Annotated in this window: 40 protein-coding genes and 2 pseudogenes (2 of these 42 only partly in view); 16 read left to right on the top strand and 26 right to left on the bottom strand. The window is 64.3% G+C overall.

Features of this window, described 5'->3' with window-relative positions; genetic code table 11:
- Nucleotides 1–1,924, bottom strand: partial view of a choline transporter BetT gene (gene betT / locus VUG52_RS26185; RefSeq protein WP_162232990.1) — the 5' portion only. Its footprint begins 38 nt before the window's first position; only the first 1,924 of its 1,962 coding nucleotides appear in the window; the start codon lies at nt 1,922–1,924; its stop codon lies off the left edge, out of view.
- A 310-nt stretch (nt 1,925–2,234) separates the two neighbouring features.
- The gene (gene epsC, locus VUG52_RS26190) at nt 2,235–3,173 is read right to left on the bottom strand and encodes a serine O-acetyltransferase EpsC (protein WP_050707461.1); all 939 of its coding nucleotides are present in this window, start codon (nt 3,171–3,173) and stop codon (nt 2,235–2,237) included.
- 362 nt (nt 3,174–3,535) lie between these two features.
- Here epsC and tcyJ point away from each other — a divergent pair, with 362 nt between their 5' ends.
- The 3 genes from tcyJ to tcyN are packed head-to-tail and all read left to right on the top strand — an operon-like array spanning nt 3,536 to nt 5,770.
- A complete protein-coding gene (tcyJ, locus tag VUG52_RS26195; RefSeq protein ID WP_050707462.1) occupies nt 3,536–4,342 on the top strand; it encodes a cystine ABC transporter substrate-binding protein in 807 nt (268 codons plus the stop codon).
- On the top strand, nt 4,339–5,007 hold the full coding sequence (tcyL, locus tag VUG52_RS26200; RefSeq protein ID WP_046857530.1) for a cystine ABC transporter permease: 669 nt from the start codon (nt 4,339–4,341) through the stop codon (nt 5,005–5,007). Before tcyJ ends, tcyL begins: the two co-directional genes overlap by 4 nt.
- A gap of 1 nt (nt 5,008) precedes the next feature.
- Nucleotides 5,009–5,770 carry an L-cystine ABC transporter ATP-binding protein TcyN gene (tcyN, locus tag VUG52_RS26205; RefSeq protein ID WP_050707463.1) on the top strand — a complete coding sequence of 254 codons (762 nt, stop codon included), beginning with the start codon at nt 5,009–5,011 and terminating at the stop codon, nt 5,768–5,770.
- Between the two features lie 16 nt (nt 5,771–5,786).
- Here tcyN and VUG52_RS26210 read toward each other — a convergent pair whose 3' ends face one another.
- Nucleotides 5,787–6,437: a gamma-glutamylcyclotransferase gene (locus VUG52_RS26210; protein WP_050707464.1), complete on the bottom strand. Its 651-nt coding sequence runs from the start codon at nt 6,435–6,437 to the stop codon at nt 5,787–5,789.
- 364 nt (nt 6,438–6,801) lie between these two features.
- On the opposite strand from VUG52_RS26210, the gene VUG52_RS26215 reads away from it, so the two are divergent.
- From VUG52_RS26215 to VUG52_RS26225, 3 genes are read left to right on the top strand one after another with little or no spacing between them, the layout of a single operon-like run.
- A complete protein-coding gene (locus tag VUG52_RS26215; RefSeq protein WP_050707465.1) occupies nt 6,802–8,046 on the top strand; it encodes a type II and III secretion system protein family protein in 1,245 nt (414 codons plus the stop codon).
- A gap of 26 nt (nt 8,047–8,072) precedes the next feature.
- Complete coding sequence (locus VUG52_RS26220) at nt 8,073–8,804, top strand: tetratricopeptide repeat protein (protein WP_050707466.1); 732 nt, start codon at nt 8,073–8,075, stop codon at nt 8,802–8,804.
- A 2-nt stretch (nt 8,805–8,806) separates the two neighbouring features.
- Nucleotides 8,807–9,067: a DUF3613 domain-containing protein gene (locus VUG52_RS26225; protein WP_050707467.1), complete on the top strand. Its 261-nt coding sequence runs from the start codon at nt 8,807–8,809 to the stop codon at nt 9,065–9,067.
- A gap of 78 nt (nt 9,068–9,145) precedes the next feature.
- Here VUG52_RS26225 and VUG52_RS26230 read toward each other — a convergent pair.
- Nucleotides 9,146–9,322 (bottom strand): annotated as a pseudogene (locus VUG52_RS26230) (type II secretion system F family protein); the annotation flags it as partial.
- On the opposite strand from VUG52_RS26230, the gene VUG52_RS26235 reads away from it, so the two are divergent.
- On the top strand, nt 9,281–9,484 hold the full coding sequence (locus VUG52_RS26235) for a helix-turn-helix domain-containing protein (protein ID WP_256206042.1): 204 nt from the start codon (nt 9,281–9,283) through the stop codon (nt 9,482–9,484). The pseudogene VUG52_RS26230 and the gene VUG52_RS26235 sit on opposite strands and share 42 nt — an antisense overlap.
- A 65-nt stretch (nt 9,485–9,549) precedes the next feature.
- Here the strand turns inward: VUG52_RS26235 and VUG52_RS26240 are convergent, their stop codons facing one another.
- The 4 genes from VUG52_RS26240 to trxA all read right to left on the bottom strand — a co-directional run bounded on the left by VUG52_RS26240 (nt 9,550) and on the right by trxA (nt 14,085).
- Complete coding sequence (locus VUG52_RS26240; protein ID WP_050707468.1) at nt 9,550–10,518, bottom strand: CDP-6-deoxy-delta-3,4-glucoseen reductase; 969 nt, start codon at nt 10,516–10,518, stop codon at nt 9,550–9,552.
- Nucleotides 10,518–11,984, bottom strand: coding sequence for a 4-hydroxy-3-polyprenylbenzoate decarboxylase (gene ubiD, locus VUG52_RS26245; protein ID WP_050707469.1), 1,467 nt, complete (start codon nt 11,982–11,984; stop codon nt 10,518–10,520). The genes VUG52_RS26240 and ubiD overlap by 1 nt, the downstream gene beginning before the upstream one ends.
- Before the next feature lie 205 nt (nt 11,985–12,189).
- Entirely contained in the window at nt 12,190–13,449 is a 1,260-nt protein-coding gene (gene rho / locus VUG52_RS26250; protein WP_011536308.1) for a transcription termination factor Rho, read from the bottom strand.
- A gap of 309 nt (nt 13,450–13,758) precedes the next feature.
- On the bottom strand, nt 13,759–14,085 hold the full coding sequence (trxA, locus tag VUG52_RS26255) for a thioredoxin TrxA (protein WP_050707470.1): 327 nt from the start codon (nt 14,083–14,085) through the stop codon (nt 13,759–13,761).
- Nucleotides 14,086–14,330: 245 nt separating this feature from the next.
- Between trxA and ppx the strand changes: the two genes are divergently transcribed.
- Entirely contained in the window at nt 14,331–15,833 is a 1,503-nt protein-coding gene (gene ppx, locus VUG52_RS26260; protein WP_050707471.1) for an exopolyphosphatase, read from the top strand.
- A gap of 141 nt (nt 15,834–15,974) precedes the next feature.
- Here ppx and ppk1 read toward each other — a convergent pair whose 3' ends face one another.
- Both ppk1 and hemB read right to left on the bottom strand, forming a co-directional pair.
- Nucleotides 15,975–18,215 (bottom strand): polyphosphate kinase 1, encoded by a 2,241-nt coding sequence (gene ppk1, locus VUG52_RS26265; protein ID WP_050707472.1) that lies wholly within the window; start codon nt 18,213–18,215, stop codon nt 15,975–15,977.
- Nucleotides 18,216–18,234: 19 nt separating this feature from the next.
- Complete coding sequence (gene hemB / locus VUG52_RS26270) at nt 18,235–19,245, bottom strand: porphobilinogen synthase (RefSeq protein WP_050707473.1); 1,011 nt, start codon at nt 19,243–19,245, stop codon at nt 18,235–18,237.
- A gap of 207 nt (nt 19,246–19,452) precedes the next feature.
- Here hemB and VUG52_RS26275 point away from each other — a divergent pair, with 207 nt between their 5' ends.
- Entirely contained in the window at nt 19,453–20,097 is a 645-nt protein-coding gene (locus VUG52_RS26275) for a DedA family protein (RefSeq protein ID WP_082337832.1), read from the top strand.
- Nucleotides 20,098–20,598: 501 nt separating this feature from the next.
- Here the strand turns inward: VUG52_RS26275 and VUG52_RS26280 are convergent.
- A pseudogene (locus VUG52_RS26280) lies at nt 20,599–21,225 on the bottom strand (sterol desaturase family protein); the annotation flags it as partial.
- A 113-nt stretch (nt 21,226–21,338) separates the two neighbouring features.
- Here VUG52_RS26280 and elbB point away from each other — a divergent pair.
- Nucleotides 21,339–22,007, top strand: coding sequence for an isoprenoid biosynthesis glyoxalase ElbB (gene elbB / locus VUG52_RS26285; protein WP_050707475.1), 669 nt, complete (start codon nt 21,339–21,341; stop codon nt 22,005–22,007).
- 114 nt (nt 22,008–22,121) lie between these two features.
- On the opposite strand, the gene VUG52_RS26290 is transcribed toward elbB, so the two are convergent.
- On the bottom strand, nt 22,122–22,574 hold the full coding sequence (locus VUG52_RS26290; protein ID WP_050707476.1) for a YaiI/YqxD family protein: 453 nt from the start codon (nt 22,572–22,574) through the stop codon (nt 22,122–22,124).
- A gap of 133 nt (nt 22,575–22,707) precedes the next feature.
- Nucleotides 22,708–24,651 carry a cytochrome c/FTR1 family iron permease gene (locus VUG52_RS26295; protein ID WP_050707477.1) on the bottom strand — a complete coding sequence of 648 codons (1,944 nt, stop codon included), beginning with the start codon at nt 24,649–24,651 and terminating at the stop codon, nt 22,708–22,710.
- Nucleotides 24,652–24,940: 289 nt separating this feature from the next.
- On the opposite strand from VUG52_RS26295, the gene VUG52_RS26300 reads away from it, so the two are divergent.
- From VUG52_RS26300 to VUG52_RS26315, 4 genes are read left to right on the top strand one after another with little or no spacing between them, the layout of a single operon-like run.
- The gene (locus VUG52_RS26300) at nt 24,941–26,332 is read left to right on the top strand and encodes a COG3014 family protein (RefSeq protein WP_050707478.1); all 1,392 of its coding nucleotides are present in this window, start codon (nt 24,941–24,943) and stop codon (nt 26,330–26,332) included.
- A 14-nt stretch (nt 26,333–26,346) separates the two neighbouring features.
- A complete protein-coding gene (locus VUG52_RS26305; RefSeq protein WP_050707479.1) occupies nt 26,347–26,715 on the top strand; it encodes a YcfL family protein in 369 nt (122 codons plus the stop codon).
- A 21-nt stretch (nt 26,716–26,736) separates the two neighbouring features.
- Nucleotides 26,737–27,324, top strand: a complete 588-nt coding sequence (gene lpoB, locus VUG52_RS26310) for a penicillin-binding protein activator LpoB (protein ID WP_028689243.1) — start codon at nt 26,737–26,739, stop codon at nt 27,322–27,324.
- 3 nt (nt 27,325–27,327) lie between these two features.
- Complete coding sequence (locus tag VUG52_RS26315) at nt 27,328–28,071, top strand: hypothetical protein (RefSeq protein ID WP_050707480.1); 744 nt, start codon at nt 27,328–27,330, stop codon at nt 28,069–28,071.
- Nucleotides 28,072–28,231: 160 nt separating this feature from the next.
- On the opposite strand, the gene VUG52_RS26320 is transcribed toward VUG52_RS26315, so the two are convergent.
- The 6 genes from VUG52_RS26320 to VUG52_RS26345 form a co-directional block, all read right to left on the bottom strand.
- Entirely contained in the window at nt 28,232–29,650 is a 1,419-nt protein-coding gene (locus tag VUG52_RS26320) for an efflux transporter outer membrane subunit (protein WP_050707481.1), read from the bottom strand.
- Nucleotides 29,647–30,522 (bottom strand): efflux RND transporter periplasmic adaptor subunit, encoded by an 876-nt coding sequence (locus tag VUG52_RS26325; RefSeq protein WP_050707482.1) that lies wholly within the window; start codon nt 30,520–30,522, stop codon nt 29,647–29,649. Before VUG52_RS26325 ends, VUG52_RS26320 begins: the two co-directional genes overlap by 4 nt.
- Nucleotides 30,519–30,731 carry a DUF1656 domain-containing protein gene (locus VUG52_RS26330; protein WP_016392395.1) on the bottom strand — a complete coding sequence of 71 codons (213 nt, stop codon included), beginning with the start codon at nt 30,729–30,731 and terminating at the stop codon, nt 30,519–30,521. The genes VUG52_RS26325 and VUG52_RS26330 overlap by 4 nt, the downstream gene beginning before the upstream one ends.
- Nucleotides 30,728–32,815 carry an FUSC family protein gene (locus VUG52_RS26335; protein WP_050707483.1) on the bottom strand — a complete coding sequence of 696 codons (2,088 nt, stop codon included), beginning with the start codon at nt 32,813–32,815 and terminating at the stop codon, nt 30,728–30,730. The genes VUG52_RS26330 and VUG52_RS26335 overlap by 4 nt, the downstream gene beginning before the upstream one ends.
- Nucleotides 32,812–33,249, bottom strand: a complete 438-nt coding sequence (locus VUG52_RS26340; protein ID WP_028689248.1) for a MarR family winged helix-turn-helix transcriptional regulator — start codon at nt 33,247–33,249, stop codon at nt 32,812–32,814. The genes VUG52_RS26335 and VUG52_RS26340 overlap by 4 nt, the downstream gene beginning before the upstream one ends.
- Before the next feature lie 262 nt (nt 33,250–33,511).
- Nucleotides 33,512–34,324, bottom strand: coding sequence for a tetratricopeptide repeat protein (locus VUG52_RS26345; protein ID WP_050707484.1), 813 nt, complete (start codon nt 34,322–34,324; stop codon nt 33,512–33,514).
- Nucleotides 34,325–34,530: 206 nt separating this feature from the next.
- Here VUG52_RS26345 and VUG52_RS26350 point away from each other — a divergent pair, with 206 nt between their 5' ends.
- Nucleotides 34,531–35,088, top strand: a complete 558-nt coding sequence (locus VUG52_RS26350) for a WYL domain-containing protein (RefSeq protein WP_050707485.1) — start codon at nt 34,531–34,533, stop codon at nt 35,086–35,088.
- A gap of 12 nt (nt 35,089–35,100) precedes the next feature.
- On the opposite strand, the gene VUG52_RS26355 is transcribed toward VUG52_RS26350, so the two are convergent.
- The 7 genes from VUG52_RS26355 to VUG52_RS26385 form a co-directional block, all read right to left on the bottom strand.
- Nucleotides 35,101–35,964, bottom strand: a complete 864-nt coding sequence (locus VUG52_RS26355) for an ABC transporter permease (RefSeq protein WP_050707486.1) — start codon at nt 35,962–35,964, stop codon at nt 35,101–35,103.
- Between the two features lie 13 nt (nt 35,965–35,977).
- The gene (locus VUG52_RS26360; protein WP_050707487.1) at nt 35,978–36,841 is read right to left on the bottom strand and encodes an ABC transporter ATP-binding protein; all 864 of its coding nucleotides are present in this window, start codon (nt 36,839–36,841) and stop codon (nt 35,978–35,980) included.
- A 6-nt stretch (nt 36,842–36,847) separates the two neighbouring features.
- On the bottom strand, nt 36,848–37,867 hold the full coding sequence (locus tag VUG52_RS26365; protein WP_050707488.1) for an ABC transporter substrate-binding protein: 1,020 nt from the start codon (nt 37,865–37,867) through the stop codon (nt 36,848–36,850).
- A gap of 18 nt (nt 37,868–37,885) precedes the next feature.
- Entirely contained in the window at nt 37,886–38,785 is a 900-nt protein-coding gene (locus tag VUG52_RS26370) for a TauD/TfdA dioxygenase family protein (RefSeq protein ID WP_050707489.1), read from the bottom strand.
- A 339-nt stretch (nt 38,786–39,124) separates the two neighbouring features.
- Nucleotides 39,125–40,501: an HlyD family type I secretion periplasmic adaptor subunit gene (locus VUG52_RS26375; RefSeq protein WP_028689255.1), complete on the bottom strand. Its 1,377-nt coding sequence runs from the start codon at nt 40,499–40,501 to the stop codon at nt 39,125–39,127.
- The gene (locus VUG52_RS26380; RefSeq protein WP_050707490.1) at nt 40,491–42,647 is read right to left on the bottom strand and encodes a type I secretion system permease/ATPase; all 2,157 of its coding nucleotides are present in this window, start codon (nt 42,645–42,647) and stop codon (nt 40,491–40,493) included. Before VUG52_RS26380 ends, VUG52_RS26375 begins: the two co-directional genes overlap by 11 nt.
- 45 nt (nt 42,648–42,692) lie before the next feature.
- Complete coding sequence (locus VUG52_RS26385; protein ID WP_110735609.1) at nt 42,693–44,030, bottom strand: TolC family outer membrane protein; 1,338 nt, start codon at nt 44,028–44,030, stop codon at nt 42,693–42,695.
- A 349-nt stretch (nt 44,031–44,379) separates the two neighbouring features.
- On the opposite strand from VUG52_RS26385, the gene VUG52_RS26390 reads away from it, so the two are divergent.
- Nucleotides 44,380–57,671 carry the 5' portion of an immunoglobulin-like domain-containing protein gene (locus tag VUG52_RS26390; protein ID WP_331832270.1) on the top strand. 3,604 nt of this gene lie beyond the right edge of the window, so the window shows 13,292 of its 16,896 coding nt (coding positions 1–13,292); it begins with the start codon at nt 44,380–44,382; its stop codon lies off the right edge, out of view.

The following is a 57,671-nucleotide window of genomic DNA, read 5'->3' on the forward strand; positions in this document are numbered from 1 at the left end:
ACTGGTCGAGGATGTCGTTGATGATCTGCTCCTTGCTGTAGCCCACCAGATCATAGTTCTGGCTACCTTCGCTCAAGTGCACCTCGGCCCGGTAGTAGCGACGATTCTTCAACTCCTGCGTCCCCAGCCCACCTAGCGCGAACGACGGCGTGAAGTAGCCACGCATCTGTACCTGGTAGATGAACGGCTGCTCCTCGCCATGGCCGATCTTCAGGCTGACGTTGTCGTGGCTCGGGTCGTCCTGGGTGATCAGCACCAGCCCCTTCTGCTCGAACACCTCGCGCACCTCGGCGATCGCCGGACGCACCACGTCGTCCATGAAGCGATACACCTCGTCCCGCGACGGGAAGTGCACGGCCTGGCTCAGCCGCTGGCGCCAGCCACCACGCCCACGCCGGGACTGGGCGAAGGGCGCCAGCGAGTGCATCTGCGCGATCTGCCGCTGGCTTTCCAGGTAGAAGGCCTTGTGCAGCCCCCACATCATGCACAGCAGGATCAGCGAGAACGGCAGCGAGGTCAGCACCACCGCCGACTTCAGCGAGTCGATGCTGCCGGCGAACAGCAGCGCGCTGGTGATCAGCGCGGTCATCGCGCCCCAGAAGATGCGCAGCCAGTTCGGGCCGTCCTCGTCGGCGCCGCCGCCCTTGGCCGACAGCGTCGACAGCACCACCGTGCCGGAGTCGGCCGAAGTGACGAAGAACACGAAGCTGATGAACACCGTCACGGCGATCACCGTCTTGCTCCACGGGTAGGTTTCCAGCAGCAGGTACAGGCTCATCGACGGGTTGTCGATGGCCGACTGCCCCAGCGCGGTCATGCCGTGGTTGATCACCTGGTCCAGGGCGCTGTTGCCGAAGATCGACATCCACGCCAGGGTGAAGCCCAGCGGGATCAGCAACACGCCGAAGACGAACTCGCGGATGGTGCGCCCGCGCGAAATGCGCGCGATGAACAGCCCCACGAACGGCGCCCAGGCAATCCACCAGGCCCAGTAGAACACCGTCCAGCCACCCAGCCAGTCGCGTTGCTCGCCGTAGGCGTACACATCGAAGCTCTTGCGCGGCAACGCGCCCAGGTAGTCACCCAGGTTCTGGATCAAGGTGTTGAACAGGTGCTGGGTGGGCCCGGCGAACAGCACGAACAGCAGCAGCGCGCAGGCCAGGAACAGGTTGATGTCGCTCATCACCCGCACGCCCTTCTCCACCCCGGCGACCGCCACGGCCACCGCCGCGCCCATCATCAGGGTGATGAGGATCACCTGCACCCACTGGCTGTGACTGATGCCGAACAGGTAGTCGAGGCCGGCGTTCAGGTGCAGCACGCCGAAGCCCATGTCGGCGCCCAGGCCGAACACCGTGGCGATGATGCCGAAGCCGTCCACCGCATAGCCGATCGGGCCGTTGATGCGTTTGCCGATCAGCGGGTACAGCGCCGAGCGCAGGGCCAGCGGCAGGTTGTGCCGGTAGGCGAAGTAGGCCAGCGCCATGCCGACGAAGGCGAACACGCCCCAGCCGTGCAGGCCCCAGTGCAGGAACAGGATCTGCATCGCCTGGCGCCCGGCCTCGGCCGTGCCGGCCTCGCCCTGCGGCGGCTGTAGCATGTGGGTCAGCGGCTCGGAGACGCAGAAGAAGAACAGGGTGATGCTGATGCCGGCGGCGAACAGCATGCCGGCCCAGGACAGGTAGCTGAACTCGGGTTCGTCGTGGTCGGCACCGAGCTTGATCTTGCCGTAGCCGGACAAGGCGGTGACCACCACGAAGACCAGGTACAGGGTCATGGCCAGCATGTAGTACCAGCCGACGGTGTTGGCTGCCCAGTTTTGCGCCGCCAGCAGCCAGTCCCCGGCGGCCTGGGGCTGGGCGATGACGACCAGGCCGAAGAGGAGGATGAAGCTTGCCGCGAAGTAGAACACGGGGGGGTTCATGCGGATCTTGCCGTGGGCAAGGTCGGGGGTCGGTGCACTCATTGAACGGGCACCTCGTCGAAGGACGTGAGGTTCGGATTGAACGGGTTCAGCAAAGGCGATTCCTCCTTTTGAACACCGGCAATGGACCAGCGTTTTTCGTTGAACAAGCGTTCAAGTTAAACATGGATCGAGTTTCAATGCGACCCGATGCCGCTGGGCGGGGACCGAACAGAATGCACGTGGGAGCGGGCTTGCCCCGCGATTGCAGGGTCACGCCCACCATCGCCATCGCGGGGCAAGCCCGCTCCCACGCATCCCAGCCCTTGAGTCAGAAGGCTTTCTTGCCCTCACAATCCAGCTGCAGGTTAGCCTGGGTAATGTTGCTGTCAGCCGGCACGCTGCGGGTCAGCCACACGTTGCCGCCGATGGTCGAGCCCTTGCCGATGGTGATCCTTCCGAGAATGGTCGCACCCGCGTAGATCACCACGTCGTCCTCGACGATCGGGTGGCGGGCCAGGCCCTTGTGCAGGGTGCCCGATTCGTCGCTGGGGAAGCGCTTGGCGCCCAGGGTCACGGCCTGGTAGATACGCACCCGCTCGCCGATGATCGCGGTCTCGCCGATCACCACGCCGGTGCCGTGGTCGATGAAGAAACTCGGGCCGATCTGCGCGCCGGGGTGGATGTCGATGCCGGTGGCCGAGTGCGCCAGCTCCGAGCTGATACGCGCCAGCAACGGCAGGCCGGCCCGGTACAGGTGGTGGGCCAGGCGGTGGTGGATGATGGCCAGGATGCCCGGGTAGCACAGCAGCACCTCGTCGACGCTGCGCGCTGCCGGGTCGCCGTGGTAGGCGGCGAGCACGTCGGTGTCCAGCAGCACGCGCAGGGCCGGCAGGGCCGCGGCGAAGTCCTGGATCAGGCGCAGGGCATGGCCATCGACATCGACCACATCGGTCTTGCCATGGCGCGCCGCGTAGCGCAGCTCCAGGCGGGCCTGGGCCAGCAACGCTGTGAGCGCGGCATCGAGGGTGTGGCCGACGTAGAAGTCTTCACTCTCCTCACGCAGGTCCACCGGGCCCAGGCGCATGGGAAACAGCGCGCCGCACAGCTGCTCGAGAATCTGGCGCAGCGCCTCGCGCGACGGCAGTTCGCGCCCGCCCTGCTCGCCGCTGCTGCGGCCGTTGCTGCTGCGCCACTGTTCTCGGGCGCTGCGCAGGCCACTGACAATGCCCTGCAATTGCCAGTGCCCGGTTGATGGTTGTTCGCTCACGGTGTTTCTCCTGCCAGGCGGCTATCTCGATATACCTACGTTCCCTGTAGGAGCGGCCTTGTGCCGCGAAGGGGCCGCGCAGCGGCCCTGGGATCTTCGCGCAGAAGCACCTATCGGCGGGGCCGCTGCGCGGCCCTTTCGCGGCCCAAGGCCGCTCCTACAGGGAGGGTGTAAGCCACGATACGTCAAATCTGCCTCTTGGAAAAAACAACGCTTTATTCCATCCTGAGCTAAGTCGGGCATAAGCGACTGCAAAATGCAGAAACGGGAATAACAACCTGATTTTTTATTATTTCCCGACCTATAAAGCCCACCTCTATAGTCGCCACCTCACTACTTCCACAACAAGCGCGGGGCCTGCCATGACCAAATTCGCCAAACCCCTTCTCAACGCCAGCCTGGCGCTCCTGCTCGGCGCCGGCCTGCTCGGCCAGGCCTTCGCCGGCGAGCAGTTGAAGACCATCCAGGAGAAAGGCGTGATCAACGTCGGCCTGGAAGGCACCTACCCACCGTTCAGTTTCCAGGACGAGAACGGCAAGCTGTCCGGCTTTGAAGTCGAGCTGTCCGAACTGCTGGCCAAGGAGCTTGGGGTCAAGGCCAAGGTCCAGCCGACCAAGTGGGACGGCATCCTCGCCGCCCTGGAGTCCAAGCGCCTGGACGTGGTGATCAACCAGGTGACCATCTCCGAAGAGCGCAAGAAGAAGTACGACTTCTCCGAGCCCTACACCGTTTCCGGCATCCAGGCCCTGGTCCTCAAGGGCAGCGACAACGAGAAGAACATCAAGACCGCCGCCGACCTCGGTGGCAAGAAGGTCGGCGTCGGCCTGGGCACCAACTACGAGCAATGGGTGAAACAGGACGTGCCGACAGCCGATGTCCGCACCTACGAAGATGACCCGACCAAATTCGCCGACCTGCGCAACGGCCGTATCGACGCCATCCTGATCGACCGCCTGGCCGCACTCGAGTACGTGCAGAAAACCGCCAAGGACAAGAAACCGACCGCGCTGGCCGGCGAGAAATTCTCCAAGCTGGAATCGGGCGTGGCCCTGCGCAAGGGCGAGCCTGAACTGCTCGCGGCGCTGAACAAGGCCATCGACAAGCTCAAGGCCGACGGCACGCTGGCCAAGCTGTCCGAGAAATACTTCGGTGCCGATGTCACCAAATGATCGCTGAAAGCCTGCAACTCGTTGTCGATTCCGCGCCCTTCCTGCTCAAGGGCGCGGGCTATACCGTGCTGCTCAGTGTCGGCGGCATGTTCTTCGGCCTGGTGCTGGGCTTCGCCCTGGCGCTGATGCGCCTGTCGAAGATCCTGCCGCTGGACTGGCTCGCCCGCATCTACGTGTCGTTCTTCCGCGGCACGCCGCTGCTGGTGCAGCTGTTCGTGATCTACTTCGGCCTGCCGCAGATCGGCATCGAGCTCGACCCGATCCCGGCATCGCTGATCGGCCTGTCGCTGAACATGGCGGCGTATATCTGCGAAATCCTCCGCGCGGCGATCTCCTCGATCGACCGTGGCCAGTGGGAAGCGGCGGCCAGCATCGGCATGACCCGCACCCAGGCCATGCGCCGGGCGATCCTGCCGCAAGCCCTGCGCACCGCCCTGCCGCCGCTGGGCAACAGCTTCATCTCGCTGGTCAAGGACACCGCGCTGGCGGCGACCATCCAGGTGCCCGAGCTGTTCCGCCAGGCGCAGCTGATCACCGCCCGGACCTTCGAGGTCTTCACCATGTACCTGGCTGTCGCGGTGGTCTACTGGATCCTCTGCAGCATCCTGGCGCACTTCCAGAACCGCATGGAAGCGCGGGTCAACCAGCACGACCAGGAGCACTGAGATGATCGTAGTAGAAGGCCTGAGCAAGCAGTTCAAGGGCCATACCGTGCTCAACGGCATCGACCTGACCGTGCAACCGGGCGAGGTGGTCGCCATCATCGGCCCCAGCGGCTCGGGCAAGACCACCTTCCTGCGTTGCCTGAACCTGCTGGAAACCCCCGATGCCGGGCGCATCCAGATCGGCGACATCAGCATCGACGCCAATCGCCCGCTGGGCGGCCAGCAGGGTGCCATCCGCCGCCTGCGCCAGCAGGCCGGGTTCGTGTTCCAGAACTTCAACCTGTTTCCCCACCGCACCGCCCTGGAGAACGTCATCGAAGGGCCGGTGATCGTCAAGAAGACGCCCCGCGACAAGGCCATCGAGCTGGCCAGGCGCCTGCTGGCCAAGGTCGGTCTGGCGGGCAAGGAAGACGCCTACCCGCGCCGCCTGTCCGGCGGCCAGCAGCAGCGGGTGGCCATCGCCCGCGCCCTGGCCATGGAGCCCGAAGTGATCCTGTTCGACGAACCCACCTCGGCGCTCGACCCGGAGCTGGTGGGCGAGGTTCTGGAGACCATCCGCGGCCTGGCCGAGGAAAAGCGCACCATGATCATCGTCACCCACGAAATGAGCTTCGCCCGCGATGTCGCCAACCGGGTGATCTTCTTCGACAAGGGCGTGATCGTCGAGCAGGGCGAGTCCAAGGCGCTGTTCGCCAACCCCAAGGAAGAACGCACCCGCCAGTTCCTGCGCAAGTTCCTCGGCACCGCCGCCGGCCAGGAATGAGCCCGATGCGCGGGGCTCACACCTCGCGCAGGTTGTGGCAACGCCGGAAACGGGCTTCCAGGTTGCGATCGGGCATCTGGTGACTGCGCAGGGCGTTGAGGGTCTGCTCCACGTAGTCGCGCGTCGTGCCGTAGCGCCCCTTGGCGCTGGCGAGGATCTGGCTGAGCAGGGTGTCCGGCAGGTTGCCCGCGTAGCACGGCAGGTGCCGTTCCAGTACGAAGCCCAAGGCCTGAACCTTGCTGCCGTCGCCCAGGCGGCAGCTGAGCCAGTGCGGGCGATAGGCCGGGAACGGCATTTCCCGTTGCCACAGGGCCATCAGCGAATCATCCAGGTTGCTGTCATCCAGACGGTAGGCGAAACCGCTGCAGGAACCGCCACGGTCCAGGCCAAACACCAGGCCCGGGCATTCCGGAGTGCCGCGATGCTCGTGAGACCACAGGTACAGGCCGCGATGGTAGCCATGCACCCGTGCCCGCTGGCGCTCGACCGAATTGCATTCGGGGCGCCAGATCAGCGAGCCGTAGGCGAACAGCCAGACCGGGCCGCCTTCGTGCAGAGACATGGTTTCCTGCATCGAGCGCTGCAGTTGTTCGCGGGTCAACTGCTGCCCGAAGTCGAGTGACGGCGGATAGGCTATTTGCCAGGATGAACTTTCAAGTGTCGACATGAGCTGCCGCCATAGGGGTCAATCAATCCTGCGCATCTTCACAGAGTCGACAACGCGAACTGCATGCTCCGTTGCACCTTGTTCTCGGACAAACCCCGGAAGATCCAAAGTGATGCCTTTCTTTGTAATGATCTTCGGCTGGATCCTAGGCTAAACGCAAGGACAGCGTCCAGTGAACAAGCAATCCCCGGCGCCGACGAATGGAATTTTCCCAATTAATAGCATTTTGATCTTTCTTCGCTAACGTCAGATAACAACGACGTTTGTTCGAGCCAGTGACGTGCCCGTGCCCGGGCTCCCTGGCCGAACACTAGGTTTGAGCGAACCGCAGTATCCAGACCTAAACCAGACAAGGAATCAGTGAATGGACAGTGATTGCGTGAAAGTCCTCAAGCGCGTTGCATGGACGTTGATCTTCACTGGACTGTCCATGAACATCGCCCAGGCCACCCCCGGCAATTGCTCTACATTGTCCGCCCTGCCGGCGGTGATCGAGGTCGGCGAAGGTATGCAGAAGGTGATGAACTCGGAGGTTGCCATCACGCGTCTGGCCATTGGCGATCCAAAAGTCGCTGACGTTCAGACCTATGGTAAAAATGATGCGTACCTGCTGACCGGCATCGCCCCCGGTGCCACCAGCCTGATGGTCTGGACTGCCTGCTCCAGCGCCCCGCGCCAAAGCATGGTGTTCGTCCAGGGCAAGGGTGCCGGCTCGCTGATGAGCACGGCGTTACCGCCGTCGGAAGACCCCTCGCTGCCCAGCCAGGTGCAAACCGACATACGCTTCGTCGAAGTCAGCCGTACCAAGCTCAAGGAAGCCAGTACCTCGATCTTCGGCAAAGGCGGAAGCTTCCTGTTCGGCTCCCCGGGCACCGTCCCGCTGGTGACCGTGTCGCCCGGCCAACTCGGTAACACAGCCACCGCGATCCCGCTGGACAACAGCACGTTCAACATCGGTATCGGCGGCGGCAAAGTGCTCGGGCTGATCAACGCGCTCGAAGGCAGTGGCTTCGCCTACACGCTGGCGCGGCCGAGCCTGGTGGCACTCAGTGGCCAGAGCGCGAGCTTCCTGGCCGGGGGTGAGGTACCGATTCCGGTGCCCAGCAGCGGCAGCGACACCATCTCGATCGAGTACAAGGAGTTCGGCATTCGCCTGACCCTCACGCCAACCATCGTCGGACGTGACCGTATCGCCTTGAAAGTGGCGCCAGAGGTCAGCGAACTCGACTACAACAACGGCGTGCGCATCGCGGGCATCACCGTACCGGCGCTGAGCGTGCGTCGCACCGACACCAGTATTTCCCTGGCCAACGGCGAGAGCTTCGTGATCAGTGGATTGATCAGTACCAGCAACATTTCGTCCGTGAGCAAGTTTCCAGGCCTGGGCGACGTTCCGGTCCTGGGGGCGTTCTTCCGTGACTCCACCATCAGCCGCGAGGAAAAGGAACTGTTGATGATCGTCACCCCGCACCTGGTGCAACCGTTGGCGGCGGATGCCCGCCTGCCGTCGTTGCCGGGGGAGAACCTGCGTAATTACGACCCGAACTGGTTCCGCATGTATTTCCTCGAAGACGGTAACTTCGACCGGCTCAGTGGGTTGTCGCAATGAGCATCAGGGCCTTGAGGGAGCACAGGGTGAAAGCACTGATCGCGGTGCTGGGATTGATGATGCTCGGTGGCTGCGCCACCGATGGGGGCGGCAGATGGTCAAGCCTGGGAAGCGCCAGTTGCGCCAAACCAACCCCCGATCAAGAGCTGTCGCTGAGCATGGCTGACGACATGATCGGCGACGGCAAGTTGCACGCAGGCCTGGCCAACCTGCAGAACCTCCCTGACGACCTTGCCGCAGTACGCCTGCGCAAGGCCAAGATCTATCGCATGCTTGGCCAGAGTGAGGCCGAACCGCTGTATCGCAGCTTGCTCGGTACCTGTCTGACCGCTGAGGGCGAGCACGGCCTGGGTCAGTTGGCGACTTCCCGCGCCGACGCCGCGCAAGCGCTCGAACACCTGCAGCGCGCCGCGCGCCTGTCCCCCACCGATGAGAAGATTCGCAACGATCTGGGCGTGGTCTACCTCAAGCAACTGAAACTCAAGGAAGCCCGTTTCGAACTGATCACCGCCATGGAACTGAAGCCGTCCGATACCTTGGCAGCCAGCAACCTGGTGACCCTGCTGATTTACCAAGGCAACTGGAAGCAAGCCTCGGAGCTGGCCAACCGTGCCGGCCTGAACCCCGAGCAAGTCACCCAGGCCAAGGAGCGTGCGGAAAAACTCAAGGCATCGACGACCGCGGCGGCGGTGCCCAGTGATCGTGTCACAACGGCCCTCGAGCCGTCGGTTGCCAACCCGTCAACAACGCAGAGGTAGTGATGAAAAACAACCTAGCCAGTTGCCTGGGGCTGTTGCTCGTTCCGCTCGCAGCCCAGGCCATCGAACCCGGCCCTTCCTCGGAGCAACAGCAGCAAACCGAAGACTGGCTGGTGCTGCAATCTCACGGCCAGGCCATGTCGCCCATCCGGCAAACGGCTGCGGCCAGTGAGCGCGACCTGGCCTTGCAGCGCTGGCTGGAGAGCTACAAACACGCCATCCCCGAGTACTACAAGGAATACTCCGGCGGACAACGCAAATAGCCACAGACGGCACCGGGCCCGGGCCTTCAGCGTTTCCTTGCGCTGGAGGCCCGGGCCCGGTTTGTATGCGGCGTTTGCTCAGAGCTTGCCGAACACCTTGAACACACCAACGATCGCAGGCCCGATGGCCACCAGGAAGAAGCTTGGCCACAGGCAGAAGATCAGCGGGAACACCAGTTTGGTACCGATCTCTGCCGCACTCTCCTCGGCCATTTGCGTGCGTCGGTCACGAAACTCCTCGGCATAGATGCACAAGGCAAGGACCCGTCATACTTCGCCCGCGCCTTCAAGCAACTAGTCGGCTGTACCCCTAGCGAATACCGCCAGGCGCAACACGCCGACGCTGCGACGGCATCGCCATTTACCGAAGACTTGTCAGAGGTCGTCGAAAGCCTTCAGCAGCTTGCCAATCGCTGAATGAACCGCTCGCCGAAACGACGGCGTGCAAGCCCCGCGCTGATTTGCTCAAAGATAAGTGGCCATCACCCCCGCGGCGCGTAGGCAAACACGTCAGCACGCATGCGGTGGGCATCCATGCCGGCCTCGACCAATGCATCGAGGGTGGCGTAGACCATGTTCGGCGAGCCGCTGGCATAGACGTGCACCTGGTTCAGGTCGCCGATGTCCTCGCACACCGCCTCGTGCAACAGGCCGCAGCGCCCCTCCCAGCCGCACAGGTCGCTGACCACCTTGTGCAGGAACAGGTTGGGCAGGCGCTGCCACTCGTCCCAGTGCTCGATCTCGTAGAAGTCCTCGGGCCGGCGCACGCCCCAGTACAAATGCACCGGATGCTTGAAGCCCTGGGCGCGGCAGTGCTCGACCAGGCTATGCATCTGGCCCATGCCGGTACCGGCGGCGATCAGCACCAGCGGGCCGTCGGGCAGCTCCGCCAGATGGGCATCACCGAACGGCAGTTCGATACGCGCCAAGCCACTGCGCCGCAGTTGCTCGATCAACTGCACGGCGCTGCTTTCCCGGGCCAGCACATGCAGCTCCAGGTCACGACCACCGTGGGGCGCCGAGGCGAGGGAGAAGGCCGCCTTGTCCATACCCTCGCGCTCGATCATCAGGTACTGCCCCGCGTGATAGCGCGGCGGCTTGCCGGCGGGCGCGCGCAGGCGCACGCGCCAGACGTCGCCACCGACCTCGACGCATTCGCTCACGGTACAGGCCAGCTTGCGCACCGGCAGCTCGCCCAGGGCCAGCACACCATCCCACAGCAACACGCAGTCCTCCAGCGGCTCGGCGATGCAGGTGAACAGTTCACCGTGATCGCGGACTTGGCCTTCCTGGCGAACACTGCCTTCCACCAGCAGCGCGGCACATACATGGCAATTGCCGTTGCGGCAGCTGCTTGGGCAGTCGTAGCCCAGGCGCCGCGCGGCATCCAGAATCCTTTCACCCGGTTCGACCGCCAGTACCGCCCCGGAAGGCTGCAAGGTTACCTGCATCAATCTATTCCCAACTGGTCCCACAGCTCATCGATACGGCGGGTGACGGCCTCGTCCTTGACGATGACCCGGCCCCATTCGCGTGTAGTCTCGCCCGGCCATTTGTGCGTGGCGTCCAGGCCCATCTTCGACCCCAGGCCCGACACCGGCGACGCGAAGTCGAGGTAGTCGATCGGGGTGTTGTCGATCATCACCGTATCACGCTTGGGGTCCATGCGCGTGGTGATGGCCCAGATCACATCGTTCCAGTCGCGGGCATTGATATCGTCGTCAGTGACGATAACGAACTTGGTGTACATGAACTGTCGCAGGAACGACCACACACCCAGCATGACGCGCTTGGCGTGGCCAGGATACTGCTTCTTCATGGTCACCACCGCCATGCGGTACGAGCAGCCTTCCGGCGGCAGGTAGAAGTCGGTGATCTCGGGGAACTGCTTCTGCAGGATCGGCACGAACACTTCGTTCAGCGCCACGCCGAGGATCGCCGGCTCATCCGGCGGTCGGCCGGTGTAGGTGCTGTGGTAGATCGGTTTCTGCCGGTGGGTGATGCGCTCGACGGTGAACACCGGGAAGCTGTCCACTTCGTTGTAGTAGCCGGTGTGGTCGCCGTACGGGCCTTCCGGGGCCATCTCGCCGGGGTGGATGACCCCTTCGAGGATGATTTCGGCGGTGGCCGGCACCTGCAGGTCGTTGCCACGGCACTTGACCAGCTCGGTGCGGTTGCCACGTAACAGGCCGGCGAAGGCGTATTCGGAAAGGGTGTCCGGGACCGGTGTCACGGCGCCGAGGATGGTCGCCGGGTCCGCGCCCAGGGCCACGGCCACCGGGAACGGCTGGCCGGGGTGCTTCTCGCACCATTCGCGGTAATCCAGCGCACCGCCACGGTGGCTCAGCCAGCGCATGATCACCTTGTTGCGGCCGATCACCTGCTGGCGGTAGATACCGAGGTTCTGGCGGTCCTTGTTCGGCCCGCGGGTGACGGTCAGGCCCCAGGTGATCAGCGGCGCCACGTCGCCCGGCCAGCAGTGCTGGATCGGCAACTGGCCCAGGTCGACGTCGTCGCCTTCGACCACGATTTCCTGGCATACCGCGTCCTTGACCACCTTCGGCGCCATGGACACGACCTTCTTGAAGATCGGCAGTTTCGACCAGGCGTCCTTCAGGCCCTTCGGCGGCTCGGGCTCCTTGAGGAATGCCAGCAGCTTGCCAATCTCGCGCAGTTCGTCAGTCGATTCGGCGCCCATGCCCATGGCCACCCGCTCAGGGGTGCCGAACAGGTTGCCCAGCACCGGGATGTCGAAGCCGGTGGGCTTTTCGAACAGCAACGCCGGGCCCTTGGCGCGCAGGGTGCGGTCGCAGACTTCGGTCATTTCCAGTACAGGGGAGATGGGAACCTGGATGCGCTTGAGTTCACCGCGCTGTTCCAGGCCACGGATGAAGTCGCGCAGATCGCGATACTGCATGCAAGGGCCTCGTGTTGGGCGTATCGGTCGGGGGGCAGAGTGTAGCGTTGTTCACGCCTTGTTTGGGGGCAAAAATGAAAAGGGGCCGCTTCGCGACCCATCGCGGCACAAGGCCGCTCCTACAAGGGGATGGTTAATCCTGTAGGAGCGGCCTTGTGCCGCGATGGGCTGCGCAGCAGCCCCAATCGGTTCCAGCCTGAAACGTTTACTTGCGCTTCATCGACAGGAAGAACTCATCGTTGGTCTTGGTCTGCTTGAGCTTGTCGACCAGGAACTCGATGGCGGCGATCTCGTCCATCGGGTGCAGCAGCTTGCGCAGGATCCACATGCGCTGCAGTTCGTCGTCGGCGGTCAGCAGCTCTTCGCGACGGGTACCGGACTTGTTGATGTTGATGGCCGGGAACACACGCTTCTCGGCGATGCGACGGTCCAGGGGCAGCTCCATGTTGCCGGTACCCTTGAACTCTTCGTAGATCACTTCGTCCATCTTCGAGCCGGTCTCGACCAGCGCGGTGGCGATGATGGTCAGCGAACCGCCTTCCTCGATGTTACGCGCGGCACCGAAGAAACGCTTCGGCTTCTCCAGGGCGTGGGCGTCGACACCACCGGTCAGCACCTTGCCGGAGCTCGGGATCACGGTGTTGTAGGCACGGGCCAGACGGGTGATCGAGTCGAGCAGGATGACCACGTCCTTCTTGTGCTCGACCAGGCGCTTGGCCTTCTCGATGACCATTTCGGCGACCTGCACGTGGCGGGTCGGCGGCTCGTCGAAGGTCGAGGCGACCACTTCGCCGCGCACGGTGCGCTGCATCTCGGTCACTTCTTCAGGGCGCTCGTCGATCAGCAGGACGATCAGGTGGCACTCGGGGTTGTTACGGGTGATGTTGGCCGCGATGTTCTGCAGCATGATGGTCTTGCCCGCTTTCGGCGGGGCGACGATCAGGCCGCGCTGGCCCTTGCCGATCGGGGCGCACAGGTCGATGACGCGACCGGTGAGGTCTTCGGTGGAGCCGTTGCCGGCTTCCATCTTCAGGCGCTTGTTGGGGAACAGCGGCGTCAGGTTTTCGAAGAGAATCTTGTTCTTCGCGTTTTCCGGACGGTCGAAGTTGATGGTGTCGACCTTCAGCAGCGCGAAGTAACGCTCGCCTTCCTTCGGTGGACGGATCTTGCCGACGATGGTGTCGCCGGTGCGCAGGTTGAAGCGACGGATCTGGCTGGGCGAAACGTAGATGTCGTCAGGGCCGGCCAGGTAAGAGGCATCCGCCGAACGCAGGAAACCGAAACCATCCTGGAGAATCTCCAGCACGCCGTCACCCGAGATCTCTTCGCCGCTTTTCGCATGCTTTTTCAGCAGGGCGAAAATCACGTCCTGTTTGCGCGAACGGGCCATGTTTTCGATGCCCATCTGTTCGGCCATTTCCAAAAGATCGGTAATCGGCTTTTGCTTGAGTTCTGTCAGGTTCATAAGGGGAGTGACGTAATCATGTAAGGAAGGGAGAAATTAAGCGTTGGCTTAATGAGGCCGCGCCGCAAGATGGCGACAGGATCGCGTACTGATTCGAATTAGGGATGCTTCGGCGACGGCGTGCAGAGGGCACTGGAGAAGCAGTGCGAGGCCGAATGTAACACTTGCTTTTTTCGACGTCTAGTGGTTTTGACCACCGTTTTCCGGGGCTATCCGTCTGGATGGGCGTGATAGCGGGGCTCGTCGGCCCTCACGGAAAATGCCTACATCAGATAAAGAAAAGCCCCGCATTTGCGGGGCTTCATCAAATCACAGGTTGGCGTCGATGAACGCTTGCAGCTGCGATTTGGACAGCGCGCCGACCTTGGTGGCCTCGACGTTGCCGTTCTTGAACAGCATCAGCGTCGGGATGCCGCGCACGCCGTGCTTGGCCGGGGTTTCGGCGTTTTCGTCGATGTTCAGCTTGGCGACGACCAGTTTGCCTGCGTAGTCTTCGGCAATGGCGTCCAGTACCGGAGCGATCATCTTGCATGGACCGCACCATTCAGCCCAGTAGTCGACCAGGACCGCGCCTTCAGCCTTCAGTACGTCGGCTTCGAAGGTGGCGTCGGTGACGTGTTTGATTTTGTCGCTCATGGAAATCTCCAAGGTCGTAAGCAATAAAAAACGTTGCCCATCATAGCGGCACCCTGACGCGACAGGAAGCCACAGCTGATTGAGTGTAACTATAGTTGTGCAAGACGCCACGAATCGAAACTGTCATGTCACGGTCATAACATTGCTATGACATTGCCATGCATCAAGCCTTGCCGTGCCGCTCGTTGGCGTATGCCCGCGATCGTGGCACGATTGTCGGGTTAACGACCGAGAACCCCCAGACCATGCCGCACACCACCGCGAAGAACCTGTCTCTGATCGCCGCCATCGACCTGGGCTCCAACAGCTTCCACATGGTCGTGGCCAAGGCCCATCACACGGAAATCCGCATCCTCGAAAGGCTTGGAGAAAAGGTTCAGCTCGCCGCCGGCATCGATGAAGAGCGCAAGCTCAGCGAAGAAGCCATGCAGCGCGGCCTGGAATGCCTCAAGCGCTTCGCCCAGCTGATCAACGGCATGCCCCAGGGCTCGGTGCGCATCGTCGGCACCAACGCCCTGCGCGAAGCGCGCAACCGCAACGAATTCATCCTGCGCGCCGAAGCCATCCTCGGCCACCCGGTCGAGGTCATCTCCGGCCGCGAAGAAGCGCGCCTGATCTACCTGGGCGTGTCCCACACCCTGGCCGACACCCCTGGCAAGCGCCTGGTCGCCGACATCGGCGGCGGCAGCACCGAGTTCATCATCGGCCAGCGTTTCGAGCCGCTGCTGCGCGAAAGCCTGCAGATGGGCTGCGTGAGCTTCACCCAGCGCTACTTCCGCGACGGCAAGATCACCCCGGCGCGCTACGCCCAGGCCTACACCGCCGCGCGCCTGGAGCTGATGAGCATCGAGAACGCCCTGCACCGCCTGACCTGGGACGAGGCCATCGGCTCGTCCGGGACCATCCGCGCCATCGCCGCGGCGATCAAGGCCATCGGCCAGGGCAGCGGCGAGGTCAACGCCGAGGGCCTGGCGGCGGTCAAGCGCAAATTGTTCAAGCTCGGCGAGACCGACAAGATCGACTTCGAAGGGGTCAAGCCGGATCGGCGGACCATCTTCCCGGCGGGCCTGGCCATCCTCGAGGCGATCTTCGACGCCCTCGAGCTGCAGCGCATGGACCACTGCGACGGCGCCCTGCGCGAAGGCGTGCTGTTCGACCTGCTGGGCCGACACCACCACGAGGACGTGCGCGAACGCACCCTGAACTCGCTGATGGAGCGCTACCACGTCGACCAGGGCCAGGCCGCGCGCGTGGAGCGCAAGGCGCTGCATGCCTTCGACCAGGTGGCCAATGCGTGGGATCTGGAGGAGGGAAACTGGCGCGATCTGCTGGGTTGGGCGGCAAAAATCCATGAAATAGGACTGGATATTGCCCACTACCACTACCACAAGCACGGCGCCTACCTGATCGAGCACTCCGACCTGTCGGGTTTCTCTCGCGAAGACCAGCAGATGATGGCCCTGCTGGTGCGTGGTCACCGTCGCAACATTCCCAAGGACAAGTTTGCCGAGTTCGGCGACGAAGGCGTCAAGCTGATCCGCCTGTGCGTGCTGCTGCGCTTCGCCATCCTGTTCCACCATATCCGCGGCACCCAGCAGATGCCCAAGGTGGAGCTGCAGGCCGGCGACAACAGCCTGACGGTGGTCTTCCCGAGCGGCTGGCTGGAGCAGAACCAGCTGACCCAGGCCGACTTCGCCAACGAAGCGGAGTGGCTGGCGCGGGTCAACTTTGTTCTCAGCGTCAGATAGTGCTGGTTCGGGCGACGCGTACCCTGTGGGAGCGGGTTTACCCGCGAAGCAAGCAACGCGGTGCCTGGCACCGGCTACGCCGGTGTTCGCGGCTAAAGCCGCTCCCACAGGGGGGCGTGAAGCGCGCCCCCGATATCGGTACTACCGAACGTTGAGCACCGGATTGCTCAGCCGCTCCAGCAGCGTCGCCTGGGCACTGCGCGGGTTCTGGTTGCCGGTTGGCGTGCTGCGCACGTAGCGCCCGTCCGGCTGCAGGGTCCAGGCCTGGGTGTTGTCGGTCAGGTACCCCTCCAGCTCTTTCTTCACCCGCAGCAGCAGCTTCTTGCCCTCCACCGGGAAGCAGGTCTCGACGCGCTTGTCGAGGTTGCGCTCCATCCAGTCGGCACTGGACAGGTAGATCTGCTCCTCGCCGCCATTGAGGAAGTAGAACACCCGGGTGTGCTCGAGGAAGCGGCCGATGATCGAGCGCACGTGGATGTTGTGCGACACCCCCGCAATGCCCGGACGCAGGCAGCACATGCCGCGCACCACCAGGTCGATGCGCACGCCCGACTGGCTGGCCTTGTACAGCGCCTTGATGATCTTCGCGTCGGTCAACGAGTTGAACTTGGCGATGATGTGCGCCGGCTTGCCTTCCAGGGCGAACTGGGTCTCCCGGGCGATCATGTCGAGCATGCCCTTCTTCAAGGTGAAGGGCGCGTGCAGCAGCTTCTTCATGCGCAGGGTCTTGCCCATGCCGATCAGCTGGCTGAACAGCTTGCCGACGTCCTCGGTGAGGGCGTCGTCGGAAGTCAGCAGGCTGTAGTCGGTGTACAGGCGGGCGTTGCCAGCGTGGTAGTTGCCGGTGCCCAGGTGCGCGTAACGGACGATCTCGCCCTGCTCGCGGCGCAGGATCAGCATCATCTTGGCGTGGGTCTTGAAACCGACCACGCCGTAGATCACCACCGCGCCTGCGGCCTGCAGGCGGCTGGCCATCTGCAGGTTGGACTCTTCGTCGAAGCGCGCACGCAGCTCGATCACCGCGGTGACCTCCTTGCCGTTACGCGCCGCGTCCACCAGGGCGTCGACGATCTCCGAGTTGGCGCCAGAACGGTACAGGGTCTGGCGCACGGCGAGTACGTGCGGGTCCTTGGCGGCCTGGCGCAACAGGTCGATCACCGGAGTGAACGACTCGAACGGGTGCATCAGCAGCACGTCCTGCTTGCCGATCACGCTGAAGATGTTGTCGGCGTTCTGCAGCAGCTTGGGGATCGCCGGGGTGAACGGCGTGTACTGCAGCTCCGGGTGGCTGTCGAGGCCGGTAATGCTGAACAGGCGAGTCAGGTTGACCGGGCCGTTGACCTGGTACAGCTCGCTCTCGCTCAGGCTGAACTGCTTGAGCAGATAGTCGGAGAGGTGTTTCGGGCAGGTGTCGGCCACCTCGAGACGCACGGCATCGCCGTAGCGGCGCGAGAACAGCTCGCCGCGCAGGGCGCGGGCCAGGTCGTCGACCTCCTCGGAGTCCAGCGCCAGGTCGGCGTTGCGGGTCAGGCGGAACTGGTAGCAGCCCTTGACCTTCATGCCCTGGAACAGGTCGTCGGCGTGAGCGTGGATCATCGACGACAGGAACACATAGTTGTCGCCCGGGCCACCGACCTCTTCCGGCACGCGGATGACCCGCGGCAGCAGGCGCGGCGCCGGGATGATCGCCAGGCCCGAGTCGCGGCCGAAGGCGTCGACACCCTCGAGCTCGACGATGAAGTTCAGGCTCTTGTTCACCAGCAGCGGGAACGGGTGGGTCGGGTCGAGGCCGATAGGGGTGATGATCGGCGCGATCTCGTCGCGGAAGTAGCGGCGCACCCAGGTCTTGAGCTTGGGTGTCCAGTAGCGCCGGCGGATGAAGCGGATGGCGTGCTTTTCCAGCTCCGGCAGCAGCACATCGTTGAGGATCGCGTACTGACGGTCCACCTCCAGGTGCACCAGCTCGCTGATGCGCGCCAGCGCCTGGTGCGGCTGCAGGCCATCGGCGCCGGCCTGTTCGCGGGCGAAGTTGATCTGCTTCTTCAGGCCCGCCACGCGGATCTCGAAGAACTCGTCGAGGTTGCTGGAGAAGATCAGCAGGAACTTCAGGCGCTCGAGCAGCGGGTACGATTCGTCCAGCGCCTGCTCCAGCACGCGGATGTTGAACTGCAGCTGCGAGAGCTCGCGATGAATGTACAGGCTGCTGTCGTCCAGGCTCGGCACGGCGATCGCCGGGGCCGGCGCAGGCGCGGGTGCCGGGGCGGCTTCGACGACCGCTTCCGGCTCCGCTACCGCCGGCAGGTCGGGCGGGGTCTGCACCATTTCTTCGGGCACGGCCTGGGCATCCTTGATCTCGACAGGGGTTAGCACTTCGTTATTCATCTGACGTTCCTGGAGGGCGTTACTGCCCTCTCATCAATTGAGCGGCACGCACGGCGAAATAGGTCAGGATGCCATCAGCGCCTGCCCGTTTGAAAGCGGTGAGGGATTCGAGGATCACGGCCTCGCTGAGCCAGCCGTTCTGGATCGCGGCCATGTGCATGGCGTACTCGCCGCTGACCTGGTAGGCGAAGGTCGGCACCTTGAACTCGGTCTTCACGCGGTGGACGATATCCAGGTACGGCATGCCCGGCTTGACCATGACCATGTCGGCGCCTTCGGCGAGGTCGGTGGCCACTTCGTGCAGGGCCTCGTCGCTGTTGGCCGGGTCCATCTGGTAGGAAGCCTTGTTGGCCTTGCCCAGGTTCAGCGCCGAGCCGACCGCGTCGCGGAACGGACCGTAGTAGGCGCTGGCGTACTTGGCCGAGTAGGCCATGATGCGCACGTTGACGTAGCCGGCCTCTTCCAGGGCCTGGCGGATCGCGCCGAGGCGACCGTCCATCATGTCCGACGGGGCCACCACCTGGGCGCCGGCCTCGGCGTGGGACAGCGCCTGACGGACCAGGGCCTCGACGGTAATGTCGTTCTGCACGTAGCCCTCTTCATCGAGGATGCCGTCCTGACCGTGGGTGGTGAACGGGTCCAGGGCCACGTCGGTGATCACCCCCAGCTCCGGGAAGCGGGCACGCAGGGCACGGGTGGCGCGCTGGGCGATGCCGTCCGGGTTCCAGGCTTCGGCGCCGTCGAGGGACTTCTTCTCGGTCGGGGTCACCGGGAACAGTGCCAGCGCCGGAATGCCCAATTCCACCCAGCCCTGTGCGGCTTCCAGCAGCAGGTCGATCGACAGGCGCTCGACGCCCGGCATGGACGGCACTTCTTCGCGACGGCCCTCGCCGTCCAGCACGAATACCGGAAGAATCAGGTCATCGACGGTCAGGGTGTTTTCGCGAACCAGGCGACGGGAAAATTCGTCCCGGCGGTTGCGACGCAGGCGGGTGGCAGGAAACAGACGGTTGGCGGGGGTAAAGCTCACGGCAGACTCCTGAGCCCGCGCGGGCGGGCAGCGCGACAGTTATAAGCGGCCATTATGACGCCTGTGTTACATCCTTAGGCAACCCTGCGACTTGTGGCCGCAGCCATTGTCGTTGCAGGGAATCTTCACGTCGAGACACATTTGGACACTTTCCCCAACGCGCCCGAAGGGGTAGGCTGCGCGTTCATTTCGCCAGCACGCCAGAAAATGCTTCAACAATTCCTGAACGATTTCGGCTACTTTGCCCTTTTTCTCGGCACGTTCTTCGAGGGCGAGACCATCCTGGTGCTCGCGGGCTTTCTTGCGTTCCGCGAATACATGGACATCAAGCTGGTGGTCCTGGTGGCTTTCTGCGGCAGCTACGCCGGTGACCAGCTGTGGTACTTCATGGGCCGCCGCCACGGGCGCAAGATCCTTGCCCGCAAGCCGCGCTGGCAAGCCATGGGTGACCGGGCGCTGGAGCACATCCGCCGCCATCCGGATATCTGGGTACTGAGTTTCCGCTTCGTCTACGGCCTGCGCACGGTGATGCCGGTGGCCATCGGCCTGTCCGGCTACCCGCCACGCCGCTACCTGCTGCTCAACGGCATCGGCGCCGCAGTCTGGGCTTTGGCCCTGGGGCTGGCCGCCTACCACTTCGGCGCCATCCTCGAAGGCATGCTCGGCAGCATCAAGAAATACGAGCTATGGGTGCTCGGCGGCCTGCTGGTGCTGGGCCTGCTGCTCTGGCTGCGCCGGCGTTTTCGCAACATCCGCGCCGAGCGCCGCGCGGCGGCAGAGGGCCAGGCCGCCGAGGCTGAGCAGGCTGTAGCCCAGCAGCAGCCACCAGAACACGGGCGTGACCAGCACTAAGCCAAGTGCGCCGGCCAGATACAGCGCCGGCGCGTTCGACAGCAGTCGCACGGTCTCCAGGCGCCCCGCCCAGTGCCGGTCCTCCAGCGCCGCGCCCAGCACGAACAGCCCGAACGCCATCACCGTCCAGCCCAGCACCAGGGCTGCGGGCGCCACCTGCTCCGCCACCTCCATCAGATAACTGCCCAGCGCCACGTAGACCGCGAACTGCACGGTGACGTACAGCTGCTGCGCGCTGCCCAGGGGAATCGCGAACTTGCGAAACGCCGCCAGGTCCTGCTTGGGCTGTGGATAAGCCGCGGCCACATCCGCCGGGCGCCAGCCGGTGGGCATGAACCAGATGCGCAGCTTGTCCCACCAGCTGGCAGTGCGGCGGGCGTCATGCCAGAGCTGGGCGTAGAACTGCACGTTGGCCCACAGCGGGTTCCAGCTGGCCAGCGGCGTGGTCACGCCGAAAATCACCGGCTCGCGCTCGTCCTCCTCCTGGAAGGTGCCGAACAGTCGGTCCCAGATTATGAACACACCGCCATAGTTGCGATCCAAGTACAGAGGATTCTGCGCATGGTGGACGCGATGGTTGGACGGCGTGATGAAGATCCACTCCAGCCAGCCCAGCTTGGGCACATGGCGGGTGTGCACCCAGAACTGGTACAGCAGGTTCAGCGACGCCACGGTGATGAATACCAGGGGCGGCACGCCCAGCAGCGCCAACGGCAGGTAGAAGATCCAGGAAAACAGGAAGCCGCTGCTGGTCTGGCGCAAGGCGGTGGTCAGGTTGTACTCCTCGCTCTGGTGATGCACCGAGTGCGCCGCCCACAGCACGTTGCGCTCGTGGCCCAGGCGGTGCAGCCAGTAGTAGCAGAGGTCGTAGAGCACGAAGGCGACCACCCACACCCACCAGGCATCGGCCGGCAGCCGCAGCCAGGCCAGGTGCTCCCAGGCCACGGCATAGGTGACCAGCCCCACCCCTTTGGTCAGCAACCCGGTGCTGGTGGACAGCGCGCCGGTGCTCAGGCTGTTGATCGAGTCGGCGAGCTGGTAGTTGCGCCGCCCGCGCACGCGGTCGGCGATCAGCTCCACCGCGATCAGCACGAAGAAGAACGGCACGGCCAGCAGAATCAGGTCCATGAACGGCCACCTCCAAGGTTGTCCACGAAGATTAGGCCGCCTACGGGGCAAATCCCATGGCTACATCTGCCAAACTAGAGGACATTTAGCGCCTCGACACTGGAGTATTGAGCATGACGAAAAAAGTTGCGGTGATTCTGTCCGGTTGCGGCGTGTACGATGGCGCCGAGATCCACGAAAGCGTGATCACCCTGCTGCGCCTGGACCAGCGTGGCGCCCAGGTGCAGTGCTTCGCGCCGAACATCGCGCAGATGCATGTGATCGACCACCTGACCGGGGAAGAGATGCCCGAATCGCGCAATGTGCTGGTGGAGTCGGCGCGCATTGCCCGTGGCGAGGTGAAGGACATTCGCGAAGCCAATGCCTCGGACTTCGACGCCCTGATCGTGCCTGGCGGCTTCGGCGCGGCGAAGAACCTGTCCAACTTCGCCGTCGAAGGCGCCAACTGCACCGTGAACCCGGATGTACTGGCCCTGGCCGAAGCCTTTGCCGAGGCTGGCAAGCCAGTCGGCCTGATCTGCATCTCGCCGGCCCTGGCGGCGAAGATCTACGGGCCGGGCGTGGTCTGCACCATCGGCAACGATGCCGGCACCAGCGCGGCGGTGGTGAAGATGGGCGGCACCCATGAGGAATGCGATGTGCACGACATCGTCGAGGATACCCAGCGCAAGCTGGTAACCACCCCGGCATACATGCTGGCCAAGTCGATCAGCGAGGCGGCGGGCGGCATCTACAAGCTGGTGGATCGGGTGCTGGAACTGACCCACGAGAACGACAAGTAAGGCGCTGGAGGCGCTCCGCACCCTTTTCGCGGCGCAAGGCCGCTCCTACAGAAATGCGCTGTACCTGTAGGAGCGGCCTTGTGCCGCGATGGCCTGCACAGCAGGCCCTGTCAGCTAAAGCTTGGACAAGCGGCTCAGGATCCGGTCCAGCGCATTGGCAAACGCCTGCTTCTCGCGTTCGCCATAGGGCGCCTGGCCACCGCCGACCTGGCCCTGCTCACGCAGTTCGGTAAACAGGTTGCGTACCGCCAACCGCTCACCCATGTTGCGCTCGTCGAACTCGCGACCGCGCGGATCCAGCGCCGCCACGCCCTTCTTGATCAGGCGATCGGCCAGCGGCACGTCGCTGCAGATCACCAGCTCGCCGGGCTCGGCGTTCTCCACCAGGTAGTCATCGGCCGCATCCATGCCGCTGGGCACCACGATCAGCCGCACGCAGGCGAAGGCCGGCTTGATCTGCGGCTGGCCGGCCACCATCACCACTTCGAGCTTGCGCTTGAGGGCGAACTTGACGATCAGGTCCTTGGCCGCCTTGGGGCAGGCATCGGCATCGATCCATACACGCATGGGATTATTCCTGTACTCCGGGCAATGACGTCGTGGGAGCGGGCTTGCCCCGCGATAGCGCCTGAACAGGCTGACATTATGCCAGCCCCGACGTCGTCGCGGGGCAAGCCCGTCCACGCGCCCCTGCACAGGTTCAGCTGGCCGCCGCCCGACGCTTCTCGGTCAACCGGCTGCGCCCATAGAGGAACACGATGGCCAGCAACGCCAGCGCCTGCGCGCCTAGCGAATAGGCGTCGGCATGAATCCCCAGCCAGTCGAACTCGAAGAACGCCACCGGCCGCGTACCCAGCACTCCAGCCTCTTGCAGCGCCTTGACGCCATGCCCGGCGAACACCACCGACAGCGCGCACAGCAAGGCGGCATTGATGCTGAAGAACAACGACAGCGGCAGCTTGGCCGAACCACGCAGGATCACCCATGCCAGCCCCACCAGCAGCACCAGCGCCGTGGCACCACCCGCCAGCACCGCCTGATGACCGGCCGGACCGGCCTGCAGCCACAGGGTCTCGTAGAACAGGATCACCTCGAACAGCTCGCGGTAGACCGAGAAGAACGCCAGCACGGCAAAGCCGAAGCGTCCACCGCCACTGACCAGGCTGCTCTTGATGTAGTCCTGCCAGGCCGCGGCGTGGCGGCGGTCGTGCATCCACACGCCGAGCCACAGCACCATCACTGCGGCGAACAGTGCCGTACAACCTTCGAGCAGTTCCCGCTGCGCCCCGCCAACGTCGATCACATAGGCCGCCAGGGCCCAGGTGGCGAAACCGGCGACCAGCGCCAGACCCCAGCCGATATTGACGCTGCGCACCGCCGACTGCTGCCCGGTGTTGCGCAGGAAGGCCAGGATCGCCGCCAAAACCAGGATTGCCTCCAGGCCCTCGCGCAGCAGGATCAGCAGGCCGGAGACGTAGCTCAGCGACCAGCTCAGGCCATCGCTGCCCAGCAGCTTGGAGGCCTGCTCCAGCTTGGCCTTGGCCTCGGCCAGGCGCTGTTCGGCCTGGGCCACCGGCAGGCCGTCCTGCAACGACTGACGGTAGGCCATCAGCGACTTTTCCGTGTCCTTGCGGGCCTGGGCGTCGATGTTGTCGAGCGAGCTTTCCACCAGCTCGAAGCCTTCCAGGTAGGCCGCCACCGACAGGTCGTAGGCCTGGTCGTGGTCGCCGGCGCGGTAGGCCGCCAGGCTCTTGTCCAGGGTGCTGGAGGTGTATTCGAGCAGCTGCGCCGGGCCACGCTTGACCTGCGGCGGCTGCGCGCGCTGGGCGCGGAACGCGGCCACGGCATCCGCGCCTTCGCTGGCGGCGACTTCGGCCGGGGTCTGCCGGGCCAGGTCGGCGATGTTCCAGGTCTTGTCGCCCTTGGCCGCCTGCGGATCGGCGGTGAAGCTGGCGATGTAGGCCGCCACGTCCCAGCGCTGGCGTTCGTCGAGCTGGTCGGCGAACGACGGCATCTCGGTGCCTTCGATGCCCAGCCCAAGGGTGTTGTACAGGTCAAACAGGCTCAACTGGTCGAGGCGCCCGGCATCGCGCAGGTTGGCTGGCGCAGGCTCCAGGCCGACCCCGGCCGGGCCGTCGCCGAGGCCCGTGTCACCATGACAGATCGAGCAGTTCTGCGCATACAGCGAGGCGCCGCGAGCAGGGTCGGGGGTGATCACCGGGGCCTGGCTGACCTCGTAGGCCACTGCCAGGCGCGCCCCCAGCTGCCGGGCCTGGCGGGCGACGGCGGCACCGTCCTGACGCTGGTCGATGGCCTGACGCAGGCTCTGCACGCCCTGCTCGAGGGCGCCACGCTCGGCATGCGCGGGCAGGCCCTTGACCAGTTCGGCCAGCACGCCGCTGAACTCCTGCTGCTCGCGGTATTCCCCGTCGTCCACCACCTTGCCGTCGCGCACGGTCGGCGGGTAGTCGGCACCGATGTAGTCCAGCAGGTGCAGTGCCTTGGTCGCCTCGGCAGGAGCCTCGGCCAGCGTCGGGTTGCTGCACAGCGCCAGTACCGGGCCAAGCAACAGGGCAGGCAGCCAGGCAAGCAGACGGGAACGGGAAATCATGGCCAATCTCGACGGAAATACGAAAGAGAACATTGTTCACTTCCACTCTCCCCCGCTCAAGGCTCAGGGGCAGATTTCATGAAAAATCTTGAGACAAATTGGCGGAACAGTCCGTGGGAACGGCTTTTTCCGACTGATGGCATCAACCTAAAAATGCGAAGCAATTCGCCATCACGGCGCTACTACTTTGGGTATAATCCCGCGCCGCCGTAATAGCCATTAGCAATCAAGGCGCCTCCATCGAGAGGTTCTGGCGATAAAACAGAGGGATCTGCCGCCCCCGCCTACGCGGCCAACCGTTTCAGGGAAAGAAGAAAGTCCGATGGTATCCCGCGCCCTCACCCTGGCGACCCTGGTCGCCGCCGTGCAGCTCACCGGCTGCTCGGTGTTCCGCAGCTACGACAGCGAACTGCAGGAGACCAACAAGCAGTTGGCCGCCGGCAACGTCGACGCCGCCCTCGCCCTGCTCGAGAGCAACAACAAGGGCGAGCAGAAAGACCTGCTCTACTACTTCGAAAAAGGCGAGCTGCTGCGCTCCAAGGGTGACCTCAAGGGCAGCCAGGACGCCTGGCGCTCGGCCGACAGCGTGGTGTTCCAGTGGGAAGAGTCGGTCAAGCTCGACACCGACAAGTACCTGAGCCAGTTCGGCAGCTACCTGGTCAACGACAAGGTCCGCCGCTATGAAGGCTATGACTACGAAAAAGTCATGCTGACCACGCAAATGGCCCTGAACCTGCTGGCACAGAACGATTTCGATGGCGCCCGCACCGAGATCAAGAAGACCCACGAGCGCGAGGCGATCATCGCCGAGCTGCGCGACAAGGAATACCTCAAGCGCGAGGAACAGGCCGAGAAGGAAGGCATCAAGACCGAGTACAAGGACCTGCAGGGTTACCCGGTCGCCAGCCTCGACGCCCCAGAGGTGGTCGGCCTGAAGAACAGCTACCAGAGCGCTTTCAGCCACTACCTGTCCGGCTATGTCTACGAGGCCCTCGGCGAGAAAGGCCTGGCCGCGCCGGGTTATCGCAAGGCCGCCGAACTGCGCCCGAACACGCCGTTGCTCGACCAGGCGCTGCTCGAATTGGACAAGAACAGCGCCAAGGCCGGTGAAAGCGATGTGCTGATCGTGGTGCAGACCGGCCTGGCCCCGGCACGCGATTCGATCCGCATTCCCCTGCCGCTTCCTATCCAGGACAACCTGGTGATCACCCCGCTGTCGTTCCCGATCATCAAGGAAGACACCTCGACCGCGCACCTGGGCGAGATCCAGCTCAACGACAAGGCCCTGGCCCTGACCGCGCTCAACAGCACCACGGCCATGTCGCGCCGCGCCCTGCGCGACGACATGCCGGGCATCATCCTGCGTACCAGCGTGCGCGCCATCAGCCGCGGCGTGGCACAGAAGAACCTGAACAAGGCCAACCCGATGGCCGGGCTGGTGGTGGGCATTGCCTCCACCGTGCTGGAAGGTGCCGATACCCGCACCTGGCGCACCCTGCCCGACGAGACCCAGGTGGCCCGGGTACGCCTCAAGCAGGGTGAACACCACCTGAGCCTGCCGTCGAGCCTCGGTGGCACCCAGGTCACGGTGAAGATCGATCGCCCATATCAGGTGGTCAGCCTGCGCGTGGTCGGCAACCGCGTATTCGCTGGCGGCCCGGCCGTCATCGTCGCCCCGCAGGCAGCAGCCACCGCTGTCGCCAGCCTCAAGTAACCCAAGGATCGAACATGCGCAGAACATGCCTCGCCCTGGCCGCCGTCGCCCTCCTGGCCGGCTGCGCCACCCCGCCCCCTGCCCCCGGCAGCGCCGCCAGCAAGGTGGTGACCATGGGCCAGCTGGATGACATCGAAGTCGGCCAGATGCGCGTCGCCCGCGAAAACGGCTACCTCACCGTCAACGTGGCGCTGACCAACACCAGCCGCAGCAATCGCACGCTCTACTACCGCTTCGCCTGGCTGGGCGACGATGGTTTCCCGGTGGCCGACGAGGAGAGCTGGAAGGCCCTGCCGCTGTACGGAAAGCAGGCCAAGTTCCTGCCCGCCATCGCCCCGACCCCCGCTGCCCGCGACTTCCGCCTCGAAGTCCACACCCGGTAACCCCTTTCAGGAGCACGTTCCATGTTTGCACGCCTTTCCCTCGCCGCCATCGCCATCGCCCTGGTCAGCGGCTGCAGCACCCCGTCGCCGGTTCTCGGCGGCAAGAACATCAGCTACGGCGACAGCAAGGCCGTCGAGCTGGTGACCAACGAGTTCGGCTCCACCGACCTGCAGATGATCGCCGAGAGCATGACCCGTTCCCTGGCCCAGTCCGGCGTGCTGCACGGCCGCCCGGTGGTGCAGGTGTACGACGTGAAGAACAAGACCAGCGAGTACATCGATACCCGCGAGATCACCACCTCGATCAAGACCCAGCTGATGAAGTCCGGCGCCGCCCGCTTCGCCAGCGACAACACCGACATGCAAAGCCAGGTCGACCAGCTCAAGCTGCAGAACCAGAGCGGCCTGTACAAGAAGAAGACCGTGGCCAAGACCGGCAACATGATCGCCGCCAAGTACCGCCTGGAAGGCTCGATCAGCTCGATCGTCAAGCGCAGCAGCGACTACAAGGACGTGTTCTACAAGTTCAGCCTGCAGCTGATCGACGTGGAAAGCGGCCTGGCCGAGTGGATGGACGAAAAAGAAATCCGCAAGACCACGGAGCGTTGATCGATGCGTGCATGGATGGCAATCATCGGCCTGGCCTGCGCCTTCGGCGCGCAGGCGGCCCCCAAGGTGGCGGTAACCGACCTCGCCTACCAGGCGCAGGTGGAGGAGTACATCCACACCATCAACGCCCAGAGCAGCGGCCAGGCCGGCATGTACCACGCCAGCGGCCAGTCGAGCTACAGCGAGTACGAGAGCCTCAACAGCTACATCGAGCAGACCGAGCTGCGCAAGTTCGGTGGCGACATCAAGGGTGAGATCCTCAAGACCGGCATGTTCCAGCTGGTCCAGGGCCGCCCCTACACCGCCGACTCGAAGGAAGACGTGTACGACGTGATCCGCCGCATCAAGAACGGCGCGTTCAAGGGCGCCGACTACGTGCTGTTCGGAACCCTGTCGGACATCGACTTCCAGCAGGACATCAACTCGCTGGACCACACCGACAGCTACTCGGCGGTGCTGGGCCTGACCGTGGTCGCCGACTTCAGCCTGATCAACACCCGCACCTACGAGATCACCTCGGCGTTCACCGCCATGGGTGAGGGGCAGGACACCAAGTTGGTGAAGGGTCAGGACCGCCGCGTGACGCTGAACCGTCCGCGGGTGGTGCGGGATGTGTCGAAGGCGCTGGGCGAGGATGTGGCGCAGCAGCTGGCCGAGCAGCTGGGCGGCTCGGTGCCTGGGCAGCCGAAACAGCCGCGTGGCCGGGACAACCTGCCGCCGGATGAGCCGGCGCGGGTGCTGAACTGAGCCCCCTGAGCCACACGCAATCCCTGTAGGAGCGGCCTTGTGCCGCGAAAGGGCTGCGTAGCAGCCCCGGCGATATCAGCTTGATACACGAATCATGGGGGCGCTTCGCACCCCTTTCGCGGCACAAGGCCGCTCCTACAGGGGTCCGTATTCGCAGCCATCAAGGCCTGGCGCTGTCCTTCCAGCCGCCACCCAAGGCCAGGAATACGCCGATCTGCCCCATCGCCACCTGGCTGTTGGCCGCCGCCAGCTGCGCCCTTACGTCTGTATAGGTCCGCGTCGCCTGCAGATCGGCCAGAAACGACTCACGCCCAACCTGGTAACGCAGATGCGTCTGGTCCGCCGACTCCTTGGCGGAACGCTCCGCCTCGGCCAGTGCGTCGCGCCGGTCCAGCAGTGCGCTGTACTGCGCCAGGCGGGTCTGGGTTTCGCGAATGGCGTTGAGCACCACCCCGTCGAAATGCGCCAGCGCCGCCTGGGTCGAGGCCTCGGCCATGCGGATGCGCGCGCGGGTGCCGTTGGTGGGGATGTTCCAGCTGATCTGCGGGCCGAAGCCCCAGCGGTTGGTGGCCGGCTCGCCGAGATTCTCGAGAATGCCGATGGTGCCCACCTGGGCGCCGATGCTGATATCCGGGTACAGCGCGCCGGTGGCCACGCCGATGCTGGCGGTGGCCGCCGCCAGCTGGCGCTCGGCCTGACGCACGTCCGGGCGGCGCTTGAGCAGCGCGGCGCCGTCACCGACCGGCACCAGCTGCGACAGGTGGGGCAGCTCGGCGCAATCGGCGGTGCCGGCGGGCAATTGCTCGACCGGCCTGGCCAGTAACGCGGCAAGGGTGTAGAGGCCCGCCTCACGCTCGGCCTTGAAGCGCGGCAGCTCGGCGCGCAGGGACTTGAACTGGGTCTGCGAACGGGTGACCTGGGTCTCGTCGCCACGCCCGGCGTCGCGCAGGCGCTGGGTCAGTTGCACGCTCTGCTGCTGCAGGTCCAGCGACTCGCGGGCGATGTGGTATTCCTCATTGGCCGAGCACACCTGGGTATAGGCCTTGACCACATCGGCCACCAGGGTGATGCGCGCGGTGTCGGCGGCGGCCTGCACCGCGTCGGCGCTGGCCTTGGCGGCCTCGGTACCACGCTTGAAGGTACCCCACAGGTCGAACTGGTAGCTGGCGCTGATGATCGCTTCGCCGATATTGGCCACCGGCACCTTCTCCGGCTGCAGGAAGGCCTCGCCGGACTCCTGCAGGCGCTGGGCGCCCAGCTTGACGCCACCGTTGAAACCACCCTGGGACTCGGCCACCTCCACCTGGGCACGGGCCTTGGCGATGTTGGCGGCGGCCACACGCAATTCGGTGTTGGCGCTCAGGGCCTGGCGCACCAGCTCGTTGAGCCGTTGATCCTGGTACAGCTGCCACCAATCCTCGGGCACCGGCGCCGAGACCACGCTGTCGGCGTCCTGGCGCAGCGGGCCATTGAGGTCACCACGCTGCACGGCGGCGTCCTTGGGCAGCTCGTAGTCAGGCCCGACCATCATGCAGGCCCCCAGGGACAGGCACAGCCCGGCCAGGATCAGCTGCTTCATGGATGCTGCCCCTCGATGATCGACACCGTGGCGGTTCGTCCGGCGATCATGCGGAAGTCTTCCGGCACTTCATCGAAGGCGATGCGCACCGGAATCCGCTGGGCCAGGCGCACCCAACTGAACGCCGGGTTGACGTTGGGCAACAGGTTGGCGCCGCTGCTGCGGTCGCGGTCCTCGATGCCAGCGGCCAGGCTCTGCACCCGGCCACGCAAGCGGGTGTTGTCGCCCATCACGCGGATCTCCACGGCGTCGCCGATATGGATACCGCCCAGCTTGGTCTCTTCGAAGTAGCCATCGACGTGGTACGAAGCGCTGTCGACCACCGACAGCACCGGACGCCCGGCGCTGACGAACTCGTGGGCACGCGGGGCGCGGTCGTTGAGGTAGCCGTCCACCGGGCTGCGCACCACCGAACGGTCGAGGTTGAGCTGGGCCACATCCACCTGCACCTGGGCCTCGTTCACCGCCGAGCGGGCACGGGCCTCGCGGGACTGGCTCTCTTCAACCTGCTCGGCCGCCACCAGGTTGCCCAGCTTGCGGTTGCGCTGCGCCTCGCGGGAGGCCTGGGCCAGGGTCTCCTGACGCTCGGCCAGGGTCGCCTTGGCCTGGCGCAGGGCCAGGGTGAAACGGTCCTGGTCGATGGTGAACAGCACGTCACCGCGCTTGATGGTCTGGTTGTCACGCACCTCGACCTTCTGGATCAGCCCGGACACATCCGGGGCGATCTGGATCACGTCGGCGCGGATATGACCGTCGCGGGTCCAGGGGGCGAACATGTAGTACACCACCATCTGCCACACGAGCACGGCGGCGAAGGTCACTACCAGCAAGGTCAGGACCACGCGGCCCAGGGTCAGCAAAGGTTTTTTCATGGCAGCATCAGGCTTCGGCAAAAGTGGTCCACCGCGCCAAGCAGCACGGCATACAGGGCAACGTTGAACAGCGCCCGGTGCCAGACCAGGCGGTAGAAATGCAGGCGCACCAGCACCGCGTGCACCCCGAGAAACAGCAGGTAGGTGCCAAACATCATCACCAGCAGCGTGGGCAGGAACACCCCGCTGATATCCAGTTCACCGATCACAGGGGCGCTCCGTCGAGCCCGGGGGGCAGTTGCGTTTGCTCGGCAGGCTCGAGCATCACTTCCACGCCCGGCAGCAGCGCCAGGCGCAGGCCGCTCAGGGCGTGCAGCAGGTGGGTGCGGGCGTCGCCGCGTTCGTACAATTCGTCCAGGTTCAGCGCCAGGCGCGCACGCTCCATGTTGCGCAGCAGCGCCGCCGGGGCATGCAGGCGCTCGCCGGCGCGCAGGCAAGCGGCGTAGTGGCTGCCAACCTCCTCGATTACCGTGCGCAGGCGCTCGCGGGCCTCGGCGCCGGCACGCGGCAGGTAGGCCAGCAGGTCGAGCAGGTTCAGGCCCACGCGCAGGTCGCGCAGGGCCACGCCGCTGTCCTGGCCGGTCTGCGACAGCCGCGGCAGGTGCTGCATCAGGCGGTCGAGCATCTGCACGCCGACCTGGCGGTGCTCTGCCAGGGTGGCCGGCGCGGTCATTTCGACGATGTCGCGCCAGGTGAAGCGGGTCATGCGCTTGGCCGCCAGCTCCACGCCGAACGGGCGTACCACCAGGGTCCAGATGAAGGCGAACAGCAAGCCTACGGGGCCGGCCAGGTTGGCGTTGATGAAGGTGAAGAAATCGGCGTCGTAGGCGCCCTGGATGCTGATGAAGGTCGAGGTGTTGACGATGGTGAGCAGGGTGCCGAGGTAAAAGCGCGGCTGCACGGTCAGGGTGCCGACGCAGATGAACGGCACGGCGAAGGCCAGCACCAGCATCGGGAAGTCGTGCAGGTTGGGCAGCACCAGGAACAGGTACAGGCTGGAGAAGATCACCGACATCAGGGTCCAGAAGAAGAACCGGTAGATCTGCGGCGCCGGGTCGTCCATGGCGGCGAAGAAACTGCACGACACCGCGGCGAGGATCACCGCGCTGGCGCCGTCGTTCCAGCCCAGGCCGATCCACAGGCCGCAGGCGACGATGATGGCGGTCACGGTGGAGAACACCGAATAGAGCATCAGGCCACGGTCGAAGAACGGTGTCAGCCGGCCCAGGCGCCAGTGACGGTAGACCGCGCGCCAGGGCGTGGCGTCGTCCTTGCGCAGGGCGTGCTGCAGGGTGCAGCAGTCCTGCCAGAGATCGGCCCATTCGGTCAGGCGGTAGAGGGCGTTGGACAACAGCAGTTCGGCGCGCTGGTCGATGGCGGCGGCGCCGGGCTGCAGGCGGTCGATCTGCTCGTGCAGGGCGGTCCAGCGCGCCACCGAGGCGCTGTCGGCAGTGCCCTTGAGCCATTCACGGGCAGCATCGAGGACCGGCTTCAACTGGGCGAACTGGGCCGGGGCACGGCCCTCGAGGGCGATCAGGGCGTCGTCCAGGGCATCGATCACCGGCAACAGGTGGATCATGCGGCCACGCAGCTCACGAGCATTTTTCAGGGTGTGCGGGCCGGCGCCTTCGTGGCCGAGCTGGCCGATCATCAGTTCCAGCGAGTTGAAGGTGGCGACCATCGCGCCACGCATGCCGCCGACCTTGTCGGCGCTGGCCTCGCGGGCCAGGTAGGTATCGCTGTAGCGGATCGCCTCGGCGAACCAGTTGCCGGTCGCACCGACCACCACCGGCGCCAGCCGGCGCGGCCAGAAGATCGCGCCGACCACCGCCGCGCAGACGATGCCCAGGCAGATTTCCTGGGCGCGGGAGGAAGCCACGTCGAACACTGCCAGTGGGTTGTCGACCACCGCCAGGGCGATCATCGGCAGGGTGTAGCCGGCGAGCATCAACACGTAGTTGTTGGCCGTGCGCAGGTTCAGCGAAAGGAACAGCAAGGTACCGGTCCACAGGGCGATGGCAATGCTCAGCAACAGCGGCGACTGCACCAGCGGCGGCACCAGGAGGATCGCCCCGCCGGCGCCCAGCAACGTACCCAGGGCCCGGTACAGCGCCTTGGAGGTGGTCGGGCCGAGGAACGGGCTGGAGACGATGTACACCGTGGCCATGGCCCAGTAGGGACGCGGCAACTGCATCAGCAAGGCGATGTACAGGGCAATCATCGACGCGGCGAAGGTGCGCACGCCGTAGAACCAGTCGCGGGCCGGGGGCACCGAGCTGAAGAAGCCGCTCATGGCATCACGCCCGCGGCTTCGAACGCCTGGATCACCCGCAAGGTGGCGTCCAGGTCGGCCTGGTCGATACCGCCGAGCACCTCACGGCGCAGGCGCACCAGTTCACCTTCGATGGACTCCGCCAGGGCGCGCCCCTCGACGGTCAGGCTCAGGGCCTTGGCGCGGCGGTCCAGCGGGTCCTCGCTGCGGCAGACCAGCCCGGCCTTGCACAGCTGGTCGAGCAGGCGCACCAGCGACGGGCTTTCCAGCCCGGCGGCCTGCGCCACCGCCACCTGGTGCACGCCGTCGCCCAGGCGCACGATCATCAGCAGCGGCACGGCGCAGGCTTCGGAAATGCCGTAGCCGGTCAGGGCGCCCTGGCACAGGCGACGCCAGTGACGGGCGGCCACGACCATTCCGCTGCTGATTTTCAGGTGCAGTGCGTCAAGGGACATGTGGGAACCGAGGATATTCATAGTTTGCTAACTATCAATATACGCCCTGCCCTACCCCTGTCGTCAACCGGGGGTGACGGAGGGAGTAGATGAAAGGTTGTTCATCTGCCCGGATATCACGATCTCTGTAGGAGCGGCCTTGCGCCGCGAAAGAGGTGCGAAGCGCCCCAAGATTCGTGCATCAAGCTGATATCGCCGGGGCTGCTACGCAGCCCTTTCGCGGCACAAGGCCGCTCCTACAGGAGGCGCGATGTCCCTTGCCTCACGGCTGGATCTGATCTTCCAGCTTCATGGTCAGCGCCAGCGTGCTGCCCATCTGGATCGCCTGGTCGCGCCAGCCCAGGTAGCGCGCCGCGTCACGGCTGCTGAAGTGGACCGCCAGCTCCTCGGCCGCCTGCATCACGCCAGTCGCCGCCGCCAGCTCCAGCCAATACAGCCCGGCCTTGGTGTCCGCCTCGACATACAGCCCATGCAACAACCGGTAGCCCACCTCGAAGCGGCAGCGCGTCTCGCCGCGCTGGGCGCCGCGAAGAAACCACTGATAGGCCTCGAGCAGGTCGACCTGCCACACCTGGTCGCCGTCGCACACCTCTTCCTCGTACAGGTCGCCCAGCGCCGCAGCGGCATGCACCATGCCCCGCTCGAAAGCATGCCGGTAGTATTCGGCCGCGTTGGCGTATGAGACATCGACACCCTTGCCGAAATATTGCTGCTGGCCAAGGTTGAACCAGGCCGCGGCATTGCCCTGCAGCGCGGCCATGCGCAGCAGGTGGCCGGCGAGCACGGTATCGCCGCGCCAGTACTTGCCATTGAGCCAGATCCAGCCCAGGTCGTTGAGCGCCGCGACATTGCCCAGCAATGCCTGGCGGCACAGGTCGTGGTAGACCGCCTGCAGGTCGACCGCCTCGTCCAGCCGGTCGGTCAGGCCGAAGCGCTCGCCGCTCAAGGCCTGCTGGCTGGGCATGCCGATCCCGGCGAACAGCCTGTGGCGCTGTCCGGGGCGTGCCGGGGCCGGGACGACCCGCTCGGGGAGAAGCCGGGCAAGCAGCGAATGGATATTGCTGGCGGCAGACATGTTCATCCTCATTGAACGACCCACAGCTCCAACCTCCACTGTGGTGAGGCGTGATTCTGCGCGATGCCACGACAAAACCTGTCGCGAACGAATTGATCCCAGGCAACCAATTGCATCTTCCTTGATCTGAGCAGGCCGTGGCCAATTGCCATGCCCTGCCCGTGCCGCCATCCTATGCCGGCAAGCCTAGACAAGGACGTTTCCTTTTGCCCTTCGCCACCACCCGCGCCACCCTCAGCCGCCAATGGGCCTTGCTCCGCCAACTGCCCAGCCGCTCCCCCGGGATCACCAGTGCCGAACTGGTGTGGCGTCTGCGTGACGTGGGCTTCAGCGTCAGCAAGCGCACGGTCGAGCGCGACCTCAACGAGCTGTCGCTGATCTTCCCACTGGAGCGCAACGACAAGAGCATTCCGTTCGGCTGGCACTGGTCGGCCAATGCCGGTGCCGAACTACGTGGGAATTTCGACCTGCAGGGTTATCTGCGCGGCGATACGCTGCAGCCCGGGCAAGGGGAAGGCGTCGAATTGCAGGCATGGATCAGCGACCTGCTGGCCCGCCGACTGCGCGAAGCGCCCTTGACCGCCGACATGCAGCTGACCGCCCTGGAACAGGGGCACCGGCTGCGGGCGACGGTAGCGGATGGCTGGCCCCTGCGCTGGTGGTTGCTGAGCCAGGGGGAGGGGCTGGTGGTGGAAGCGCCGCAGGCGCTGCGCGAGGAGATTGCGCGGACGCTGGACAGTGCTGCGGCGCAGTATCGGGATTGAGTTCTGCGTGATCTAGCGCTGCATCCCCCACCGCCGCACCGTCAGCCGCTCCAGGGTGTTGAACACCAGCCCCTCCACCAGCAGGCCGATCAGAATCACCACCGCCAGCCCGGCAAACACCTTGTCGGTGTAAAGCTCGTTGCGGTTCTGGAAGATGTACCAGCCCAGCCCGCCCTTGCCGCTGCTGGCGCCGAACACCAGCTCGGCGGCGATCAGCGTGCGCCAGGCAAAGGCCCAGCCGATCTTCAGCCCCGACAGGATCGACGGCAGCGCCGCCGGCACCAGGATGTGCAGCACCAGGCGCAGGCCGCGCAGCCCGTAGTTGCGCCCGGCCATGCGCAGGGTCTCGGACACGCCGAGAAAGCCCGCGTAGGTGTTCAGCGCCAGCGCCCAGAGCACCGAGTGCACCAGCACGAAGATCAGGCTGTTGTCGCCCAGGCCGAACCAGAGCAAGGCCAGCGGCAACAGGGCAATGGCCGGCAGCGGGTTGAACATCGAGGTCAGCGTGCCCAGCAGGTCGCGCCCCACTTGCGTCGAGACGGCCAGGCTGGTCAGGCCGAAGGCCAGGACGATGCCCAGCACATAGCCTTTGAGCAGCACCACCAGCGATACACCGACCTTGGCCGGCAGCTCGCCGCTGAGCAGCCCGTCCCACAACGCGCTGGCGGTCTGCAGGAAGCCTGGCAGCAGCAGGTCGTTGCCGGTATAGCGGGCCACTGCCTCCCAGACCACCGCAAGCAGTACCAGGATCACGGCCTTGCGCAGCCAGCCCTGTTGCCACAAGCGTTGCACCAGCGGCAGCTCGCGCTCCAGCGGCACACCCGGCAAGGGTTGCAGCTGCACTTCGTATTCCTGGCGTACAAGTGTCGTCGTCATGCCCTGGCTCCCGTCAGTAGGCGATACGGATATCGTTGAAGCCCAGATCGTCCGCTGGCGTCGAGGCATCGGCCTCGTCGAACAGCAGCCGGTGGATACGTCGGGCACTGGCCTGGAAGTCGCTGGCACCGAGGCTGCCGAGGTCGTACTGGTGGCTGTGCACCTCGGCCCGTACCCGCCCGGGGTGTGGCGACAGCAGCAGGATGCGATTGCCCACCACCAGCGCCTCTTCAATGGAGTGGGTGACGAACAGCAGGGTAAAGCGCACCTCCTCCCAAAGCAGCAACAACTCTTCCTGCATCTTGCGCCGGGTCAGGGCATCGAGCGCGGCAAACGGCTCGTCCATCAGCAGGATCTTCGGCTGTGTGGCCAGTGCCCGGGCGATGGCCACGCGGGCCTTCATGCCACCGGACAGGGTGTGCGGGTAGGCGTCGGCGAAGGCGGCCAGGCCGACTTTCTCCAGGTAATGCAGCGCCCGCTCCTCGGCCTCGGCGCGCTTGAGCTGGCCGGACACCAGCAGCGGGAACATCACGTTCTGCTTCACCGTCTTCCACGGCGGCAACTGGTCGAACTCCTGGAACACCACGATGCGGTCCGGCCCCGGGCCGCGCACCGGCTGGCCCTGGAGCAGGATCTGCCCTTCCCGTGGCTCGATGAAGCCGGCCACGGCCTTGAGCAAGGTGGACTTGCCGCAGCCGGACGGGCCGAGCAAGACGAAACGGTCGGCGCGGTCGACCTCGAAACTGACCTGGTGGCTGGCCCGCACCACGCGCTGGGCGGTGCGGTATTCAAGGCTCAAGTTGTCCACCGCCAGCAGCGGTGGGGTGGCGACACGGCTCAGGTTGCTGGCCGTGTGGCCTGGCAATGGGGCGGTCATCGGCGCTCAGCTCCCCTGCAACGGGCGTTCATCCTGGAAGAAGTAGTCCTTCCACGATTCGGGCTTGTTCTTGATCGCGCCGACCCGGTAGAGGAATTCGGCCAGCTTGTAGGTGTTCTTCGGCGTGACGGTGAATTCGTACTGCGGGTTGTCGATCAGCTTGATCAGCGCCTCGCGGTCGATCTTGGCCTTGGTCACGCGGATATAGGTATCGGCGGCGGCGGCCTTGTCCTTCTGGGCGAAGTCGGCGGCTTCGGCCAGGGCATCGACGAAGGCCTTGTAGGTCTTGGGATTGTCCTTGCGGAATTTCTCGGTGGCGAACAGCAGGGTCGGTGAGTTGGGGCCGAGCAGGTCGTAGCTGTTAAGCACCACGTGCACATTCTTGTTGGCCAGCACCTGGTCCTGGAACGGCGGGTTGGAGAAGTGCCCGTTGAGCTCGGTGCCGCCGGCCAGCAAGGCCGCGGTGGCGTCCGGGTGCGGCACGGCCAGGGTGTACTTGTCGAGGCGGTTGTACTCCTTGTCGCCCCACTGGCGGGCGGCGGCGTACTGCAGGAAGCGCGACTGCACCGAAACGCCCACCGCTGGCACGGCGATACGGTCCTTGTCGGAGATATCAGCGATGGTCTTCACATTGGGGTTGCTACTGACCAGGTAGTACGGGAAGTTGCCCAGCGAGGCCACGGCCTTGACGTTCTGCCGGCCGCGGGTTCTATCCCACACGGTGAGCAGCGGCCCGACACCGGCGCCGGCGATGTCCACCGAGCCGGACAGCAACGCATCGTTGATCGCCGCGCCACCGGACAGCTGGGCCCAGTCGACCTTGATGTCGAGGCCCTGCTCCTTGCCGTGCTTCTCGATCAGTTGCTGGTCACGCACCACATTGAGCAGCAGGTAGACGATGCCGAACTGCTCGGCGATGCGAATCTGCCCTTCGGCGTGGGCCACGGCCGGCGCCGCCAGGCTGCCTAGACCCAGGCTCACGCCCAGGCCGATACTTGCCGCCAGGCGGCTGATGGAGTTGCGCATGGTGTGTTTCCTCAGTCGTCAGAACGGGGCATCGCCCTGGATGGTGGTGCGGTACAGCTTGCGGCGCAGGTTCGCGGGGCAACCGGTGGCCAGGTGGATCAGCGAGCGGTTGTCCCAGAACACCAGGTCGTGGGGCTGCCATTGGTGGCGATAGATGTTCTGCTCCAACACGCTCAGGGCGTACAGCTGTTGCAGCACGTCGCGGCTTTCGTCATCCGGCAGGCCGACGATGCGGGTGGTGAAGCCTTCGCTGACGAACAGCGCCTTGCGGCCGTTTTCCGGGTGGGTACGCACCACCGGATGGATGACCTCCTGGACCTGGGCCAGTTGCTCGGCGGTCAGCGTCGGGCGCCAGTTGCCTTCGAACTTGGTCTCGGCGTAACGGGCGGTGTAGGAGTGGGCGGCGCTGCGGTCCTCGACGACCCGGCGCAGGGCCTCGGGCACCGCGTCCCAGGCCTTGTGCATGTCGGCGAACAAGGTGTCGCCGCCCTCGCTGGGCAGCTCCTGGGCGTGCAGCATCGAGCCCAGGCTTGGCAGTTCCTTGTACGACAGGTCCGAATGCCAGAACTTGCCGGCATCGCCCAGGCCGACGTTGCGGCCGTCCTCGACGATATTGGAAACGATCAGGATCTCGGGATGGCCGGCGAGCAGGAACTGCTTGAGCACATGGATCTGCAGCTCGCCGAAACGGCGGCTGAAGGCGATTTGCTGTTCGGGGGTGATGCGCTGGTCGCGAAACACCAGGACATGATGGTCCAGGTGGGCGCGGTGAATACGGGTGAAATCCTCGGCATTGACCGCACGGGCCAGGTCGAGGCCGATGATCTCGGCACCGACGGCGCCGGGGAACGGACGGATGTCGAAGGTTTGCGGCAGGGCGCTGTCGATGGTCGACAAGGCGTTCGAGGCGGCTGGCATTGTTCACTCCCACGCAGTGCGCGACTTCAGGGCGCGCAACGATCGGAAACGCACGGGGATTGCCCGTGTGGGTTCGAGTCGTGCGGCGCGCCGATTGGTCGGCGGGTACGCAGTGGGGTGACTATAAAGTCATAATAATAGGATTTTAAATACCTTTAGGGAATATCCATATGAAGGGGTTGCACTTCAGCCCATGCGCCGACCTGTAGGAGCGGCCTTGTGCCGCGAAAGGGCCGCAAAGCGGCCCCGGCGATCTTTGCATCAACGCAGACGCCCTGGGGCCGCTTCGCGGCCCTTTCGCGGCACAAGGCCGCTCCTACAGGGATCGCGCAGACACGATCAACGCTCGCGCAAGGCTTCCGAACGGGCCTTGATGATCGGCTTGAGCAGATAGCTCATGATGGTCTTCTTGCCGGTCATGATGTCCACCGTGGCCACCATCCCCGGGATGATCAGCAGCGGCTTCTCGTCCGTGCCCAGGTGGCTCTTGTCGGTACGCAGCTTGATCAGGTAGTAGGTGGTCTTCTTGTCTTCGTCGGTGATGGTGTCGGCGCCGATCTGCTCGAGCTTGGCCTTCATGCCGCCGTAGATGGTGTAGTCATAGGCGGTGAACTTGACCGTGGCTTCCTGGCCAGGGTGCAGGAAGGCGATGTCCTTGGGCAGGATCTTCGCCTCGACCACCAGGGTGTCGTCCAGCGGCACGATCTCGATGATGTCGCTGCCCGGCTGGATCACCCCGCCGATGGTGTTGACCAGCAGTTGCTTGACGATGCCGCGCACCGGCGAGGTAACCATGGTGCGGTGCACGCGGTCGTCCAGCGCCTTGCTGGTGGCGGTGGCCTTGTTCAGCTCGGTGCGGGCCTCGTTGAGCTGGGTCAGCGCCTCGCTGCGGAACTTGCCGCGGGTCTCCTCGATCTTGCTCTCGACTTCCTTGATCGCCGCCTCGGCACGGGGGATGGCCAGGGCGGTGGAGTCCATCTGGCCACGGTTCTCGACCTCGGCGCGACGCAGGCGCAGCACCTCGACCTGGGAGATCGCGCCCTGGGCCACCAGCGGCTCGGACATCGCGATTTCCTGGCGCAGCAACTGCAGGCTGTTGGCGTACTGGGCGCGCTTGGAGTTGAACTCGCGCAGCTCCTGCTGCTTCTGCACCAGCTGCTGCTGCAGGCCGCCAAGCTCGTCCTGCAGCTGCTGGCGACGGCTCTGGTACAGCGATTGTTCGTTGGCGGCCTGGCTCGGCGCGGCCTTGCGCAGCTCTTCGTCGATCTGCAACGGCTTGTCCTCGACCTCGGCCGTCAGGCGCTGCACGCGCAGGGCCATGGCCAGGCGCGAGGCCTCGGTCTCGTCGACGTTGGAGGCGAAGCGGGTTTCATCCAGGCGCAGCAGCGGCTGGCCGACTTCGACGATCTCCCCTTCCTTGGCGAAGATCTCGGCGACGATGCCGCCCTCGAGGTTCTGGATCTTCTGCACCTTGGACGACGGGATGGCCTTGCCCTCGCCGCGCGTCACCTCGTCGATGGGCGCAACGCTGGCCCAGATGATCAGGAACAGGAAGAACGCGATCACGCCCCAGATGGTCAGGCGCACCACCCGTGGCGCGTCCTCGATCAACGCCTTGTTGACCTCGGGCAGCGGCTGGCCGGCCAGCGACTCGGAGCCCTTGAAGTAGCGGCGCAGGTTGTCCTTGAAACGCCCGATATCCAGCTTATGCAACACTGATCTGCCCCTTCTTCAGCGCATCCATGACGGCGGCTTTCGGGCCATCCGCGACAATCTGTCCACGATCGATGACGATCAACCGGTCCACCAGCGACAACAACGACGCCCGGTGAGTGACCAGCAGCACGGTCTTGTTCTCGATCACCGCGGCCAGGCGCTGCTTGAGACGCTCCTCGCCGGTGTTGTCCATGGCGCTGGTGGGTTCGTCGAGCAGCAGGATCTGCGGGTTGAGCAGCAGCGCCCGGCCCAGTGCGACGTTCTGCCGCTGACCGCCGGAGAGGTTCTGGCCACGCTCGCCGACCTGCAGCTCATAGCCGTCGGGGTGCAGGCGGGCGAACTCATGCACGCCGGCCAGTTCCGCGGCCTGGAGGATCAGCTCGTCCTCGATGTAGCGGGCGCCGCTGACCAGGTTGTCGCGCAGGGTGCCAGCCAGCAGCTGGATGTCCTGGGGCACGTAGCCGATGTTGTGGCGCAGTTCGCTGACGTCGATCTGGCGAATGTCCACGCCATCGACCAGCAGCGAGCCGTTGTCCGGCTCGTACAGGCCGACGATCAGCTTGGCCAGGGAGCTCTTGCCCGAGCCGCTGCGGCCGATGATACCGACCTTCTCGCCCGGGCGAATGTTCAGGTTGATGCCCTTGAGCGCCTGGTTCTGCTGGTTCGGGTAGGTGAACTCGACACCACGGAACTCGATGGCGCCCTGCAGCACCTGGCGGCTCAGCGGGCGCTCCTCGAAGTTGCGCTCCTGGGGCAGTTCCATCATCTGGTCGGTGGCGACCATGGTCACCTTGGCCTGCTGGTAGCGGGCCAGCAGGCCGTTCAGCGAGCCCAGCGGGCCAAGGGCGCGACCGCTGAGCATGTAGCAGGCCACCAGGCCGCCCATGCTGAGGTTGCCGTCGATGATCAGGTACACACCCACGCAGATCATCGCCACGCCGGCCAGTTGCTGGATCAGCGCGGTGATGTTCATGGCCAGGCCCGACAGTACCTTCACCCGCAGCTCCAGGCGGCTCAGGGTGCCGAGGGTCTGCTCCCACATGTACTGGCGCTCGCTCTCGGCGTTGTTGACCTTGACCGCATCCAGCCCGGCGAGGGTCTCGATCAGGCTCGACTGGCGCTCGGAGGCCAGGGCCATGGTGCGCTCCATGGTTGCCATCAACGGCTTCTGCAGGGCATAGCCGATGCCCAGCGCCAACGGGAAGGCCAGGATCGGAATCCACACCAGGTGCCCGCCGATGATGGCAATGACCATGAGGATCAGGAACGTGAACGGCAGGTCGATCAGGCTGGTCAGGGTCAGCGAGGCGAGGAAGTCGCGCAGGCCCTGGAATTCGTGGATGTTCTGGGCAAAGCTGCCGACCCGCGCCGGGCGGTACTTCATCGACATCCCGACGATGCGCTCGAACAGCGTCGCCGATATGATCAGGTCGGTCTTCTTGCCGGCCAGGTCCAGGCACAGGCTGCGCAAGCCCTTGAGAATCAGGTCGAAGACATAGGCACCTGCAATGCCGACCGCCAGCACCCACAGCGTCGAGGTGGCCTGGTTGGGTACCACGCGGTCGTACACGTTCATCACGAACAACGGCGCGGCCAGGGCAATCAGGTTGATCACCAAACTGGCGGCGATGGCATCGATGTACAGCCACTTGCTACGCAGCAGGGTGTCGCGGAACCACGAGCGCGCGCGCGGGATCAGGTTGCCGTGGTTGACGTCGAACTTGTGCTGCGGCTGAGCGAAGAACACCTTGCCGCTGTAGTCGCCCTGCAACGCCTCACGGGTGACATGCACCTCGCCGCCGTCGCTCTCGCTGAGCAGCAGGCGCGCGGTGTCTTCGTTCTCCCAGCCGAGCAGGACGGCGCAGCGGCCTTCCTTGAGCAGCAGCATCGCCGGCATGGCGATGCTGGGGATCTGTTCGAGCTTGCGCTGCAGCAGACGCCCCTGCAGCCCGGCCCGGGCGGCTGCGCGGGGCAGCAGCTCGGGGGTCAGGCGCTGCGAGGGCAAGGGCAGCCCGGTGGTCAGCATGGCCCGGCTGGCGGGCTTCTGGTGCAGGACACACAGGGTCAGCAGACTGTCCAGCAGCGGGTCGTCATGCTGACTGCGTGGATCGTGGCTGAGTTGGACTCGACTGACTTCGGATTCCACGCGGCGCTCTCTTCATCCTTGCGGGGGTGATTCAAGGTGCGCCTTTCAGTTCATGCCTGGCAGGTTCACCTTGGGTTTCAGGTCGTTCTGCACAACGGACGCCATCGGTGCTACGACACCCTGGCTCTTGAGCAGCTGACCAATGGTCGCCTTGATTCGATACTGAGTAAACATTTGTGTGTTCTTCACCTCTACCAGGCGACGCTGGGCGGTGAAGGTTTCATTCTCGCTGTCGAGCAGGTCGAGCAAGGTACGCTCGCCCAGGCCGAACTGCTGCTGGTAGGCACTGCGCACGCGGTTGCTGTGATCGACGTACTGCTGGGCAATCGGCACCTGGGCGTTGGCGTTCTCCAGAGCATTCCATGCCAAGCCTAACTCCTCATTGAGCTGGCGCAAGGCGTTGTTGCGAATGTCCAGGGCCTGGTTGGCCAGGTACGACTTCGATTCCAGGTCGGCCTTGTTGCTGCCACCGGCGTACAAATTGAAGTTCATGCGCAGCATGGCCTGCCATTCGTTGTTGTGGCCGACGGCGCCGTCGAGGTTGTTGTCGGCCGTTCGTCCGAGTTCGGCATCGAATCGTGGATAGAACGTAGACTTTGCCGCTTCGTATTGCTTCTCGGCGGCGGCGATGTCCGACTCGGCCGAGCGCAGGATCGGGCTTTCCTCGACCAGCTGGTGGCGGGCCTCGTCGAGGGTGGCCGGCAGCAGGTCGACAAATGGCGCGGGCGTGCTTAACTCGTCGGGCATTTGCCCGACGACGCTCAGGTAGTTGGTGTTGGCGTCGGCCAGGTTGGTCTGCTCGGTGATCAGGTTGTTGCGGGCCTGGGCCAGGCGCGCCTCGGCCTGGTCGAGGTCGGCCAGGCGGCCGACGCCACGGCTGGTGCGCAGCTTGATCTGGTCGAGGATGCGCTCGTGGTTGCGCAGGTTGTCTTCGGCCAGGCGCACCATCTCGCGGCGCGACAGCACGTCCAGGTAGACCTGGGCGACGGTCAGCGCGGTACGCTCGGAGGTCCCCAGCAGGGAGTAGGCGCGGGCGTTGACGGTGGCCTGTTGACGGCCGACCTCGCTGGAGGTGGCGAAGCCGTCGAAGACCATCTGCCGCAGGCGGATGGCCGACTCGCCACGGTTCAGGGTCTCCCAGCGGTTGCGGGTGCTCGGGCTGTCGGTGCCCTCACGACCATAGCCGGCGGTCACGTCGACCCGCGGCAAATAGCCGCCCTGGGCGGCGCGCAGCTGATAGTCCGCAGCCGTGCGGGCGTTCACGCCGGCCTGGATTTCCGGATGGACCTCAAGGGCCTTCTGCATGGCTTCGGGCAAGGTTTGTGCTTGAACGAATGTGGCGGCGAGAGCGAAAGGAAGAGCGGTGAACAGTGACGCACGCATTTTTACTGGTTCCCGAGAGAGCTGTTGTCCCAAATCACAGCCGAAGCCGTGCCTGCCCTGGAAAATGGCAAACCCTGATCCTGTATGTAGGAAGCTTCCGAATAGGCAGTGCGATTAATACAAAAGAAAGGGCTTAGCTGGCCAAATATCAATGTGACATTACCTTGGCGATTGTTTAGGATGGCAGCCAGAAGGTCAATAGTTTGGCATAAACTTAATAGCCAGAAATTATAGACGTAAAATTGACGCAAATCAGCGTCAAAAACATATTTGAAACATTCCATCAGTCGCCGCCCTCGAACGCCGGCCAGGCATGGAAGCCAACTGAACAGGTAGCCCGGAGAGTCCAATGAGCACTGTTGTCGCCATCGTCAAAAGCATTGTTGGCCAAGTCATCGCAGTTTCCCCAGAAGGCATCCGGCGCGTACTGATCGAAGGCGATCGCCTGCTGGCGGGTGAACAGGTAGACACCGGCGCGGGCGGCGCGGTCACCCTGGAGCTGGCCGACGGCCGCGTGCTCGACCTGGGCCGCGACACACAGTGGAGCGCCGACGCGCCCGACAGCAGCACTGACCTGAGCCAGGCCACCGCGCAAGCCGCGCCCTCGGTCGAAGAGCTGCAACAGGCCATCGCCGCCGGTGTCGACCCGACCACCGAACTCGAAGCCACCGCAGCCGGCCCGGCCGCGGCAGGCGGCGGCTCGGTTGGCGGCGGGCACAGCTTCGTCCTGCTCGAGGAGACCGCCGGGGTAGTCGACCCGAGCATCGGCTTCCCCACCGGCCCGATAGGCTTCGCCAACGGCCTGGCGGTCGAGGAGCTGGGCGGGCTGGACGGCAACGCTGCCAGCACCAACACGACCAACGTCCCGCTCACGACAGGGCTGACCCTGAGCGCCACCCCCACGATCACCGAGGCGGGTGGCGTCATCGTCTATACCGCCACCGTTGGCCAGCCACCGCTGACCAACCTGACCGTGACCCTGTCCAACGGCGCCGTCATCGTGATCCCGGCCGGCCAGACCACCGGCACCGTCAACGTCGACATCCCGGCCAACGACACGCCCTACATCGATGGCGGCCAGATCTCCGCGACCATTACCGGCACGACTGGCGGTAACGGCCTGATCGTCACGCCAAGCACCACCCCGGCGGTGACCCAGGTCACCGACACCATCGACACCACCACCGCCACGCTCACCGCGACCCCGAGCGTGACCGAAGGTGGCGTGATCACCTACACCGTGACCTTGAACAACCCGGCCCAGACCCCGGTCACCGTCACCCTGTCCAATGGCCAGACCGTCACCATCGAGGCCGGCAAGTCATCCGGCAGCGTCGATTTCCAGACTCCGGCCAATGACGTCTACAACAACGGCAGCACCGTCAGCACCACGATCACGGGGGCAACGGGTGGCAACTTCGAGAAACTGGAGCCGAACCCGGCACCCGCTGAAACGAAGATCAACGACTCTGTCGACACCACCATCGCCACCCTGACCGCGACTCCGAGCGTGACCGAGGGCGGCGTGATCACCTACACCGTGACCCTGACCAACCCGGCCCAGACCCCGGTCACCGTCACCCTGTCCAATGGCCAGACCGTCACCATCGAAGCCGGCAAGTCGTCCGGCAGCGTCGACTTCCAGACCCCGGCCAATGACGTCTACAACAACGGCAGCACCGTCAGCACCACGATCACGGGGGCAACGGGTGGTAACTTCGAGAAACTGGAGCCGAACCCGACGCCAGCCGAGACGCTGATCAACGACTCGATCGACACCACCACCGCCACCCTGACCGCGACCCCGAGCGTCACCGAAGGCGGCGTGATCACCTACACCGTGACCCTGACCAACCCGGCCCAGACTCCGGTCACCGTCACCCTGTCCAACGGCCAGACCATCACCGTCAAGGCCGGCGAAAGCACCGGCAGCGTCGACTTCCAGACCCCGGCCAACGATGTGTTCGTCAATGGCAGCACGGTCAGCACCAGCATCACCGGAGCCACCGGCGGCAACTTCGAGAAGCTGGAGCCCGACACCACGCCGACCCAGACCGTGATCAGCGACAGCATCGACACGGTGACCGTCAGCATCGCCAGCAATGGCAATGTCACCGAGGCCGAACAGCCGACCTTCACCGTGTCGGTCAGCCAGAAGCTCGATCATGACCTGACCGTGACCCTGTCCAATGGCGCCACCGTGGTCATCAGCGCCGGCCAGACCCAGGCCACCTACAGCCTGCCGGCCCAGGGCGACGACGTGTTCAAGGACGCCAGCTCGGTGACCCTTGGCGTGACCGATGCCAGCGTGGCGGGCAAGACCTTCGAGAACCTGCAACTGGGTGGCGATGCCACTGTGCAGATCATCGACACCGTCAGTGAAGTGATCGCGACCCTCACCGCCGACAAAACCACCGTCACCGAAGGTGGCCAGATCACCTACACCGTGACCTTGACCAACGCCCAAGGCCTGTCGGTCACTGGCCACAATGGCCTGACCTTCACCTTGACCGACGGCACCAAGGTCACCATTCCAGCCGGCAGCGCCAGCGGCACCTTCACCATTACAGCTCCGGACGATGTGTTCGTCGGTGGCCAGCCGAGCATCGTCAACAAGATCGAGTCGGTTGCCGGTGGCGATAACTTCGAGAAGCTGACCCTCGGCGACAACACCGTCACCACGACCGTGACCGATGAACCGGGTACTGGTACTCCTGGTACCGACAACCAGGGCGACAAAGTCACCGTTACCATCGTCGGCAAAGGCGATGTCACCGAAGACCAACAGCCAGCCTTCACCGTCAAGGTCAGCCAGAAGCTGGACCATGACCTGACCGTGACCCTATCGAACGGCGACAAAGTCGTTATTCCGGCCGGTCAGACCGAAGCCGAGTACAAAGCGAAAGCTCAAGGCGATGACGTCTTCAAAGACGGCGATACCTTGACCGTCGGCATCACCGATGCCACCGTCGACGGCAAGGCCTTCGAAAATCTGGAGCTGGGTGGCAACGCCTCGGTGCAGATCACCGACACCGTCAGTGAAGTCGTCGCGACCCTCACCGCCGACAAGACCACGGTGTCCGAAGGTGGTCAGATCACCTACACCGTCACCCTGACCAACGCTCAGGGTCTGCCGGTGAATGGCCACAACGGCCTGACCTTCACCCTCACCGACGGCACCAAGGTCACCATCCCAGCCGGCAGCGCCAGCGGCACTTTCACCATCACCGCACCGGACGATGTGTTCGTGGGCGGCCAGCCGAGCATCGTCAACAAGATCGAATCGGTTGCCGGTGGCGATAACTTCGAGAAGCTGACCCTTGGCGACAACTCGGTCACCACAAACGTGACTGACGAGCCGGGTACCGGTACTCCAGGCACTGACAACCAGGGCGACAAGGTCACCGTCACCATCGTGGGCAAAGGCGATGTCACCGAAGACCAGCAGCCAGCCTTCACCGTCAAGGTCAGCCAGAAGCTGGACCACGACCTGACCGTGACCCTGTCCAACGGCGACAAGGTCGTCATTCCGGCCGGCCAGACCGAAGCCGAGTACAAGGCCAAGGCTCAAGGTGATGACGTCTTCAAGGACGGCGATACTCTGACCGTCGGCATCACCGATGCTGCCGTTGATGGCAAGTCCTTCGAGAATCTGGAACTGGGCGGCAACGCCTCGGTGCAGATCACCGACACCGTCAGTGAAGTCGTCGCGACCCTCACCGCCGACAAGACTACCGTCACCGAAGGTGGTCAGATCACCTACACCGTCACCCTGACCAACGCCCAAGGTCTGCCGGTGAATGGCCATAACGGCCTGACCTTCACCCTCACCGACGGCACCAAGGTCACCATTCCGGCCGGCAACGCCAGCGGCACCTTCACCATCACCGCCCCTGACGACGTATTCGTCGGCGGCCAGCCTTCGATCGTCAACAAGATCGAAGGCGTCACCGGCGCCGACAACTTCGAAAAACTGACCCTGGGTCAGGACGAAGTGAAGACCTCCGTCACTGATGAACCGGGCACCGGCACTCCGGGCACCGACAACCAAGGCGACAAGGTCACCGTTACCATCGTCGGCAAAGGCGATGTCACCGAAGACCAGCAACCCGCCTTCACCGTCAAGGTCAGCCAGAAGCTCGACCACGACCTGACTGTCACCCTTTCCAACGGTGACAAGGTGGTCATCCCAGCCGGTCAGACCGAAGCCGAGTACAAAGCCAAGGCTCAGGGCGACGACGTCTTCAAAGACGGCGACACCCTGACTGTCGGCATCACCGATGCTGCCGTTGACGGCAAGGCCTTCGAGAATCTGGAGCTGGGCGGCAACGCTTCTGTCCAGATCACCGACACCGTCAGTGAAGTCGTTGCGACCCTCACTGCCGACAAGACTACCGTCACCGAAGGCGGCCAGATCACCTACACCGTGACGCTGACCAACGCCCAAGGTCTGCCGGTCAACGGCCACAACGGCCTGACCTTCACCCTGACCGATGGCACCAAGGTCACCATTCCGGCCGGTAGCACCAGCGGTACCTTCACCATAACCGCTGCGGACGATGTATTCGTCGGTGGCCAGCCGAGCATCGTCAACAAGATCGAGTCGGTTGCCGGCGGCGACAACTTCGAGAAGCTGACCCTCGGCGACAACACGATCACCACAACCGTGACCGATGAGCCTGGTACCGGCACTCCAGGCACCGACAACCAGGGCGATAAGGTCACCGTCACCATCGTCGGCAAAGGCGATGTCACCGAAGACCAGCAGCCGGCCTTCACCGTCAAGGTCAGCCAGAAGCTCGACCATGACCTGACCGTGACCCTGTCGAACGGCGACAAAGTCGTCATTCCAGCCGGTCAGACCGAAGCCGAGTACAAAGCCAAAGCCCAAGGTGATGACGTCTTCAAAGACGGCGATACCTTGACCGTTGGCATCACCGACGCTGCCGTCGATGGCAAGGCCTTCGAGAATCTGGAGCTGGGTGGCAATGCCTCCGTCCAAATCACCGACACCGTCAGCGAGGTCGTTGCGACCCTGACTGCCGACAAGACCACCGTCACCGAAGGCGGCCAGATCACCTACACCGTGACGCTGACCAACGCCCAAGGCCTGCCGGTCAATGGCCATAATGGCCTGACCTTCACCCTGACCGATGGCACCAAGGTGACGATCCCCGCGGGCAGTGCCAGCGGCACCTTCACCATCACCGCGCCGGACGACGTATTCGTCGGCGGCCAGCCGAGCATCGTCAACAAAATCGAATCGGTTGCCGGTGGCGACAACTTCGAGAAGCTGACCCTCGGCGACAACACAGTCACCACGAGCGTGACCGACGAACCGGGCACTGGCACTCCAGGTACCGACAACCAGGGCGACAAGGTCACCGTCACCATCGTCGGCAAGGGCGATGTGACCGAAGACCAACAGCCGGCCTTCACCGTCAAGGTCAGCCAGAAACTGGACCATGACCTGACCGTCACCCTGTCCAATGGCGACAAGGTGGTGATCCCGGCCGGCCAGACCGAAGCCGAGTACAAGGCCAAGGCCCAGGGCGATGACGTCTTCAAGGACGGCGACACCCTGACCGTCGGCATCACCGATGCCGCCGTCGATGGCAAGGCCTTCGAAAACCTGGAACTGGGCGGCAACGCCTCCGTCCAGATCACCGACACCGTCAGCGAGGTCGTTGCGACCCTGACTGCGGATAAGACCACCGTCACCGAAGGCGGCCAGATCACCTACACCGTGACGCTGACCAATGCCCAAGGTCTGCCGGTCAACGGCCACAATGGCCTGACTTTCACCCTGACCGATGGCACCAAGGTCACCATTCCGGCCGGTAGCGCCAGCGGTACCTTTACCATTACTGCACCGGACGACGTGTTCGTTGGTGGTCAACCGACCATCACCAACAAATTGGAAAGCGTGACCGGTGCCGACAACTTCGAAAAACTGACCCTGGGTCAGGACGAAGTGAAGACCTCCGTCACTGACGAGCCGGGCACTGGCACTCCAGGTACCGACAACCAGGGCGACAAGGTCACCGTCACCATCGTCGGCAAGGGCGATGTCACCGAAGACCAGCAGCCGGCCTTCACCGTCAAGGTCAGCCAGAAACTGGACCATGACCTGACCGTCACCCTGTCCAATGGCGACAAGGTGGTGATCCCGGCCGGCCAGACCGAAGCCGAGTACAAGGCCAAGGCCCAGGGCGATGACGTCTTCAAGGACGGCGACACCCTGACCGTCGGTATCACCGATGCCGCCGTCGATGGCAAGGCCTTCGAGAATCTGGAGCTGGGCGGCAACGCCTCGGTGCAGATCACCGACACCATCAGCGAAGTCGTCGCAACCCTCACCGCCGACAAGACCACCGTCACCGAAGGCGGCCAGATCACCTACACCGTGACGCTGACCAATGCCCAGGGTCTGCCGGTCAACGGCCATAACGGCCTGACCTTCACCCTGACCGATGGCACCAAGGTCACCGTTCCAGCTGGCAGCGCCAGCGGTACCTTCACCATCACCGCCCCGAGCGACGTATTCGTCGGCGGCCAGCCCTCGATCGTGAACAAGCTTGAAGGTGTCAGCGGCGCGGACAACTTCGAGAAGCTGACCCTCGGCAAGGAAACACTCACCACCACCGTCACTGATGATCCGGATACCGGCAACAAGGTGTCCGTCACCATTGTCAGCAACGGCGATGTCACCGAAGACCTGCAACCGTCCTTTACCGTCAAGGTCAACCAGAAGCTGGAACAGGACCTGACCGTCACCTTGAGCAACGGCGCCAAGGTGGTGATTCCGGCTGGCCAGACCCAGATCGAGTACAAGGCGGATGCCCAGGGGGATGACGTCTTCAAGGATGGCAGCTCGCTGACCGTCGGCATCACTGATGCAGTCGTTGATGGCAAGACCTTCGAGAATCTGGAACTGGGCGGCAACGCCACCGTGCAGATCACCGACACCGTCAGTGAAGTCGTCGCGACCCTGACCGCTGACAAGACCACCGTCACCGAAGGCGGTCAGATCACTTACACCGTGACCCTGACCAACGCCCAGGGTCTGCCGGTCAACGGCCACAACGGCCTGACCTTCACCCTCACCGACGGCACCAAGGTCACCATCCCGGCCGGCAGCGCCAGCGGCACTTTCACCATCACCGCACCGGACGATGTGTTCGTGGGCGGCCAGCCGAGCATCGTCAACAAGATCGAATCGGTTGCCGGTGGCGATAACTTCGAGAAGCTGACCCTTGGCGACAACTCGGTCACCACAAACGTGACTGACGAGCCGGGTACCGGTACTCCAGGCACTGACAACCAGGGCGACAAGGTCACCGTCACCATCGTGGGCAAAGGCGATGTCACCGAAGACCAGCAGCCAGCCTTCACCGTCAAGGTCAGCCAGAAGCTGGACCACGACCTGACCGTGACCCTGTCCAACGGCGACAAGGTCGTCATTCCGGCCGGCCAGACCGAAGCCGAGTACAAGGCCAAGGCTCAGGGCGATGACGTCTTCAAGGACGGCGATACCTTGACCGTTGGCATCACCGATGCCGCCGTCGATGGCAAGGCCTTCGAAAACCTGGAACTGGGCGGCAACGCCTCCGTCCAGATCACCGACACCGTCAGCGAGGTCGTTGCGACCCTGACTGCGGATAAGACCACCGTCACCGAAGGCGGCCAGATCACCTACACCGTGACGCTGACCAATGCCCAAGGTCTGCCGGTCAATGGCCACAATGGCCTGACCTTCACCCTCACCGACGGCACCAAGGTCACCATTCCAGCCGGCAGCGCCAGCGGCACCTTCACCATCACCGCCCCTGACGACGTATTCGTCGGTGGCCAGCCGAGCATCGTCAACAAGATCGAATCGGTTGCCGGTGGCGATAACTTCGAGAAGCTGACCCTCGGCGACAACACCGTCACCACGACCGTGACTGATGAACCTGGCACTGGTACTCCTGGTACCGACAACCAGGGCGACAAGGTCACCGTTACTATCGTTGGCAAAGGCGATGTCACCGAAGACCAGCAGCCAGCCTTCACCGTCAAGGTCAGCCAGAAGCTGGACCATGACCTGACCGTGACTCTGTCGAATGGCGACAAGGTCGTGATCCCTGCTGGTCAGACCGAAGCCGAGTACAAGGCCAAGGCTCAAGGCGACGACGTCTTCAAGGACGGCGATACCCTGACCGTCGGCATCACCGATGCTGCCGTTGACGGCAAGGCCTTCGAGAATCTGGAACTGGGCGGCAACGCCTCGGTGCAGATCACCGACACTGTCAGCGAAGTGGTCGCCACCCTGACCGCCGACAAGACCACCGTCACCGAAGGCGGCCAGATCACCTACACCGTGACGCTGACCAATGCCCAAGGTCTGCCGGTCAACGGCCATAACGGCCTGACCTTCACCCTGACCGACGGCACCAAGGTCGCCATTCCAGCGGGCAGCGCCAGCGGTACCTTCACCATTACGGCTCCTGACGACGTGTTCGTTGGTGGTCAACCGACCATCACCAACAAGCTGGAAGGCGTGACCGGTGCCGACAACTTCGAAAAACTGACCCTGGGTCAGGACGAAGTGAAGACCTCCGTCACTGACGAACCGGGCACTGGTACTCCTGGCACCGACAACCAGGGCGACAAGGTCACCGTCACCATCGTCGGCAAAGGCGATGTCACCGAAGACCAGCAGCCGGCCTTCACCGTCAAGGTCAGCCAGAAGCTGGACCACGACCTGACCGTGACCCTGTCGAACGGCGACAAAGTCGTCATTCCGGCCGGTCAGACTGAAGCCGAGTACAAAGCAAAGGCCCAAGGTGATGACGTCTTCAAAGACGGTGACACCCTGACCGTCGGCATCACCGATGCTGCCGTTGATGGCAAAGCCTTCGAGAACCTGGAGCTGGGTGGCAACGCCTCGGTGCAGATCACCGACACTGTCAGCGAAGTGGTCGCCACCCTGACCGCCGACAAGACCACCGTCACCGAAGGCGGCCAGATCACCTATACCGTGACCCTGACCAACGCCCAAGGTCTGCCGGTCAACGGCCATAACGGCCTGACCTTCACCCTGACCGACGGCACCAAGGTCACCATTCCAGCCGGTAGCGCCAGCGGCACCTTCACCATCACCGCTCCGGACGACGTGTTCGTTGGTGGTCAACCGACCATCACCAACAAGCTGGAAGGTGTCACCGGTGCTGACAACTTCGAAAAACTGACCCTGGGTCAGGACGAAGTGAAGACCTCCGTCACTGACGAACCGGGCACCGGCACTCCGGGTACCGATAACCAGGGCGACAAGGTCACCGTCACCATCGTCGGCAAGGGCGATGTCACCGAAGACCAGCAGCCGGCCTTCACCGTCAAGGTCAGCCAGAAGCTGGACCACGACCTGACCGTGACCCTGTCGAATGGCGACAAAGTCGTCATTCCAGCCGGTCAGACCGAGGCCGAGTACAAGGCGAAAGCCCAAGGCGACGACGTCTTCAAGGACGGCGATACCCTGACCGTCGGCATCACCGATGCCGCTGTCGATGGCAAGGCCTTCGAAAATCTTGAACTGGGCGGCAATGCCTCGGTGCAGATCACCGACACTGTCAGCGAAGTGGTCGCCACCCTCACCGCCGACAAGACCACCGTCACCGAAGGCGGCCAGATCACCTACACCGTGACCCTGACCAACGCCCAAGGCCTGTCGGTCACTGGCCACAATGGCCTGACCTTCACCTTGACCGACGGCACCAAGGTCACCATTCCAGCCGGCAGCGCCAGCGGCACCTTCACCATCACCGCCCCTGACGATGTATTCGTCGGCGGCCAGCCTTCGATCGTCAACAAGATCGAGGGTGTCAGCGGTGCAGACAACTTCGAGAAGCTCACGCTGGGTGACAACACCGTCACCACGAGTGTGACTGATGAGCCAGGCACTGGCACGCCAGGCACCGACAACCAGGGCGACAAGGTCTCGGTCACCATCGTCGGCAACGGCAATGTCACCGAAGACCAGCAGCCGTCGTTCACCGTCAAGGTCAGCCAGAAGCTCGGCCAGGACCTGACCGTCACCCTGAGCAATGGCGACAAGGTGGTGATCCCGGCCGGCCAGACCCAGGTCGAGTACAAAGCCGCAGCCCAGGGCGACGACGTGTTCAAGGATGGCAGCTCGCTGACCGTGGGCATCACCGATGCCGCTGTCACCGGCAAGGCCTTCGAGAACCTCGAGCTGGGTGGCAACGCCACCGTGCAGATCACCGATACCATCAGTGAAGTGGTCGCCACCCTGTCCGCCGACAAGACCACCGTGTCCGAAGGCGGCCAGATCACCTACACCGTGACCCTGACCAACACCCAGGGCCTGTCGGTCACCGGCCACAACGGCCTGACCTTTACCCTCAGCGACGGCACCAAGGTCACCATCCCGGCCGGCAGCGCCAGCGGTAACGCCAGCATCACGGCGCCTGACGACGTCTTCGTCGGCGGCCAGGCCACCATCAGCAACAAGATCACCGGCGTCACCGGTGCCGACAACTTCGAGAAACTGACCCTGGGTCAGAACGAAGTGCAGACTTCCGTGACCGACGAGCCGGGCACCGGAACTCCAGGCACCGACAACCAGGGCGACAAGGTGTCCGTCACCATCGTCGGCAACGGCGATGTCAACGAAGCCCAGCAGCCGTCGTTCACCGTCAAGGTCAGCCAGAAGCTTGGCTACGACCTGACCGTCACCCTGTCCAACGGCGACAAGGTGGTGATCCCGGCCGGTCAGACCCAGGCCGAGTACAAGGCCGCCGCACAGGGCGACGACGTGTTCAAGGACGGCAGCTCGCTGACCGTCGGTATCACCGATGCCACGGTTCCGGGCCATACCTTCGAGAACCTCGAGCTGGGTGGCAACGCCACCGTGCAAATCACCGACACCATCAGTGAAGTCGTGGCCACCTTGTCCGCCGACAAGACCACCGTTTCCGAGGGCGGCCAGATCACCTACACCGTGACCCTGACCAACGCCCAGGGCCTGTCGGTCACCGGCCACAACGGCCTGACCTTCACCCTGACCGATGGCACCAAGGTCACCATCCCGGCCGGTAGCGCCAGCGGTACCTTCACCATCACCGCTGCGGACGACGTGTTCGTCGGCGGACAGCCGACCATCAGCAACAAGATCACCGGTGTCACCGGTGCCGACAACTTCGAGAAACTGACCCTGGGTCAGAACGAAGTGAAGACTACCGTCACTGACGAGCCAGGATCAGGCACACCGGGCACCGGCAACCAGGGCGACAAGGTCTCGGTCACCATCGTCGGCAACGGCAACGTTACCGAAGACCAACAGCCGTCGTTCACCGTCAAGGTCAGCCAGAAGCTCGACCAGGACCTGACCGTGACCCTGAGCAATGGCGCCAAGGTGATCATTCCCGCTGGCCAGACCCAGGTCGAGTACAAGGCCGCCGCCCAAGGCGATGACGTGTTCAAGGATGGCAGCTCGCTGACCGTCGGCATCACCGATGCCGCTGTCACCGGCAAGATCTTCGAGAACCTCGAGCTGGGCGGCAACGCCACCGTGCAGATCACCGATACCATCAGTGAAGTGGTCGCCACCTTGTCCGCCGACAAGACCACCGTCACCGAAGGTGGCCAGGTCACCTACACCGTGACCCTGACCAACGCCCAGGGCTTGTCGGTCACCGGTCATAACGGCCTGACCTTCACCCTGTCCGACGGCACCAAGGTCACCATCCCGGCCGGCAGCGCCACTGGTACCGCCACCATCAACGCGCCGGACGATGTGTTCGTCGGCGGCCAGGCCACCATCAGCAACAAGATCACCGGCGTCACCGGTGCCGACAACTTCGAGAAACTGACCCTGGGTCAGAACGAAGTGAAAACCTCGGTCACCGACGAACCGGGCTCGGGCACTCCAGGCACCGACAACCAGGGCGACAAGGTCTCGGTCACCATCGTCGGCAATGGCGATGTCAACGAAGCCCAGCAGCCGTCGTTCACCGTCAAGGTCAGCCAGAAGCTCGACCAGGACCTGACCGTGACCCTGAGCAATGGCGCCAAGGTAATCATCCCGGCTGGCCAGACCCAGGTCGAGTACAAGGCGCCGGTCCAGGGCGACGACGTGTTCAAGGATGGCGGCCCGCTCACCGTCGGCATCACCGATGCCAGCGTGGTCGGCAAGACCTTCGAGAACCTCGAGCTCGGCGGTTCGGCCACCGTGCAGATCACCGACACCATCAGCGAAGTCGTCGCGACCCTGTCCGCCGACAAGACCACGGTTGCCGAGGGTGGCCAGTTCACCTACACCGTGACCCTGACCAACGCCCAGGGCCTGTCGGTCACCGGCCACAACGGCCTGACCTTCACCCTGTCCGACGGCACCAAGGTCACCATCCCGGCGGGCAGCGCCAGCGGCACCGTGACCATCACCGCCAAGGACGACGTATTCGTCGGCGGCCAGCCGAGCATCGTCAACAAGATCGAGTCCGTCACCGGTGGCGGCAACTTCGAGAAGCTGACGCTCGGCAGCAATACCCTGACCACCACGGTGACCGATGAACCGGGCTCGGGCACCCCAGGTACCGGCAACCAGGGCGACAAGGTCTCGGTCACCATCGTCGGCAATGGCGATGTCAACGAAGCCCAGCAGCCGTCGTTCACCGTCAAGGTCAGCCAGAAGCTCGACCAGGACCTGACCGTCACCCTTAGCAATGGCGCCAAGGTAGTCATTCCGGCCGGCCAGACCCAGGTCGAGTACAAGGCCGCCGCCCAAGGCGACGACGTGTTCAAGGACGGCAGCTCGCTGACCGTAGGTGTCACCGACGCCACAGTCACCGGCAAGACCTTCGAGAACCTCGAACTCGGCGGCAACGCCACCGTGCAGATCACCGACACCATCAGCGAAGTCGTGGCCACCTTGTCTGCCGACAAGACCACCGTTGCCGAGGGCGGCCAGATCACCTACACCGTAACCCTGACCAACGCCCAGGGCCTGTCGGTCACCGGCCACAACGGCCTGACCTTCACCCTGACCGACGGCACCAAGGTCAGCATCCCGGCCGGCAGCGCCAGCGGCACCTTCACCATCACCGCTGCGGACGACGTGTTCGTCGGTGGCCAGCCGACCATCAGCAACAAGATCACCAGCGTCACTGGCGGCGACAACTTCGAAAAACTGACCCTGGGCCAGAACGAAGTGAAGACTACCGTCACTGACGAGCCAGGATCAGGCACCCCGGGCACCGACAACCAGGGCGACAAGGTCTCGGTCACCATCGTCGGCAACGGCAACGTTACCGAAGACCAGCAGCCATCGTTCACCGTCAAGGTCAGCCAGAAGCTCGACCAGGACCTGACCGTGACCCTGAGCAACGGTGCCAAGGTAATCATTCCGGCTGGCCAGACCCAGGTCGAGTACAAGGCCGCCGCCCAAGGCGACGACGTGTTCAAGGATGGCAGCTCGCTGACCGTCGGCATCACCGATGCCACGGTCACCGGCAAGACCTTCGAGAACCTCGAGCTGGGCGGCAACGCCACCGTGCAGATCACCGACACCATCAGTGAAGTCGTGGCCACCCTTTCCGCCGACAAGACCACCGTCAGCGAAGGCGGCCAGATCACCTACAC

It is taken from the genome of Pseudomonas sp. LH21, from assembly GCF_036549575.1.
GTDB lineage: Bacteria > Pseudomonadota > Gammaproteobacteria > Pseudomonadales > Pseudomonadaceae > Aquipseudomonas > Aquipseudomonas peradeniyensis.

What these genes read in the sequence shown, in the direction of transcription:
- tcyJ (WP_050707462.1), top strand. Translation starts at nt 3,536, where the DNA reads ATGACCAAATTCGCCAAACCCCTTCTCAACGCCAGCCTGGCGCTCCTG.
- tcyL (WP_046857530.1), top strand. Translation starts at nt 4,339, where the DNA reads ATGATCGCTGAAAGCCTGCAACTCGTTGTCGATTCCGCGCCCTTCCTG.
- tcyN (WP_050707463.1), top strand. Translation starts at nt 5,009, where the DNA reads ATGATCGTAGTAGAAGGCCTGAGCAAGCAGTTCAAGGGCCATACCGTG.
- VUG52_RS26210 (WP_050707464.1), bottom strand. Translation starts at nt 6,437, where the DNA reads ATGTCGACACTTGAAAGTTCATCCTGGCAAATAGCCTATCCGCCGTCA.
- VUG52_RS26215 (WP_050707465.1), top strand. Translation starts at nt 6,802, where the DNA reads ATGGACAGTGATTGCGTGAAAGTCCTCAAGCGCGTTGCATGGACGTTG.
- VUG52_RS26225 (WP_050707467.1), top strand. Translation starts at nt 8,807, where the DNA reads ATGAAAAACAACCTAGCCAGTTGCCTGGGGCTGTTGCTCGTTCCGCTC.
- VUG52_RS26240 (WP_050707468.1), bottom strand. Translation starts at nt 10,518, where the DNA reads ATGCAGGTAACCTTGCAGCCTTCCGGGGCGGTACTGGCGGTCGAACCG.
- ubiD (WP_050707469.1), bottom strand. Translation starts at nt 11,984, where the DNA reads ATGCAGTATCGCGATCTGCGCGACTTCATCCGTGGCCTGGAACAGCGC.
- rho (WP_011536308.1), bottom strand. Translation starts at nt 13,449, where the DNA reads ATGAACCTGACAGAACTCAAGCAAAAGCCGATTACCGATCTTTTGGAA.
- trxA (WP_050707470.1), bottom strand. Translation starts at nt 14,085, where the DNA reads ATGAGCGACAAAATCAAACACGTCACCGACGCCACCTTCGAAGCCGAC.
- ppx (WP_050707471.1), top strand. Translation starts at nt 14,331, where the DNA reads ATGCCGCACACCACCGCGAAGAACCTGTCTCTGATCGCCGCCATCGAC.
- ppk1 (WP_050707472.1), bottom strand. Translation starts at nt 18,215, where the DNA reads ATGAATAACGAAGTGCTAACCCCTGTCGAGATCAAGGATGCCCAGGCC.
- VUG52_RS26275 (WP_082337832.1), top strand. Translation starts at nt 19,453, where the DNA reads ATGCTTCAACAATTCCTGAACGATTTCGGCTACTTTGCCCTTTTTCTC.
- elbB (WP_050707475.1), top strand. Translation starts at nt 21,339, where the DNA reads ATGACGAAAAAAGTTGCGGTGATTCTGTCCGGTTGCGGCGTGTACGAT.
- VUG52_RS26290 (WP_050707476.1), bottom strand. Translation starts at nt 22,574, where the DNA reads ATGCGTGTATGGATCGATGCCGATGCCTGCCCCAAGGCGGCCAAGGAC.
- VUG52_RS26295 (WP_050707477.1), bottom strand. Translation starts at nt 24,651, where the DNA reads ATGTTCTCTTTCGTATTTCCGTCGAGATTGGCCATGATTTCCCGTTCC.
- VUG52_RS26300 (WP_050707478.1), top strand. Translation starts at nt 24,941, where the DNA reads ATGGTATCCCGCGCCCTCACCCTGGCGACCCTGGTCGCCGCCGTGCAG.
- VUG52_RS26305 (WP_050707479.1), top strand. Translation starts at nt 26,347, where the DNA reads ATGCGCAGAACATGCCTCGCCCTGGCCGCCGTCGCCCTCCTGGCCGGC.
- lpoB (WP_028689243.1), top strand. Translation starts at nt 26,737, where the DNA reads ATGTTTGCACGCCTTTCCCTCGCCGCCATCGCCATCGCCCTGGTCAGC.
- VUG52_RS26315 (WP_050707480.1), top strand. Translation starts at nt 27,328, where the DNA reads ATGCGTGCATGGATGGCAATCATCGGCCTGGCCTGCGCCTTCGGCGCG.
- VUG52_RS26320 (WP_050707481.1), bottom strand. Translation starts at nt 29,650, where the DNA reads ATGAAGCAGCTGATCCTGGCCGGGCTGTGCCTGTCCCTGGGGGCCTGC.
- VUG52_RS26325 (WP_050707482.1), bottom strand. Translation starts at nt 30,522, where the DNA reads ATGAAAAAACCTTTGCTGACCCTGGGCCGCGTGGTCCTGACCTTGCTG.
- VUG52_RS26335 (WP_050707483.1), bottom strand. Translation starts at nt 32,815, where the DNA reads ATGAGCGGCTTCTTCAGCTCGGTGCCCCCGGCCCGCGACTGGTTCTAC.
- VUG52_RS26340 (WP_028689248.1), bottom strand. Translation starts at nt 33,249, where the DNA reads ATGTCCCTTGACGCACTGCACCTGAAAATCAGCAGCGGAATGGTCGTG.
- VUG52_RS26345 (WP_050707484.1), bottom strand. Translation starts at nt 34,324, where the DNA reads ATGTCTGCCGCCAGCAATATCCATTCGCTGCTTGCCCGGCTTCTCCCC.
- VUG52_RS26355 (WP_050707486.1), bottom strand. Translation starts at nt 35,964, where the DNA reads ATGACGACGACACTTGTACGCCAGGAATACGAAGTGCAGCTGCAACCC.
- VUG52_RS26360 (WP_050707487.1), bottom strand. Translation starts at nt 36,841, where the DNA reads ATGACCGCCCCATTGCCAGGCCACACGGCCAGCAACCTGAGCCGTGTC.
- VUG52_RS26365 (WP_050707488.1), bottom strand. Translation starts at nt 37,867, where the DNA reads ATGCGCAACTCCATCAGCCGCCTGGCGGCAAGTATCGGCCTGGGCGTG.
- VUG52_RS26370 (WP_050707489.1), bottom strand. Translation starts at nt 38,785, where the DNA reads ATGCCAGCCGCCTCGAACGCCTTGTCGACCATCGACAGCGCCCTGCCG.
- VUG52_RS26385 (WP_110735609.1), bottom strand. Translation starts at nt 44,030, where the DNA reads ATGCGTGCGTCACTGTTCACCGCTCTTCCTTTCGCTCTCGCCGCCACA.